A 57671-nucleotide genomic window follows, 5' to 3' on the forward strand; every position below is an offset into this window, starting at 1 on the left:
GTGAGCCTTGGCGCCGACGGACTCGGCGAGGGTGGCGTACGGGCTCGCGGCCAGGCGGGCGGCGAGGCCGCGGTGGATCCCACGGCACCAGAACGGGCCCCGGTAGATGAAGGCGCTGTAGCCCTGCACCAGCGTGGCGCCGGCCAGAATCCGCTCCCAGACGTCGTCCGCGGTCTCGATCCCGCCGACCCCGACCAGGGTCAGCCGGTCCCCGACCCGGGCGTACAGGCGGCGCAGCACCTCCAGGGAGCGCGCCTTGAGGGGGGCGCCGGACAGGCCGCCGGTCTCGGCGGTGAGACTCGAGGGGGAGGTGAGGCCGAGACCGTCCCGCGCGATGGTCGTGTTGGTGGCGATGATGCCGTCCAGGCCGAGTTCGACCGCGAGATCGGCGACCGCGTCCACGTCCTCGTCGGCGAGATCCGGCGCGATCTTGACCAGAAGTGGCACCCGGCGTTCGGTGACCGTGCGGTCCGCGGCCTCGCGGACGGCGGTCAGCAGTGGCCGCAGCTGATCCACGGCCTGGAGGTTCCGCAGTCCGGGGGTATTGGGCGAGGAGACGTTGACGACGAGGTAGTCGGCGTGGGCGGCGAGCCGCTCGGTGGAGGTCACGTAGTCGGCGGCGGCCTCCGCCTCCGGGACGACCTTGGTCTTGCCGATGTTGACGCCGACCGTCGTGGCGAAGGCCGGGCGCCGGGCCGCGAGACGGGCCGCGACCGCCGCCGAGCCCTCGTTGTTGAACCCCATCCGGTTGATCAGGGCGCGGTCGGCGACCAGCCGGAACAGCCGCCGCTTGGGGTTGCCGGGCTGTGGCTGGGCGGTGACCGTGCCGATCTCGACATGGTCGAAGCCCAGCATGGCCATGCCGTCGATTCCGGCGGCGTTCTTGTCGAATCCGGCGGCCAGCCCGAAGGGCCCGTGCATCCGCAGGCCCAGCGCCTCGGTGCGCAGCGCCGTGTGGCGGGGGGCGAGGACGGCGGCGATGAACGTCCGCAGCACGGGGACGCGGGCGGCCCGGCGGATCCAGGAGAAGGCCAGGTGATGGGCGTTCTCCGGATCCATCCGCCGGAAGATCAGGTTGAAGAGGAGCGCGTACATGAGGGGCTTTCTGCGCGGGGGCGAGGGGTGGGGCCCAGGAAGCGGGGTGGGCTCATGAAGAGGGGGACACCGGCCGGTGTCCCCCTGGCTCGCCTCACTCCTCGCGGGCGGCGGTCAGATGTTCCGCGTGTTCCTGGAGCGACCGGACGCCGACCGCGCCCCGGCCCAGCGCCTCGATGCCCTGGACGGCGGCCGCGAGCGCCTGGACGGTGGTCAGGCACGGAACGCCGCGGGCGACGGACGCCGTACGGATGTCATAGCCGTCGAGCCGGCCGCCGGTGCCGTACGGGGTGTTGACGATCAGGTCGACCTCGCCCTCGTGGATGAGCTGGACGATGGTCTTCTCGCCGTTCGGGCCCTCGCCCTCGCTGTGCTTGCGCACCACGGTGGCGTTGATCCCGTTGCGCTTGAGCACCTCCGCCGTGCCCGAGGTGGCCAGCAGCTCGAAGCCGAGGCCGACCAGTTCCCGGGCCGGGAAGATCATCGAGCGCTTGTCGCGGTTGGCGACGGAGACGAACGCGCGCCCCTTGGTCGGCAGCGCGCCGTACGCCCCGGCCTGCGACTTGGCGTAGGCCGCGCCGAAGACCGAGTCGATGCCCATGACCTCACCGGTGGAGCGCATCTCCGGGCCGAGGATGGTGTCCACCCCGCGCCCGGAGGCGTCCCGGAACCGCGACCACGGCATCACGGCCTCCTTGACGGAGATCGGGGCGTCCATCGGCAGCGTGCCGCCGTCGCCGCTGGAGGGCAGCAGCCCCTCGGCGCGCAGCCCGGCGATGGTGGCGCCCAGCGAGATCCGGGCGGCGGCCTTGGCCAGCGGGACGGCGGTGGCCTTGGAGGTGAAGGGGACGGTACGGGAGGCGCGCGGGTTCGCCTCCAATACGTACAGAATGTCCCCGGCCATCGCGAACTGGATGTTGATCAGCCCGCGGACGCCCACACCGCGCGCGATGGCCTCGGTCGAGGCGCGCAGCCGCTTGATGTCGAAGCCGCCGAGGGTGATCGGGGGCAGGGCGCAGGCCGAGTCGCCGGAGTGGATCCCGGCCTCCTCGATGTGCTCCATGACGCCGCCGAGGTAGAGCTCCTCGCCGTCGTAGAGCGCGTCCACGTCGATCTCTATCGCGTCGTCGAGGAAGCGGTCGATCAGCACGGGGTGCTCGGAGATCAGCCCGGCGTGCCGCTCCAGGTACGCGGCGAGCGAGGGCTCGTCGTAGACGATCTCCATACCGCGGCCGCCGAGCACATAGGAGGGGCGGACCATGACCGGGTAGCCGATCTCGGTGGCGATGCCCTTGGCCTGCTCGAAGGAGAAGGCGGTGCCGTACTTGGGCGCGGGCAGCCCGGCCTCGGTGAGCACCCGGCCGAAGGCGCCGCGCTCCTCGGCGAGGTTGATCGCCTCGGGCGAGGTGCCGACGATCGGCACGCCGTTGTCCTTGAGCGCCTGGGCCAGGCCCAGCGGGGTCTGACCGCCGAGCTGGACGATCACACCGGCGACCGGGCCCGCCTGCGTTTCCGCGTGGACGATCTCCAGTACGTCCTCCAGGGTGAGCGGCTCGAAGTAGAGCCGGTCGGAGGTGTCGTAGTCGGTGGAGACGGTCTCCGGGTTGCAGTTGACCATGACGGTCTCATAGCCCGCGTCATGCAGCGCGAAGGAGGCGTGGACGCAGGAGTAGTCGAACTCGATGCCCTGGCCGATGCGGTTGGGGCCCGAGCCGAGGATGATCACCGCCGGGGTTTCGCGCGCTGCGACCTCGGACTCCTCGTCGTAGGAGGAGTAGAAGTACGGGGTCCTGGCGGCGAACTCGGCGGCGCAGGTGTCGACCGTCTTGTAGACGGGCCGGATGCCCAGCGCGTGCCGCACCTCGCGGACCACGTCCTCGCGCAGCGAGCGGATCCCGGCGATCTGGGCGTCGGAGAAGCCGTGCCGCTTGGCCTCGGCGAGCAGTTCGGGGCGGAGCTTGTCGGCGGCGGCGAGCTCGTCCGCGATCTCCTTGATCAGGTAGAGCTGGTCCACGAACCACGGGTCGATGCCGGTGGCGTCGAAGACCTCCCGCGGGGTGGCCCCGGCGCGGATCGCCCGCATCACGGTGTTGATCCGCCCGTCGGTGGGGACGGCGGCCTTGACCAGCAGCTCGGCCTTGTCGCCCGGCTCCTCGGTGAAGTCGAACTGGCTGCCCTTCTTCTCCAGCGAGCGCAGCGCCTTCTGGAGCGCCTCGGTGAAGTTGCGGCCGATGGCCATGGCCTCGCCGACCGACTTCATGGTGGTGGTGAGCCGGGCGTCGGCGGCCGGGAACTTCTCGAAGGCGAAGCGCGGCACCTTGACCACGACGTAGTCGAGCGTGGGCTCGAAGGACGCCGGGGTCTCCTGGGTGATGTCGTTGGGGATCTCGTCCAGGGTGTAGCCGACGGCCAGCTTCGCGGCGATCTTGGCGATGGGGAAGCCGGTGGCCTTGGAGGCGAGCGCCGAGGAGCGGGAGACGCGCGGGTTCATCTCGATGACGATGACCCGGCCGTCCTCGGGGTTGACCGCGAACTGGATGTTGCAGCCGCCGGTGTCCACCCCGACCTCGCGGATGACGGCGATGCCGATGTCCCGCAGGATCTGGTACTCGCGGTCGGTGAGCGTCATCGCCGGGGCGACGGTGATCGAGTCACCGGTGTGCACGCCCATGGGGTCGAAGTTCTCGATGGAGCAGACGACCACGACGTTGTCGTTCCGGTCGCGCATCAGCTCCAGCTCGTACTCCTTCCAGCCGAGGATGGACTCCTCCAGGAGCACCTCGGTGGTCGGCGAGAGGGTCAGGCCCTGGCCGGCGATACGGCGCAGCTCGTCCTCGTCGTGGGCGAAGCCGGAGCCCGCGCCGCCCATGGTGAAGGAGGGGCGGACCACGACGGGGTAGCCGCCGAGCTCCTCGACGCCCGCGAGCACGTCGTCCATGGAGTGGCAGATGACCGAGCGGGCGGACTCACCGTGGCCGATCTTGGCGTGGACGGCCTCGACGACCTCCTTGAACTGGTCGCGGTCCTCGCCCTTGTGGATCGCCTGGACGTTGGCGCCGATCAGCTCGACGCCGTACTCCTCGAGGGTGCCCGCCTCGTGCAGCGAGATGGCGGTGTTGAGCGCGGTCTGGCCGCCGAGGGTGGGCAGCAGCGCGTCGGGGCGCTCCTTGGCGATGATCTTCTCGACGTACTCCGGGGTGATCGGCTCGACATAGGTGGCGTCGGCGATCTCCGGGTCGGTCATGATCGTGGCCGGGTTGGAGTTGACCAGGACGACCCGCAGGCCCTCGGCCTTCAGCACCCGGCACGCCTGGGTACCGGAGTAGTCGAACTCGGCGGCCTGGCCGATGACGATCGGGCCGGAGCCGATGACCAGAACGGACTGGATGTCGGTGCGCTTAGGCACGCTGGCCCTCCATCAGGGACACGAAGCGGTCGAAAAGGTACGCGGCGTCATGCGGACCGGCGGCGGCTTCGGGGTGGTACTGGACGCTGAACGCGGGGCGGTCGAGCAGCCGCAGCCCCTCGACCACGTTGTCGTTGAGGCAGACATGGGAGACCTCGGCGCGGCCGTAGGGGGTGTCGGACGGCGCGTCGAGCGGGGCGTCCACGGCGAAGCCGTGGTTATGGGCGGTGACCTCGACCTTCCCGGTGGTACGGTCCTGCACCGGCTGGTTGATCCCGCGGTGGCCGTACTTCAGCTTGAAGGTGCCGAAGCCGAGCGCGCGGCCGAGGATCTGGTTGCCGAAGCAGATGCCGAACAGCGGCGTGGAGCGCTCCAGCACGGCCCGCATCAGGGCGACGGGGTGGCCGGCGGTGGCCGGGTCGCCCGGTCCGTTGGAGAAGAAGACCCCGTCCGGGTCAACCGCGTAGATGTCCTCGACGGTGGCGGTCGCGGGCAGCACATGCACCTCTATGCCGCGCTCGGCCATCCGGTGCGGGGTCATGCCCTTGATGCCCAGGTCGATCGCGGCGACGGTGAACTTCTTGGTGCCGATCGCCGGGACGACATAGGCCTCCTCGGTGGCCACCTCCCCGCTGAGGTCGGCGCCCTTCATCCGCGGGGCGGCCCGCACCTTCGACAGCAGCGCGGCCTCCTCGGCGATCGCCGCACCGGAGAAGATGCCCACCCGCATGGCGCCGCGCTCGCGCAGATGGCGGGTGAGGGCGCGGGTGTCGATCCCGCTGATGCCGACGACGCCCTGGGCGGCGAGCTCCTCGTCGAGCGAGCGGCGGGAGCGCCAGTTGGAGGGCGTACGGGCCGGGTCGCGCACCACATAGCCGGAGACCCAGATCCGCTTGGACTCCGGGTCCTCGTCGTTGACGCCGGTGTTCCCGATGTGCGGGGCGGTCATCACGACGACCTGGCGGTGGTAGGAGGGGTCGGTCAGGGTCTCCTGGTAGCCGGTCATCCCGGTGGAGAACACGGCCTCGCCGAAGGTCTCCCCCACGGCCCCGTAGGCCCGGCCGCGGAAGGTGCGGCCGTCCTCCAGGACGAGTACGGCGGGGGCGCTGGCGCCCCGGGTGGAGGTCGTCATCGTTCGGCGCCTTCCGTCTGGTTGCTCGGGTGGTTCTGGTCGTTGTCGGCGGAGCTGAGGGCGTCGACCCAGGCCGGGTGCTCGGCGGCGTGGTCGGAGCGGAAGCCCGAGTCGATCAGCTTCTCGCCCAGCTGCCAGGTGATCACCAGCAGCCCGCCCTCGGCGAGGACCTTGCCCGCGATGCCCTTGTCGAGCCGGGCGCCGCGCAGCTGGGCGGCGGGGATGAAGAAGTCCCGGGCGCCCGGCCGTACGATGTGCACGCCCCGGTCGGTGAGGGTGAGCTCGGCCCGGCTGCGGGTGCCGAGGCCATGGGCGACGATCCGGTCCAGCCACTGCCCGGCGGTGGTGGAGCCGTGGTAGCGGCCGCTCATCGACAGCTCGGGATCGCCCGGCTCGGCCGGGGCCCGGGGCGGCTCCGGGAGATCGCCCTGGAGGGTGCCGCGCCACTTCCAGCCCTCGCGCATCAGCCAGTAGACCAGCGCGATGACCAGCAGCAGCCCGACGACCCAGCCGATCCTGGCGGCCCAGTCCGTCACGTCCTGCGATTTCTGCTCGGCCACGAGGAGGGAGAGATTCACAGCGACCTTCCCATGCCAATTCGATGATTTCGCCCCGCAGAGCCGAACCCGCTTCGTAGGATACGAAAACCGGTCACTTGAGCCTTAAGGCACGAAACGGCATGCCCGTGGAGACGGTTGGGGTGGTGACGGCGGCCGGCGTCGTCGCACCCACCCGTGCGGCGTGGGTACTTGCCGACGTGCCCGTACTGCAAGGGTCCTCCCTTCGGTAGATGCGGGCGGCAGCGCCACAGCCAGTGGCGTCCGCACTGCGACACGGTGTGGACAGACAGCCTGTTCACGGCTGCGGAGTCGGCGTCAGCTTCCCGTCCACGACCGTCGGACGGCCGCGGAGGAAGGTGTGGGTGACGCTTCCCGGCAGCTCAAGACCCTCGTAGGGGGTGTTCCGGCTGCGGGAGGCGAAGCCCGCGGGGTTCACCACACCACGGTAAGCGGAGTCGAGCAGGGTGAGGTTGGCGGGCTCCCCGGCGGCGACGGGACGGCCGTGGCCGGTCAGCCGGCCGATGGCCGAGGGCCGCACCGACATCCGGTCGGCGACGCCCGTCCAGTCCAGCAGCCCGGTGTCCACCATGGTGTGCTGGACCACGGAGAGCGCCGTCTCCAGGCCCACCATGCCCATGGCCGCCGCGCCCCACTCGCAGTCCTTGTCCTCGTGCGGATGCGGGGCGTGGTCGGTGGCCACGCAGTCGATGGTGCCGTCGGCGAGCGCCTCACGCAGCGCCATCACATCGGCCTCGGTGCGCAGCGGCGGGTTCACCTTGTAGACGGGGTCGTAGGAGCGTACGAGCTCGTCGGTCAGCAGCAGATGGTGCGGGGTGACCTCGGCGGTGACGTTCCAGCCCTTGGACTTGGCCCAGCGGACGATCTCGACCGAGCCCGCGGTGGACAGATGGCAGATGTGCACCCTGGAGTCGACGTGGGCGGCGAGCAGCACATCGCGGGCGATGATCGACTCCTCGGCGACGGCCGGCCAGCCGCCCAGGCCCAGCTCGGCGGAGACGACGCCCTCGTTCATCTGGGCGCCCTCGGTCAGGCGGGGCTCCTGGGCGTGCTGGGCGATGACACCGTCGAACGCCTTCACGTACTCCAGCGCACGGCGCATGATCACCGCGTCGTCCACACACTTGCCGTCGTCGGAGAAGACCCGCACCCCGGCGGCCGAGTCGTGCATCGCGCCCAGCTCGGCGAGCTTCTTGCCCTCCAGGCCCACGGTGACCGCCCCGACGGGCTGGACATCGCAGTAGCCGGACTCCCTGCCCAGCCGCCAGACCTGCTCGACGACGCCCGCGGTGTCGGCGACCGGGAAGGTGTTGGCCATGGCGTGGACCGCGGTGAAACCGCCGACCGCGGCGGCCCGGGTGCCGGTGAGGACCGTCTCGGAGTCCTCCCGGCCGGGCTCGCGCAGATGGGTGTGCAGGTCGACCAGGCCCGGCAGCAGGATCTGCCCGGCGGCGTCGATCACGGTGGCGCCGTCCGCGTCCAGACCGGTGCCGACCGCGGCGATCCGCGCCCCCTCGATCAGCACGTCCCGCGGCTCACCGCCGAGCACCTTCGCCCCGCGCAGCAGCGTCTTGTGGGTGTCGCTCATGGTCACTTGCTCTCCTCGGTGCGGGCGGCGGCGACGGCGGACTCGTTCCCGCCGAGCAGCAGATACAGGACGGCCATGCGGATCGAGACACCGTTGGCCACCTGCTCGACGGCGGTGCAGCGGTCGGAGTCCGCGACCTCCGCGGTAATCTCCATACCGCGGTTCATGGGGCCGGGGTGCATCACGATGGCGTGCTCCGGCATCCGGGACATGCGGTCGCCGTCCAGGCCGTAGCGGCGGGCGTACTCCCGCTCGGTGGGGAAGAAGGCCGCGTTCATGCGCTCGCGCTGGACGCGCAGCATCATCACGGCGTCGGTCTTGCCGACCACCGTGTCCAGGTCGTAGGAGACCTCGCAGGGCCAGCTCTCCACCCCGAAGGGGACCAGCGTCGGCGGGGCGACCAGCGTGACCTCGGCACCCAGGGTGGACAGCAGATGGACGTTGGAGCGGGCCACCCGGCTGTGCAGGATATCGCCGACGATCGTGATCCGGCGCCCGGCCAGGTCCTGCCCGACTCCGGAGGCTTCCGGGCGCAGATGGCGGCGGACGGTGAAGGCGTCGAGCAGCGCCTGGGTGGGGTGCTCATGGGTGCCGTCGCCCGCGTTCACCACGGCGCCTTTGATCCAGCCGGAGGTGGCGAGCCGGTGCGGGGCACCGGAGGCGTGGTGGCGGATCACCACGGCGTCGGCGCCCATCGCCTCCAGGGTGAGCGCGGTGTCCTTCAGGGATTCGCCCTTGGAGACCGAGGAGCCCTTGGCGGAGAAGTTGATGACGTCGGCGGACAGCCGCTTGGCGGCCGCCTCGAAGGAGATACGGGTGCGGGTGGAGTCCTCGAAGAAGAGGTTGACGACGGTACGGCCGCGCAGGGTCGGCAGTTTCTTGATCGGCCGGTCGGCGAGCCTGGCCAGTTCCTCGGCGGTGTCGAGGATCAGGACGGCGTCGTCGCGCGAGAGGTCGGCGGCCGAGATGAGGTGGCGCTTCATCCGGTTGCTCCGTGGGTGAAGGAGGTGTGCGGGCATGCGGGCGGGCAGGCGCGGGGACCGGTGCCCGGGCGGCACCGGTGGTCCGTCGGGCGGGTCCCCCGGGGTCGCCGGGGCGGCACTCGCCGTCGGTGAGGGGCGCTACTTCCCGTCCGCGGGGGTGGTCTCGCGCAGCCCGAGGAGCACGCTGTCGCGGCCGTCCTCCTCGGTGAGCTGGACCTTGACCGTCTCCCGCAGCGACGTGGGGAGGTTCTTGCCGACGTAGTCGGCGCGGATCGGCAGTTCACGGTGACCACGGTCGACGAGGACCGCGAGCTGGACCGCGCGCGGCCGCCCGATGTCACCGAGGGCGTCGAGCGCGGCGCGGATGGTGCGGCCGGAGAAGAGCACATCGTCGACGAGGACCACGACACGGCCGTCGATGCCGTCGTCGGGGATCTCGGTACGGGCGAGTGCGCGGGCCGGGCGCAGCCTCAGGTCGTCGCGGTACATCGTGATGTCGAGCGAGCCGACCGGGATCCGGCCGGGCCTGCCGGTGATCTCTTCGAGCCGGGCGGCCAGCCGCCGGGCAAGAAAGACACCACGGGTGGGAATGCCGAGCAGCACCACGTCATCGGCGCCTTTGGCGCGCTCGACGATCTCGTGGGCGATGCGGGTGAGAACGCGCGCGATATCCGGTGCTTCCAGCACGGGACGCGCGGCGTCCGAGGTACGGGCGTCCATACGAAACGGACCTCCTTCTCCGCCTCACGGGACGGACCTTAAAGGACGGTCGGATTTGCGCCATTCACACTAGCAGGGGTACGTGGCTCCTCCGTCAACACCCCTGGCCGGAGCCCCTCCGCTCCGTTCGGCTTGACGAATGGAAATTACGCTGCGTAACCTCACAGTGAGTGACCAGCCGCGCGGCAGAGCCGCACGTCGATACAGCGTCCGGGGAGCTTTATGTCCAGCGAATACGCCAAACAGCTCGGGGCCAAGCTCCGCGCCATCCGCACCCAGCAGGGCCTCTCCCTCCACGGTGTCGAGGAGAAGTCCCAGGGCCGCTGGAAGGCCGTGGTGGTGGGATCGTACGAGCGCGGCGACCGCGCCGTGACCGTGCAGCGTCTCGCCGAGCTGGCCGACTTCTACGGCGTCCCGGTGCAGGAGCTGCTTCCGGGCACGAGCCCGGCCGGAGCCGCCGAACCGCCGCCGAAGCTGGTACTGGACCTTGAGCGACTGGCCCATGTGCCGGTCGAGAAGGCGGGCCCGCTTCAGCGGTACGCCGCGACGATCCAGAGCCAGCGTGGTGACTACAACGGCAAGGTGCTCTCGATCCGCCAGGACGATCTGCGCACCCTCGCCGTTATCTACGACCAGTCGCCGTCCGTGCTGACCGAGCAGCTGATCAGCTGGGGCGTGTTGGGCGCCGATGCCCGCCGCGCCGTCCAGCACGAAGACGCCTGAGTCCCCATTTATCCGCTCTTCACCAGCAGAAACGTGCCGCCGGGGGCGGTGGAGCCCTTCTGGGTCCTCCACCGCCCCCGGCGGCTCTGTCATATGACGCCCCTGTGCGGCGTGCGTTCCGCGCCTGTGCGGCGGCGTTATGTCTGGGGCTCCTGATCGCGGCGCAGACTCGGCTTCAGCTCCTTGATACGGCCCAGCAGGCCGTTCACGAAGGCCGGTGAGTCATCGGTGGAGAACTCTTTGGCGAGCTGCACCGCCTCGTCGATCACCACCGCGTCCGGGGTCGCGTCCTCCCACACCAGCTCATACGCGCCCAGTCGCAGAATGTTCCGGTCCACGACCGGCATCCGGTCCAGCGTCCAGCCCACCGCGTAGGTGGCGATGAGCTCGTCGATCCGCTCGATGTGCTGGGCGTATCCCTCGACGAGCTGCATCGTGTATTCGCTGACCGGCGGCTGCCGGTCGTCGGTCCGGGCGAGCCGGATCCAGTCCGCGAGCACGGTCTGCACGGCGCTGCCGCGCTGATCGGCCTCGAAGAGGATCTGGAAGGCGCGCTTACGGGCCTTGTTGCGGGCAGCCACGGTTAGTTGTTCACCCGACCGAGGTACTCACCGGAGCGGGTGTCGACCTTGATCTTCTCACCGGTGGTGATGAACAGCGGCACGCCGATCTCGTAGCCGGTCTCCAGCTTGGCGGGCTTGGTGCCACCGGTGGAGCGGTCGCCCTGGACGCCCGGCTCGGTGTACTCGATCACCAGCTCGACGGCGGCGGGCAGCTCGACGTAGAGCGGGTTGCCCTCGTACATCGCCACGACGGCCTCGAAACCTTCGAGCAGGTAGCGGGCGTTGTCGCCGACGACCTCGGGGGTGATGTAGATCTGGTCGAAGGTGTCCATGTCCATGAACACAAAGCTCTCGCCGTCCTTGTACGAGAACTGCATGCCGCGCTTGTCGACACTGGCCGTCTCGACCTTCACGCCGGCGTTGAAGGTCTTGTCGACCACCTTGCCGGACAGCACATTCTTGAGCTTGGTGCGCACGAAAGCCGGGCCCTTGCCGGGCTTGACGTGCTGGAACTCGACAACGGACCACAGCTGGCCGCCGTCGAGCTTGAGCACCATGCCGTTCTTGAGGTCGTTCGTGGATGCCACGGTTGCGGGATCTCCTGGACTGCTGCTGGCGGAGACCAGAAAGCCGCCGGCGCGCCCAGTTCGGCTAGAGCGCGAGCAGCTCTTTGGTCGTGATGGTGAGTAGCTCGGGTCCGCCGTCCGCCTCGGGGCGGACGACGAGCGTGTCGTCGATCCGGACACCGCCCCGGCCCGGGAGGTGAACCCCCGGCTCGACGGTGACCGGCACACAAGCGTCCAGTTTACCCATGGCGGACGGTGTGAGCCGAGGGTCCTCGTCGATTTCCAGGCCCACACCGTGTCCGGTGCACGGTTCCAGCGCGTCTCCGTAGCCCGCGGCGTTCAGCACCTGACGGGTCACCCGGTCCACATCCCGGTACGCCCGGCCCGGCGACAGCGCCTCCCGCCCGGCCCGCTGAGCGGCGAAGACGGCGTCGTACAACTCGACCTGCCAGTCCGCGGGCGAGGGGCCGATGACGAAGGTACGGCCCACCTGACAGCGGTAGCCGCGGTAGTCGGCGCCCAGGCAGATGCTGAGGAAATCTCCCTCCTCGACCCGCCGGTCGGTGGGCAGATGACCGGGGCGCCCCGCGTTGGGCCCCGCCGCGACCACGGTGGGGAAGGCCGGGCCGTCCGCGCCGTGGTCCACCAGCCGGCGATCCAGCTCCAGCGCCAGATGACGCTCGGTGCGGCCCACCAGGATCGACTCCAGCAGCTCGCCGAGCGCCTGGTCGGCGAGCTCCCCGGCGATCCGCATACAGGAGATCTCCTCGTCGTCCTTGACCAGCCGCAACTGCTCCACGCAGCGGCCCAGATCGGCCAGGCGGAGCCGGGGGGCGGCGGCGCCGAGCGCCCGATGGCGGGCAACGGTCAGATCGTGCTCCTCGACGGCCAGCGACTCGGCGCCGTCCGTCGCGGCCAGATCGGCGGCGGCCACCACCGGATCGCCGTCCGCGCCGGGCAGGACCAGCAGCCGTGGCTCCTCCGCACGCGGCGAGCCCGAAGGAGGCGGTGCGGGTGGTGAGAGCGGTGGGGTGGCCGGGACCTCGGCGGCCACCATCAGGTCCTGGACGGGCCCGAGCAGCAGCACGGCCCCGGGCGGCACGGCGCCGCACAGATAGCGCACATTGGCGGGCCGGGAGACCAGCGCCGCCGCGCTCCCGGCCGCGGCGCACTGATCGCGCAGACGGGCACGTCGCGCCGCGTACACCTCGGACATGTCCCCGAGGTTACGCACGCTCGGGACGCACGGCTCCTCCAGTGGCTCCGGCGAGTGAGCCGAGGGGTGTCACCAGCTGGGTGGGCTCGCGATGGAGCGGGTGACCACCTCGTCGAGCATGCGGGCCGTGGTCTCCACATCGTGGGTGGAGTTGTCGATGATCGGCAGGCCGGAGCCGTACCACCCGGCCATCCGGCCGTGGATCCGCGCCACCTCCTCGTCGCTGAGGCGGCGGTTGCCACTGCGGGCCGCGTTCCGCTCCAGGACGATCTCCAGGCCCGGAAGGACCACCACCGGCAGCAGCCCGGGGCCCACATGGCGCTTCCAGCCGCCGAGGCCGACAACCGGGCGGTCGGGGAAGACGGCGTCGTCGAGGATGCAGGAGATCCCGTTGGCCAGGAAGTTACGGGCGGCGAAGCCGCAGGTGCGGCGGGCGAGACGGTACTGCGCCTCGGAGTTCTCGTTCCACCCCGACTGGGGGTTGGCGAAACCGGAGCGGACCCACTCCCGCACATCGTCCAGGCTGATGTGCGCGGTCGGCACCCGGCGGCGGTCGGCCCAGTAGCGCGCGACCGTCGTCTTGCCCGCCCCGGCCGGTCCGATCAGCAGCACCGCCACCGCCGCCTGCGATAGATCGGCGACCGACGGGTCCGCCGGGGGGTGGGGCAGCGGCACCGGACCGCCGGGCGGCAGCTGGATATGGCCGGTGGTGTTCACCGTCTCCAGCGGCGCCCCGGGGGGCGCGGGCGGGGCGGGCGGAGGCGACACCGGATGTTGTGCGGGAGGAGGTGCGGGGTGCCCGGGCACGGGAGGCGCGGGCGGATTGGGGTGAGTTCCCGGGTGATGGCTCGCATTCGCGCCCTGGGCCCAGCCCGCACCCTGTGGCCCGGGAACCGGCCCCGGCTGGTGGGGCGGTGGCAGCGGAGCTCCCACTGCATGCTGCATCCGGTGGCACTCCGTCTCGTACAGGCAGTTCTCGTCCGACAACTGTCACATGCTGATACGGCGGCGAGGCCGCTCCTACCGAACGGTACCTGCCCAAAGCTCGGCTGTGTGAACGCCACGCAAAGCGATAGTCCGCCCGCGACCCCTCGCCAGCCAGGCAATTCGTCCCTCAAGGGCCGCAACTGCGAGGGGATGCGAGGTTGTTCGAAAGCCCGCGGCGATGCCGCGGGCTTCGAAGGCGATGACAGAGTTGTGACGCGCCGTCGACAGAGACGACGACGGGGACGGAGACGACGACGGGGACTACGGCCCGCGGACCGGATCAGCCGGAGACCTCGGCGTACGCGGCGAGCAGCACCGCCGGGTCCGGGCCCTCCAGCACGGTGGGCTTGGCGATACCGTCCAGGACGATGAAGCGCAGCAGGTCACCGCGGGACTTCTTGTCCACCTTCATGGTCTCCAGCAGCTTGGGCCACTGGTCGCCACGGTAAGTGAGCGGCAGTCCCACGGCCTCCAGGACGGCGCGGTGCCGGTCGGCCGTGGCATCGTCCAAACGGCCCGCCAGACGGCCCAGTTCGGCGGCGAAGACCATGCCCACGGAGACCGCCGCGCCATGGCGCCAGTTGTAGCGCTCGTTCTTCTCGATGGCGTGGGCGAGCGTGTGCCCGTAGTTGAGGATCTCCCGCAGACCGGACTCCCTGAGGTCGCTGGAGACGACCTCGGCCTTGACCCGGATGGAGCGCTCGATGAGCTCGGCGGTGTACGGGCCGGTGGGCGTGCGGGCGGCGGCCGGGTCCCGCTCGATCAGCTCCAGGATCTCCGGATCGGCGATGAAGCCCGCCTTGATGACCTCGGCGAGCCCGCTGACGTAGTCGTTGACCGGCAGCGATTCCAGCGCGGCCAGATCGCACAGCACCCCGGCCGGGGGGTGGAAGGCGCCGACGAGGTTCTTGCCCTCGGCGGTGTTGATCCCGGTCTTGCCGCCCACGGCGGCGTCCACCATGCCGAGCACGGTCGTGGGGACGGCGATCCAGCGCACTCCGCGCAGCCAGGTCGCGGCAACGAATCCGGCGAGGTCGGTGGTGGCGCCGCCGCCGACGCCGACGATCACATCGGTGCGGGTGAAGCCGGTCTGGCCGAGCGCCTTCCAGCAGTACGCGGCGACCTCGGCGGTCTTGGCCTCCTCCGCGTTGGGCAGCTGGATCGCGATGGCGTCGTACCCCTGCCCGGCGAGGTCCTGGCGGATGGCCTCACCGGTCTCGGCCAACGCCTCGGGGTGCAGGACGGCGACGCGCTTGGCGGTGCCGATCAGCCCGGGAAGCTCGCCGAGCAGCTGCCGGCCGATCAGCACCTCGTACGGCGCGGTGCCCGCGGTGCCTCCGACCTGGATGCGCGTAGGGGTCTCGGCCACAGGGGGTGTCATGCGTTCTTCAGCTCCAGTACGTCCAGGACGGCATCGGCCACGTCCTCGGGGGTGCGGTCCTCGGTCGACACCACGGCGCGGGCGACCTCGGTGTACAGCGGGCGGCGCTGCTCCATCAGCTCACGCCAGCGCTGACGCGGATTGACCGCGAGCAGCGGGCGCGGGGCGTCAAGCCCGGTGCGCTTGACGGCCGCGGCGACGTCCATCTCCAGGAAGACGACGGGAAGGCCGGTGAGCAGCGTACGGGTGCCCTCGTCCAGGACGGCGCCGCCGCCCAGCGCGAGCACGCCCCGGTGCTCGGCCATGGCGGTCCGTACGGCCTGCCGCTCCAGCTCGCGGAAGTGCGGCTCGCCCTCGTCGATGAAGATCTCCGAGATCTCCTTGCCCGCGGCCGTGACGATGTCGGTGTCGGTGTCGCGGAAGGTGGTGCCGAGCCGCTCCGCGAGCACCTGCCCGACGGTGGTCTTCCCAACCCCCATGGGCCCGACCAACACGACGGCCGGCCCCTCGCTCCCCTGCCCCCTCACCGGATGGCCAGGTTGTCGAGGTAGCCCCGGACATTGCGGTGGGTCTCTGTGACCGAGTCGCCGCCGAACTTCTCCGCGACCGCGTCCGCCAGGACCAGCGCGACCATCGCCTCGGCGACGATCCCGGCCGCCGGGACGGCGCAGACGTCGGAGCGCTGGTGGTGGGCCTTGGTCGCTTCGCCGGTGTTCACATCGACCGTGGCCAGCGCCCGCGGCACGGTCGCGATCGGCTTCATCGCGGCCCGGACGCGCAACAGCTCGCCGGTGGTCAGCCCGCCCTCCGTGCCGCCGGAGCGGCCCGAGGAGCGCCGGATGCCCTCGTCCGTGGAGACGATCTCGTCATGGGCCTGGGAGCCGGGCACCCGCGCGAGGTCGAAGCCGTCGCCGACCTCGACGCCCTTGATGGCCTGGATGCCCATCAGCGCGGCGGCCAGCCGTGCGTCGAGTCGGCGGTCCCAGTGCACATGGGAGCCGAGGCCGACCGGCACGCCGTACGCGAGCACCTCGACGACACCGCCGAGCGTGTCGCCGTCCTTGTGGGCCTGGTCGATCTCGGCCACCATCGCCTTGCTCGCGTCGGCGTCCAGGCAGCGCACCGGGTCGGCGTCCAGCTTCTCGACGTCGGAGGGCTTGGGGTAGACGCCGTACGGCGCCTTCGCGGCGGCCAGCTCCACCACATGCGAGACGATCTCGATCCCGGCCGTCTCCTTGAGGTAGGAGCGGGCGACGGCGCCGAGCGCCACCCTGGCCGCGGTCTCCCGGGCGCTGGCGCGCTCCAGGACCGGCCGGGCCTCGTCGAAGCCGTACTTCTGCATGCCCGCGAGGTCGGCGTGGCCGGGGCGGGGGCGGGTGAGCGGGGCGTTACGGGCGAGTCCGCCGAGGATCTCGGGGTCCACGGGGTCGGCGGCCATGACCTGCTCCCACTTCGGCCACTCCGTATTGCCGACCATGATCGCGACCGGGGAGCCGAGGGAGAGCCCGTGCCGTACGCCGCCGATGAAGGTGACCTCGTCGCGCTCGAACTTCATCCGGGCACCGCGGCCGTAGCCGAGCCGCCGTCTGGCCAGGGCGTCCGCCACCATGTCGGTGGTGATCGGCACCCCGGCGGGCAGCCCCTCCAGCGTCGCCACGAGTGCGGGGCCGTGCGACTCCCCCGCGGTCAGCCAGCGCAACCTGCTCAACGGTGCTCCCTCATGCGCGTGCCTCGACGTCCTGCGGCGCGGCCCGGTCCGCGCGACTCCGGCCCGCACCTCCGATCCTCCCACGACCGGGGAGTCTCATCGGCTCGTGGTCCATGAGGTGGACGCCCACGGCGGGCCGGGGAGGAGCGGAGAAGGCCGGGGGCGGGCCTGGCGGGGCCGGAGAGGGGCCCGCGACACACCCCCGCGACCCACACACCGTCCGGGCACCGGTCGCACACCGTCCGGGCACCGGTCCAGGGCGCCCGCAGGGCGGCTCAGCGGGCCGCCAGCGCCTCGCGCATCGCGGCCAGGGGCGCGCGGGCGAGGCCCGTCATCTGCTCGACCTGGAGCACCGCCTGGTGCACCAGGAGGTCCAGCCCGCCGACCACCGGGCCGCCACGCGCCGACCAGGCGGCGGCGAGCGGGGTCGGCCAGGGCTCGTAGAGGACGTCGAAGAGCGCGCCGGGGCGGTCAGGTACGGACGCGGCGAGCGCGTCGGCGGTGCCCGCGGGGGTGGTGGCGATCACCAGTGGCGCCCCGAGCGCCTCGGCCGCGTCGTCCCAGTCCGCGGTGCACACCGCGACGCCCAGCCGCTCGCCCCACTGCCGCATCTCGGCGGCGCGGGCCTCGCTGCGAACGTAGGCGGTGACCTCGCCGTCGCAGATCCGGGAGAGCGCGGCCAGCGCCGAGGAGGCCGTGGCGCCGGCGCCCAGCACGGCGGCGCGCTCCACGCGGCCGACGCCGCGCTCGCGCAGCGCCGCCAGCATGCCGGGGATATCGGTGTTGTCGCCGAGCCTGCGGCCGTCGTCGGCGAAGACGACCGTATTGACGGCTTCCACCGACGCCGCGGTGTCGGTGATCTCGTCCAGCAGCGGGATGACGGCGCGCTTGAGCGGCATGGTCAAGGAGAGCCCGGCCCAGGCCGGTCCCCCGTCCTCACCGAGCCGTTTGAAGAAGTCGGGCAGCCCGGTCTCGTCCACTTCGAAGCGGTCGTACGTCCAGCCGCTCAGGCCCAACTCGCGGTACGCGGCGCGGTGCAGCACCGGTGACAGGGAGTGGGCGATCGGCGAACCGAGCACCGCTGCCCTGTGGTTTTCCGACATCTTTCCTCAGCCGTTGTTATTGCGCTGCTTATTGAACTTGGCGACCCACTTCTGGTGATCCGCGTAGGTCTTGGAGAACTCGCTCGTCTTGCCGTTGAGCGAGATGAAGTAATACCAGCCGTCGCCGGTCGGGTTCATCGCCGCCTTCAGCGCGTCGTGGCCCGGATTTCCGATCGGACCGGGCGGCAGCCCCTTATAGAAGTACGTATTGTACGGGTTGTTGTACTGCTTGATCTCGCTGATCGGGATATCGATCTTGCTCTGGTTCTTGATGTAGTTGTACGTGGAGTCGAATTCCACCTTGCCGTAGGTCTCGGGGTTCGCGGGCTTGAGCCGGTTGTAGACGACCTCGGCCATCTTCCGGAAGTCGTCGTGGGTGATGCCCTCCGCCTGGACCAGGCTGGCCACGCTGATCAGCTGGAGCGGGGATTCGAGGCCCAGTTCCTTGGCCTTGCCCTCCAGATCCTGCTGCCCGTAATTCCGGCTGGCCTCGGCGACCATCTTCCGCAGCACATCCGCGGGCTTGGCGCCCTTGCCCACGCTGTAGCGGGACGGGTACAGGAACCCTTCCAGCGGATCCTTGATCTTGCTGTTGTCATTGGCCCAGGAGGGCAGGCCGAGGTTCTTGGCCTCCTTCTTGGCCACGTCCGCGGTGGTCCCCGCCTTGAGGCCGATCTTCTTGTCGATCGCCGCGTAGATCGTGGCATCGCGCATGCCCTCGGTGACGATCAGGGCGTTGCTGCTGCTGGGGTCGAGCATCAGCTTGACCGCCGCCGCGCCGGACATCTCCTTGCGCAGGGTGTAGGTGCCCGGCTGGACGAACTTGCCGCTGTCCTCCACCGCCTCGACGAAGGCGCCGCTGCTCTTGATCACGCCCTTGTCGGCGAGGATCGAGCCGATCTCGGCATTGCCGGAGCCGGAGGGCACCTCCACCTCGATCCGGCCGGTGCCCTCGCCCGAGTAGTCGGGTGCGGGGCCGAAGCGGGTCTGCCAGAAGTCGTAGGCGAAGTAGCCGCCTCCGCCGACGGCGCCCACCAGGACAACGGTCACGAAGAGGCAGGCCACGCCGCTGCGGCGCTTCTTGGGCCTGCCCTTCTTGCCGGTGCGCTCGCCGTCCTCGTCGTCGTCCGCCTCGTCGTCCACGTCCCGGCCGTCGCCGCCGCCCGTGAAGAATGGATGGTCTTCCTCGTCCTCGGCCTGGATGAACTGCTCTTCGGGCGCCTCACGCTGGCGCGGCACCTGGTGCTCCGCGGGCACCGTGGGCATCTGCTGTGTCTGCTGGGGCACATGAGCGCCATGGGGCCCCATGGGGGCCTGGGGTGCCTGCTGTTGTCCCTGGTAGATGTCCTGGCCCGGATAGGGAGCGCCCTGGCCGCCGTAGGGGTCGTGGGGGTCCATGCCCCCGTACGAGCCGTCGTGGCCCGGGTAGGGGCCGCCCTGGCCCGGGTACTCCTGCGGGTGCCGCTGATGCGGGTAGCCGCCGTCCTGGCCGTCCCACTGGGGCTGCTGATGCTGCTGGGGGTCCTGCGGATATCCATGCGGATACTGCTGGTGCCCGTAGGGATCCTGACCGTACGGATCCGGTCCTTGGGGGCCCTGACCGTAGGAGCCCTGGCCGTACGGATCCTGCCCGTGGGGGCCCTGGCCGTACGGATCCTGGGCGTAGGCGTCCTGCGCATAGGGATCCTGGCCTGCCACCGCGTGGCCGCTCCACTCTCGGTCCCCGTACAGCGGATCCTCGGGGTGCCACGGTTGGGAGCCGGGTCCCCGGCCGTACTCAGTCATCGATCCCCTAGCGACGGAGGTGGTCACCGCTGGGCGTGTGCGTGGCACGGGCGGCGGCGGCCATGTCGCGCGGAACGTTACCGTATCGCGATCAGATGACCACTTCGACGGCTTCTCCCGGGGCCCGGCCCGAGACCCGCTCGGTCTCCAGCGCGCTCTGGAGGATCACCACGGCCGCCGCCTGGTCAACGACCGAGCGGCCCTTCTTCGATGTCACCCCGGAGGCGCGCAGCCCCTGGGACGCTGTGACAGTGGTCATACGCTCGTCGACGAGCCGGACCGGCACGGGCGCGACGCGGCGCGCCAACTCGCGCGCGAAGGTGCGCACCTTGGTCGCGGCCGGCCCCTCGCGCCCGCTGAGCGAGCGCGGCAGGCCGACTACGACCTCGATCGGTTCGTACTCCTCGACGAGGGCCACGAGCCGCTTGTGGGCGGCCGGGATATCGCGTCCCGGCACGGTCTCCACGGGTGTGGCGAGGATCCCGTCGGGGTCGCACGAGGCGACCCCGATCCGGGCGTCCCCGACGTCGACGGCGATCCGCCTGCCGCGTCGCACGGCGATCAGGCCGATTCCGCGACAAGCCGCTCGACGGCCTCGATGGCCTCGCCGACGGCGCCCGCGTTCTGACCGCCGCCCTGGGCCACGTCCGGCTTGCCGCCGCCTCCGCCGCCGAGCGTCTTGGCGGCGGTGCGGACCAGGTCACCGGCCTTGAGACCGCGCTCACGCGCGGCCTCGTTGGTGGCGATGACGGTCAGCGGACGGCCGCCCGCCACGGTGAAGAGGGCGACGACGGCCGGGCGGTCGCCCTGGATGCGCCCGCGCACGTCCAGGACCAGCTTGCGCAGATCGTCGGCGGAGGTGCCGTCCGGCACCTTGGCGGCGATCAGGGCCACGCCCCGGACGTCCTTGGCGCCCTGGGCGAGACCGGCAGCGGCCTGGAGCACCTTCTCGGCGCGGAACCGCTCGATCTCCTTCTCGGCCTCCTTGAGCTTGCCCAGCATCCCGGAGATCTTCTCCGGGAGCTCCTCCGGGCGGCCCTTGACCAGGTCGGTGAGCTGGGAGACGACCGTGTGCTCACGGGCGAGGAAGTTGTAGGCGTCCACGCCCACCAGGGCCTCGACCCGGCGCACACCGGAGCCGATGGAGGATTCGCCGAGCAGCTTCACCAGACCCAGCTGGGCGGTGTTGTGCACATGCGTACCACCGCACAGCTCCTTGGAGAAGTCGCCGATGGTCACCACGCGCACCCGGTCGCCGTACTTCTCGCCGAACTCGGCGATGGCGCCCTGCTTCTTGGCCTCGTCCATGCTCATCACCTCGGCGGTGACGTCGAGTTCACGCGAGAGCACCTCGTTGATCTTCTGCTCGACGTCCATGAGCACCGTGCCGGGCACGGCGGCCGGTGAGCCGAAGTCGAAGCGGAAGCGGCCGGGCGAGTTCTCCGAACCGGCCTGGGCGGCGGTCGGGCCCAGGGCGTCACGCAGCGCCTGGTGGGTGAGGTGGGTGGCGCTGTGGGCGCGGGCGATGGCACGGCGGCGGGTGATGTCGATCCGGGCGTGGGCACCCGCGCCGACCGTCACCTCGCCGACCTGGACGACGCCCTTGTGCACGCTGACACCGGGCACCGGCTGCTGGACGTCCCGGACCTCGACGACGGCGCCGGTGTCCAGCTTGATCCGGCCGGTGTCGGCGAGCTGGCCGCCGCCCTCGGCGTAGAACGGGGTGCGGTCCAGGACGACCTCGACCTCGTCGCCCTCGGTGGCGGCGGGCGAGGAGACCCCGTCGACCAGCAGGCCGACGACGGTGGACTCGCCCTCGGTGTAGGTGTAGCCGGTGAATTCGGTCAGGCCGGAGGTGTCGGCCACCTCGCGGTAGGCGGACAGGTCGGCATGGCCGGTCTTCTTGGCCTTGGCGTCGGCCTTGGCGCGCTCCCGCTGCTCCTTCATCAGCCGGCGGAAGCCGTCCTCGTCCACCGAGAGGCCCTGTTCGGCGGCCATCTCGAGGGTGAGGTCGATCGGGAAGCCCCAGGTGTCGTGGAGCAGGAACGCCTTGTCGCCGGCGAGCACGCTGCCGCCGGCGGCCTTGGTGTCGCTGACGGCGGTGTCGAGGATGTTGGTGCCGGCCTTGAGCGTCTTGAGGAAGGCCGACTCCTCGGCGAGGGCGACCGTCTCGATGCGCTTGCGGTCGGTCAGCAGCTCCGGGTACTGCTGGCCCATCGTCTTGAGGACGACATCGACCAGCTCGCCGACGACCGGCTCGGTGGCGCCGAGAATGCGCATGTTGCGGATGGCCCGGCGCATGATGCGGCGCAGCACATAGCCGCGGCCCTCGTTGCCGGGGGTGACGCCGTCGCCGATGAGCATGACGGAGGTGCGCATATGGTCGGCGACCACGCGCAGCGAGACGTCGGAGTCATGGGTGGCGCCGTAGGCGACGCCGGTCAGCTCGGTGGCCTTGTCCATGATGACGCGCAGGGTGTCGGTCTCGTACATGTTCTGTACGCCCTGGAGGATCATCGCGAGGCGCTCGAGGCCGAGTCCGGTGTCGATGTTCTTGCTGGGCAGCTCGCCGAGGATCGGGAAGTTCTCCTTGCCCTCGCCCGGCCCGCGCTCGTACTGCATGAAGACCAGGTTCCAGATCTCCACATAGCGCTCGTCGTTGACGGCCGGGCCGCCCTCCTCGCCGAACTCGGGACCGCGGTCGTAGTTGATCTCGGAGCAGGGGCCGCAGGGGCCGGGGACGCCCATGGACCAGTAGTTGGGGCCCATGCCCAGGCGCTGGATGCGCTCGGCGGGGATGCCGATCACCTCGCGCCAGATCCGCTCGGCCTCGTCGTCCTGCTCGTAGACGGTGATCCACAGCCGCTCGGGGTCGAGGCCGTAACCGCCCTCTTCCTGGGAGCTGGTGAGCAGCTCCCAGGCGTACCTGATGGCGCCTTCCTTGAAGTAGTCGCCGAACGAGAAGTTCCCGCACATCTGGAAGAAGGTGCCGTGGCGGGTGGTCTTGCCGACCTCTTCGATGTCCGGGGTGCGGACGCACTTCTGCACGCTGACGGCGCGGTCGAAGGGCGGCTTGACCTCACCGAGGAAGTACGGCTTGAAGGGCACCATGCCGGCGGGGACCAGCAGCAGCGTCGGGTCGTCCGCGATGAGCGACGCCGAGGGCACGACGGTGTGCCCGCGCTCTTCGAAGAAGCGCAGCCAGCGGCGGCGGATTTCAGCCGACTCCATCAGTGGTCCTCATTTCCGGCTTTGTGGATCTTGTAGGAAGTGGTCTGGGTGAGCTGGGCCCGGCCCCGCTGGGCGGGCAGCTGCTTACGGTCGTCCGGCGGCGGCGCGGAGAGCCCGAGCGCGTCCTTGAGCGCGGCCTCGCGGTCGGCCATACCGTCCCGTACGTCGAGGGCGAAGACCTTGATCCGCCGCCCCGCCAGCACCGCTCGGTCGGCGGCCTGCGCCGCCAGGCTCTCCGGGGTGAGCTGGTTGAGCTTGCGGTTGACCTTGGTGGTGGCCCACACCCCGGCGGCGACGCCGGTGGTGAACCAGAATGCGCGGCGGAACATCCGGTCTGTCAGCCCTTCGATCCACGGTTGCGGCGCCCGCCCCAGCGGGCGGACGGCAGGGTCTTGCCGATGACGACGGTGCGCGCGGGCGCGGGCTCGTCCTCCGGCCGCCCCTTGCGGCCGATCGCCCGCCGGACGCCGTAGCCGAACGCGGCCACCTTGACCAGCGGTCCGCCGAAGGCGGTGGAGACGGTCGAGGAGAGCGCCGAGGCGTTGGAGGTGACCTCCTGGACATCGGCGGCGATCGAGTCCACCCGGGCCAGCTGGGTGTTCGCCTCGCGCACGGTCGCGGACGCCTCGCTCAGCAGCGGGACCGCCTGGTCGGTGACCTCCGCCACCAGCCGGGTGGCCGCCTTGAGCGTCTGGGCCAGCCTCACCAGCGCCAGGGCGAGGAAGGACACCAGGATCGCCCAGAAGACGGCCACGAGGATCCCGGCCACCTCTCCACCGGACACGTCGCACCGCTCCCTGTCGCCGCTCGTCGTCGTTGACCGTGTTGGTCATGCTCGTCGTGCTCGTCGTGATGACTCGTCGTTCGGAGTCGTTCGCCGCCCGCCGCTCTCGGGCGGTATCCGGGTGCGGGCGGCAGGTATCGACCTTATCGCGCCGCGGAGGCGCACCCGAAACGGATAAGGGCCGCCGGCCCGCCCGGCCCGGACCCGCCACCGGACGAGCCCGCGGGTTCCCCGCCGACCGGTGTCGAGGGGAACCCGCGGGCTCGGGTGCGTACCGTCCGCTCCGCCGGATCAGCGGGCGTAGTACTCGACGACGAGCTGCTCGTCGCAGATCACCGGGATCTCCTTGCGGTTGGGGTCCCGGTCGAGGCGGAAGGCGAGCGCCTTCAGGTTGACCTGGAGGTAGCGCGGGGTCTCGCCGTCGGGGGCGTAGCCACCCTCGCGCGCCACCTGGAAGGGGTGCTTCTCGCGGCTGCGCTCGCGGACCATCACCACATCGTCCGGGCGGACCCGGAAGGACGGCTTGTCGACCTTGCGGCCGTTGACCTCGATGTGGCCGTGGGTGACCATCTGGCGGGACTGGTAGATGGTGCGGGCGATGCCCGAGCGCAGAACGAGCGCGTCCAGACGGCGCTCGAGCTCCACGACAAGAGCCTCGCCCGTCTTGCCCTCGGCCTTGCGAGCGCGGTCGTAGGCGCGGGCCATCTGGCGCTCGCTGATGTCGTACTGGGCGCGCAGCCGCTGCTTCTCCAGCAGCCGGACCTTGTAGTCACTGGTCTGCTTGCGGCCACGGCCGTGCTCGCCCGGCGGGTACGGGCGGGCCTCGAAGTACTTGACGGCCTTCGGGGTCAGAGCGATGCCCAGCGCCCGCGACTTCTTGACCTTGGGACGCGACTGGTTCACGGGGAACGAACCTCCATGTAAGTTAGGTGAGCCTTACCTTAGCCGAGGAGAGCGCATGTTTCGACCTGGGATCCCCCTGCCCAGCACTGGAAAGAGCCCCGAGGAGGGTCAGCCGCGTCCCAAGGAAGACGCCCTGCGGCCAACGGCGGCAGAGCGTGTACGTACTCTCGTTGAATCCAAGGCTACGGCTTCGTTGACGATTCCCGGAATCGAGGCCCTGGACGAACTGAGGGCGGACGGCCCGGCCGCCCGTACGGTCGCTCCGGACGGGGATGTGGTGCTGCTGGTCCCCAGCGGCTCCCCCGCCGCACGCGCCGCCGCGCATGCCCAGGACGACGAGCTGACCTGCGTGATGGAGATCACCGACGTCGCTCCCGTCGCGATGCCGCACCGGATCCGCGGCCGCGCCGGGGTGGCCGGCTGGCTCACCCCCGTGCCCTGCGGTGAGCGCACGCGCGCCGCGGCGGCGCTGCTGGCCGAGCGGCATCCGGTGGGCGAGCTGCTCGGCATCGACCAGGCGCCGCGGCCCCGGCGGTCCGGTAGGCCGGCCGCCGGGGTGGGGCCCGCCGGGCGAGCCGCCTGGGCACTGCTGCGGCTGGAGGTCGGCGAGGCGTGTGTGGACGACCTGTGGGGCGCGGACGGCGTGGAGCCGGACGACTTCACGACCGCCGAACCCGATCCGCTGATCCGGCACGAGGCCGATCTGCTCCAGCATCTGCACGCCGCCCACGGCGACCAGGTGCGCGGGCTGTGCGCGCTGCTCGGCGACCGCTCCGACATCGTCTGCACCCGGGGCCCGGCCACCCCGGTGGCCCTGGACCGCTTCGGACTGCGGGTGCGCTTCACGGACGAGGCGGACCGGCCGTTCGATGCGCGCTTCGACTTCCCCGAGCCGGTGCGGAACGTGACCGAGCTGCGGTACGCGATGCACGCCCTGTTCGACGCGGCGGCGGGCTGAGGCCGTCCGCCGCGACGAGGCCGGGGCCGGTACGACGAGAGCCGGGGCCCGTACGGCGGGGCCGGGGCCCGGCCGCTACGACGAGGCCGGGGCCTGGCCGTCGGCGGACGGCGGCGGGTCGCCCCGCAGCCGCGCCCGGACCCGCTCCACCACATCCGCGTACCGCGCCTCGGCCCCGTACCGCGTGGGCTCGTAGTACCGCTTGCCGTGGATCTTGTCCGGTGCGTACTGCTGCGCCGCGATACCGCCCGGCAGATCGTGCGGATAGAGATAGCCCTGTGCGTGGCCGAGCTTCTTGGCGCCCTGGTAGTGGCCGTCGCGCAGATGCGGCGGCACCGGCCCGGCGAGACCCGCCCGCACATCCGCGAGCGCCGCGCCGATCGCCGTGGTCGCGGCGTTGGACTTGGGCGCGAGCGCCAGGGCGATCGTGGCGTGGCTCAGGGTGAGCGCGGCCTCCGGGAAGCCGATCAGGGCGACCGCCTGCGCCGCCGCCACCGCGGTGGGCAGGGCGGTCGGGTCGGCCAGGCCGATGTCCTCGCTCGCCGAGATCATCAGCCGGCGGGCGATGAACCGCGGGTCCTCCCCCGCCTCGATCATCCGGGCCAGATAGTGCAGCGCCGCGTCCACGTCCGAGCCGCGGATGGACTTGATGAGGGCGCTGGCCACGTCGTAGTGCTGGTCGCCGGCCCGGTCGTACTTCACCGCGGCCCGGTCGACCGCCTCCTCCAGGGAGGTGAGCGTGACCTCGGGCTCGCCCTTGTCCAGGGCCGCCCCGGCGCCCGCCTCCAGCGCGGTGAGCGCCCGCCGGGCGTCGCCGCCCGCTATGCGCAGCAGATGCGCCTCGGCGTCCTCGGGGAGGGTGACCGCCCCGCCGAGGCCGCGCTCGTCGGTGAGCGCGCGCCGCAGCAGCCCGCGCAGATCGTCGTCGGTCAGCGGCTCCAGGGTGAGCAGCAGCGAACGGGAGAGCAGCGGGGAGATCACGGAGAAGTACGGATTCTCGGTGGTGGCCGCGATCAGCGTGACCCAGCGGTTCTCCACGGCGGGCAGCAGCGAGTCCTGCTGGGCCTTGCTGAAGCGGTGGATCTCGTCCAGGAAGAGCACGGTGTCCCGCCCGTACGCCCCCGAGGAGCGGCGCGCGCCGTCGATGACGGCCCGGACCTCCTTGACCCCCGCGGTGATGGCCGACAGCTCGACGAAGCGCTTCTGGGTGGCCTGGCTGACCACGTACGCGAGCGTGGTCTTGCCGATGCCCGGCGGGCCCCAGAGGATCACCGACGACGGCCCGGCAGGACCGCCGCCGCCCTCGCCCACGAGCCGCCGGAGCGGGGATCCGGGGCGCAGCAGATGCTGCTGGCCCACGACCTCGTCGAGGGTGCGGGGACGCATCCGCACGGCCAGCGGGCTGCTGGCGGGGTCCTTCTCCTGACGGTCCTCTGCGGCGGCGGTGAACAGGTCTGGCTCCACGTGGGAAGCCTATGCCAACCCTCCGACAACGCCGCCGGACCCAGGGTCCGGAAGGCAATGCCGCCGGACCCAGAGTCCGGAAGGTGCGGGCTCAGCCCTGCGCGCCCGTCCAGAAGTCCCACCAGCGGGTCAGGATGAGCATGCCGATCACGCCGATCCACAGCACCGGGATCACCCAGTGGAACTCCATGAGCCCGCGCCGCAGCCCGTCCGGTGCCGGGAGGTAGCCGTGCTTGAGGTTGTGGCCGGTGACGTAGCAGAACATCACGATGGTGGCGACCCAGGCGAGGCAGCACCACAGGCACAGCGAGCCGATGACGTAGAGCGACTCGTACTGGAGCCAGGTCACGAAGCCGACGCCGAAGAGCGTGCCCGCGTTGAAGGTCAGCCAGTACCAGCGCGGGAAGCGCGCCCCGGTCAGCAGGGACACGCCCACGCAGATCACGATGGCGTAGGCGACGAGGCCGAGCATCGGGTTCGGGAAGCCGAACGCCTGCGCCTGGTCGCTCTCCATGATGTTGCCGCAGGAGACGACGGGGTTGAGGCTGCACCCGGGCGTGAAGACCTTACCGTCGGCCTTGTACTCGAGGATCTTGTTCTTGTCGATCGTGATGACCCAGGCGGCGAGGAGGCCCAGCGCACCGGTGATCACGAGCAGGAGGGCGAAGGCGCGACTGCCTCCCGTCCCGACCCGCGCGCCCTCCCGCGCCTCGCCGGACTCCACATCGTCCATCACTGTCGTCGCCATACTCGCCGTCCGTCGCTCTCCACCGTGTCCAGCCCCGTCGGGCACGGCCATTGTGCCGCACCCCCTGCCGCCGTATGTCGCGTTCAGCCCGGACATGCCATGGTGCCCTGTCCCCCGTTCGGAGGACATAAGACGGGCTTTCCGGTCGTGCCCGGGACCGGCGCGGCACCGTCAGCCTCATGGGTATGGCAGATGAAGCGGTACGGGTGCGCGGGCTGTGCAAGCGCTATGGCGCGGTGACCGCGCTGGACGGCGTTGACCTGGGCATCCGGCGGGGTGAGGTGTTCGGCATCCTGGGGCCCAACGGGGCGGGCAAGAGCACGACGGTGGAGATCCTCCAGGGCCATCGGAGCCGGGACGCGGGCGAGGTCACGGTGCTGGGCCGGGATCCCGCCTCCGGGGGACGGCGGTGGCGTTCCCGGATCGGCATCGTTTGGCAGGATGAATCCGCCCCGGCCGAGTTGACGGTGCGGGAGACCGTGCGGCATTTCGCCCGCTACTACCCGCGGTCGCGCGACCCGGAGGAGGTCGTCGGGCTGGTCGGGCTCGAGGACAAGGCGGGCAGCCGGATCAAGGCGCTGTCGGGCGGGCAGCGGCGCCGGCTGGATGTGGCCCTCGGGGTGATCGGCGATCCGGAGCTGCTGCTGCTGGACGAGCCGACGACGGGCTTCGACCCGGCGGCGCGGCGGCAGTTCTGGGAGCTGATCCGGCGGCTGGCCGACGAGGGCACCACGATCGTGCTCACCACCCACTACCTGGACGAGGCCGAGGCGCTGTCCGACCGGCTCGCGGTCATCGCCACGGGCAAGGTCGTGGCCGAGGGCGCGCCCGCCGAGCTGCGCGAGCGGCACGGCGGCCGGGCGACGGTCCACTGGCGCGAGACGGGCGGCGGGGCGCGCCACCAGGAGACGGAGACCCCGACCCGTACCGTCGCGGAGCTGATGCGCCGCTTCGACGGGGAGATCCCGGGGCTGCGGATCTCCCGGCCGACCCTGGAGGACGTCTATCTGCGGCTCACCGGACAACTCGACGAGCAGCCCGGGGAGGCCGCGCGATGACCACCACGACCACCACCTCCTCCGGCATCCGGCGCGCCGCCGGGCCCGCCCCCGCGCGACTGCCCGGCGCCTGGACCCTCGGGCTGCACCGGGGCGCCCTCGAGCTCAGGCAGTTCTTCCGCCAGCGCGAACAGGTCGTCTTCACCTTCGCCTTCCCCGTCGTCTTCCTGGCCCTGTTCGCCTCGATCTTCCGGGACGATGTGCGGGGCGCGGGCGTGACCGCCTCCCAGCTCTACGCCGCGGCGATGATCGCGTCGGGGGTGATGTCGACCAGCTTCCAGTCGCTGGGCGTCTCCATCGCGCTCGAACGGGACGAGAAGGTGCTGCGGCGGCTGGGCGGTACGCCGATGCCCCCGGCCGCGTACTTCCTCGGCAAGCTGTGGCTGGTCCTGGTCTCCGGGATCGCCGAGACGGTGCTGCTGCTGGCCGTCGGCACGGCCTGCTTCGATCTCGAGCTGCCGACGGGCGCGGCCACCTGGTTCACCTTCACCTGGGTCTTCGCCCTCGGGCTGACCGGCTGTGCGCTGCTGGGCATCGCGATCAGCAGTGTGCCGCGCTCCGGTAAGAGCGCCACCTCGGTGGTGGTCCTGCCGTTCCTGGTGCTCCAGTTCATCTCCGGTGTCTTCATCTCGATCGACACGCTGCCGGACTGGATGCTGAACGTGGGCGCCCTGTTCCCGCTGAAGTGGATGTGCCAGGGGTTCCGCGGGGTGTTCCTGCCGGAGTCGGCGGCCGTGCTTGAGCAGGCGGGCTCGTGGGAATACGGCCGGATCGCCCTGGTGCTGGGCGCGTGGTGCGTCGGAGGATTGGTGCTGTGTCTGCTGACCTTCCGTTGGAAGAGCCACCGGGACGGCTGAGCGAACCGGCCGGCCCTCGCGATCCCGACGTGTACAACCGCACCTACCGGCGCTGGGACGTCTATTTCGCGATCGTGTTCGCGGCCACCTTCCTGTTCGTGCTGAGCGGATCGGACCTCGGGACCGGACCGCGCGTGGTCGCGGCGGCCTTCTTCGCCGCGACCGCGCCGTGGTACGTGCTGGTCGGCCGGCCGGTGCTGCTCACCGAAGGGGAGGACCAGCCCCGGGCGGTGGCCTATCTGGTGGGGCTCTTCCTGCTGTTCGTGGTGCCGTCCGCGCTGGACGGCGAGACCCGGATCGCCATCTTCGCGCTGACGCCGCAGTGCTTCATGCTGCTGCGGATGCGCAGGGCGCTGATCGCCGTCACCGTGATCAACATCGCCCCGGTGGTGGTCTGGGCGCTCGTGGAGCGGCCGGACTCCGGGGATCTGTTCTTCAACTCCCTCTTCGCGGCCGTCTCATGCGCCTTCTCACTGCTCATCGGCAGCTGGATCATCATGGTCCTCCAGCAGAGCGCCGAGCGCGCCCGGCTGATCGCCGAACTGGACGCCACCCGCGAGGAGGTGGCCCGGCTGTCGGCCGCGCACGGCGCCCTCGCATCGGCTGAGCCGGGAGATCCATGACACCCTCGGCCAGGGCTTCACCAGCCTGCTGATGCTCGTTCAGGCCGTGGAGTCCGAGCTGGACCACGATATGCCGCTGGCCCACGGCCACTTGGGCCTCATGGCCCGTACGGCCCGGGAGAACCTCGCCGAGGCCCGCGCCCTGGTCGCCGGGGCGGGCCCGGCCGACCTGGACGGCAGTTCGCTCCCGGACGCGCTGCGGCGGCTGGCCGCGCGGCACGGGGAGCAGACCGGCTCCCCCGCCCGCGTCGAGGTCTCGGGGGCGGTACGGCCGCTGCCCGCCGCCGTGGAGGTGGTGGCGCTGCGCGGCTGCCAGGAGGCACTGGCCAACGCCCGCCGGCACGCCGGGCCGGGCGCGGCGGTGACCATCGCGCTCGGCTACGGCGAGGACGCGCTGCGGCTGCGGGTCGAGGGCACCGGCCGCGGCTTCGACCCGCGCGCCCCGCGCGAGGGCTACGGCCTGGCCGGGCTGCGCGCACGAGCGGCCGAGGTGGGCGGCACGGCGGAGGTGTCCGCGGCCCCGGGCGAGGGCACGGCGGTCGCGCTCGAACTGCCCGTCCGGCCGCCCGCCCCCGTCCCCCATCCCTCCCGGCCGACGGTACGAACGAGGAGCGCACGGTGATCCGGATCCTGATCGCGGACGACCATCCGGTGGTGCGGGAGGGGCTGCGCGGCATGCTCGGCGCCGAACCCGATCTGACGGTCGTCGGCGAGGCGGCGAGCGGGCCGCGGGCGGAGGCGCTGTGTGCCTCGCTGCACCCCGATGTGGTGCTGATGGACCTGCGGATGCCGGACGGCGACGGGGTGGAGTCGATCGCCCGGATGACCGCCGCCGGGCTGCCGTCCCGGGTGATCGTGCTGACCACGTACGAGACGGACGGGGACATCCTGCGCGCGGTGGAGGCGGGTGCGGCGGGCTATCTGCTCAAGGACATGCCCCGCGCCGAACTCGCCGGGGCCGTACGCTCCGCCGCCCGCGGTGAGACGGTGCTGGCCCCGTCGGTCGCCGCCCGGCTCATGGACCAGCTGCGCGACCGGCCCGAGCGCCCCCGCCTCTCCGAACGTGAGACGGCCGTGCTGCGGCTGGTCGCGGAGGGGTGCACCAACGCGGAGATCGGCCGCCGTCTGTTCATCGGCGAATCGACGGTGAAGACCCATCTGCTGCGGGCCTTCGGCAAGCTGGGCGTGGACGACCGCACCGCGGCGGTCACCAGCGCGATGCGGCTGGGGCTGCTCTAGAGCGGCGTAAGGGGCCCGGGAACCTCCCCAGGCCCCTTACGGCGGCGTCGCTCAGCCGAGGCGCGAGCGGACCGCCTCGACCACCTCGGCCAGCGGCACCGGCGCCTGCTCGCCGGACTCCATGTCCTTCAGCTGGACCACGTCCTCGGCGAGGTCGCGCTCACCTGCCACGATCGTGTAGCGCGCACCGCTGCGGTTGGCCGCCTTCATCGCGGCCTTCAGGCCCTTGCCGCCGTAGGCGAAGTCCGTGGCGACACCCGCCGTGCGGAGCTCGCCGACCACGCCGAAGAGGACCTTCCTGGCCTCCTCCCCCAGCGGCACCGCGAAGACGCTGACGGCGTCGGGCAGATCCAGCTCGATGCCCTCGGCCTCCAGCGCGAGCACCGTGCGGTCCACACCGAGCGCCCAGCCCACCGACGGCAGCGCCGGACCGCCGATCATCTCGGACAGCCCGTCGTAGCGGCCGCCCCCGCCGACCGCGGACTGCGAGCCCAGCCCGTCGTGGACGAACTCGAAGGTCGTCCGGGTGTAGTAGTCCAGGCCGCGCACCAGCTTGGCGTCGTCCTCGAAGGTCACACCCCGCGCGGTGATCAGCTCGCGGACCTCCGCGTGGTACGCCTTGCACTCCTCGCACAGGTAGTCGCGCAGCAGCGGGGCGTCGGCCAGCTGCTTGCGCACCGCCTCGCGCTTGTCGTCCAGCACCCGCAGCGGGTTGATCTCGACGCGCCGCCGGGTGTCCTCGTCCAGGTCCAGGGCGCGCAGGAAGTCCTGGAGGGCGGCCCGGTAGACGGGGCGGCAGGTGGCGTCGCCCAGCGAGTTCAGCAGGATGCGGAAGTTCCGCAGCCCAAGCGAGCGGTAGGCGTCGTGGGCCAGGATGATCAGCTCGGCGTCCAGGGCCGGGTCCTCGGCGCCGATCGCCTCCGCGCCGACCTGCGAGAAGTGGCGGTAGCGGCCCTTCTGCGGCCGCTCGTAGCGGTAGTACGAGCCCGAGTACCAGAGCTTGACCGGCAGGGATCCGGCCTTGTGCAGATTGGCCTCCAGGGCGGCGCGCAGCACCGATGCGGTGCCCTCGGGGCGCAGCGCGAGCTCGTCACCGCCCTTGGTGGTGAGGGTGTACATCTCCTTGGTCACGATGTCGGTGGACTCACCGACGCCGCGCGCGAAGAGCTCCACGTTCTCGAAGCCGGGGGTCTCGATATAGCCGTAGCCGGAGCGCTTGAGCGGTGCGGCGATCGCCTCGCGCACCGCGAGGAAGGTCGCGGAGGCCGGCGGGATCAGGTCGTACGTGCCCCGGGGGGCCTTGAAGGTGCTCAACGGAAGTCTCTCGTCACATTCCTCGTCGCGGAGCCGGGCGCCGGGCGCCGTCTCCCAGGCCGGCGGCCACCTCCCGCAGAAACGGGTTGGTGGCGCGCTCACGGCCGATGCTGGTCTGGGGGCCATGGCCGGACAGCACCACGGTCGAGTCGTCGAGCGGCAGGACCACACGGGCCAGCGACTCGAGGATCTCGGCGTGATCGCCGCCGGGCAGATCGGTGCGTCCGATGGAGCCGGCGAAGAGCAGATCGCCCGAGAAGAAGACGGACGGGGTGTCCGCCTGCTCGGGCATCCGGAAGGTCACCGACCCCTTGGTATGGCCCGGGGCGTGCGCGACGGTGAGCTCCAGACCGGCCAGCTTCAGCTCGGCGCCGTCCGTCAGCTCCCTGACGTCGTCCGGCTCGCCCACGGTCAGATCGCCCAGCAGAGGCATGCCGACGGAGCGGGGAAAGGCCCTCTCGGGCTCGCTCAGCAGGATGCGGTCGGACGGGTGGATCCAGGCCGGTACGTCATGGGCGCCGCACACCGGCATGACCGAGGCGATGTGGTCGATGTGCCCGTGGGTGAGGACGACGGCGACGGGCTTGAGCCGATGCTTGGCGACCGCCTCCTCGACTCCCTGGGTCGCCTCGACGCCCGGGTCGATGATCACGCACTCCTCGCCCGCCGCGGGAGCGACCAGGTAGCAGTTGGTCCCAAACGATCCGGCGGGGAACCCGGCAATGAGCACGATCGTCCTTCACTGTCGTCCGGTGGAAGATTGTCGGCGGCTTCAGAGCCTACCGGCGGCGCCCCTGCCACAGCGAACCCGTATACGGTACGGCCGAGCCCTCGTACACAAACAGCAGCACATCGACGGCACACGCCATGAGGAGACGACCCGGTGGTCAGTAACGAGCAGCGGCGGCGGCAACTCGCCCGGGAGAAGTACCTTCGGCAGCAGCAGCGGCGCGAAACGGCCCGGCGCAAGTCACGTCAGCGCAATGTGGTGATCGCCGCCGTGCTGGCCGTGGTCCTGGCCGGGGGCGGGGCCGTGGCGGCCACGGGCGCGCTGGCCGGGAACGACAAGGACAAGAAGGACGACGCCGCCGCGTCCGCGACCCCCTCGGACGCCCCCTCGAGCAAGGCTCCGGACCCCTGCGCCAAGGAGGCGAAGGCGGTCGCCGGCGAGAAGCCCAAGAAGATGTCGTGGAAGAAGGAGCCCGAGGTCACGGTCGACAAGTCGGCTTCCTACACCATGAAGCTGGAGACGACCTGCGGGGACATGTCGGTGACCATGGACGCCGGCAAGGCGCCGCACACGGTCAACTCCTTCGACTTCCTGGCGGGCAAGGGCTACTTCGACCACACCAAGTGCCACCGGCTGGTGAACTCGGGGATCTACGTATTGCAGTGCGGTGATCCGCAGGGCACCGGCGCGGGCGGCCCCGGCTACACGCTCCCGGACGAGAACCTGAAGGACCCCTCGATCAAGGGCGGCAAGTACCCGGCCGGCACCGTCGCCATGGCCAACCAGTACAACCCGCAGACCAAGCAGGGCAAGAACACCGGCGGCAGCCAGTTCTTCCTGGTCTACAAGGAGAGCGAGCTCCCGCCGTACTACACGCCTTTCGGCACGGTGGACGAGGCCGGTATGAAGGTCCTGAAGAAGATCGCCAATGCCGGGGCCGGGGCCCCGGACCAGACGATGAACACCGCCCCGAACGCCAGCGTGGTGATCAACAAGGCGACGGTCGGCAAGTCCTGAGGTCGCCGACGCGCGTACTGCGAAATTTCGGTCGCGCAGGATACGGACAGCCGGGGCACCGGTCGCCTATGTTGGCGTTGTGCAGGGTGCCTGCCCCGGTGGCCGCCACCCTGAAGTGAGACCGGCCAGGGCGTTATCCCGACCGGAAGAAACTGTGGACGATGCCGGCGGGCCGCGCGCCCGCCCCGGCATCATGTGGAGGAGGCGCTGTGAGCAGCGAGCCTTGGGGCCGCGTCGACGAGGCGGGGACCGTATACGTGCGTACAACCGACGGTGAGCAGGTCGTCGGATCGTGGCAGGCGGGATCACCGGAAGAGGCCCTCGCCTACTTCGAGCGCAAGTACGACGGTCTGGTCGTCGAGATCGGCCTCCTCGAGCGCCGGGTCAAAACCACCGATCTGTCCGCCAAGGACGCGACGGCCGCCATCGAGCACATCCGGCAGCAGGTCGACGAGCACCATGTGGTCGGCGATCTGGACGCGCTGCGGAAGCGGCTCGACAAGCTGACCGGAGACGTCGAGTCCCGCCGCGAGCAGCGCAAGGCGGCCAAGGCGGTCCAGGCCGACGAGGCCCGCAGGGCCAAGGAGGAGCTGGTCGCCGAGGCCGAGCAGCTGGCCGCCAGCGAGCAGTGGCGGGCGGCCGGGGAGCGGCTGCGTGCCCTGGTGGACCCCTGGAAGGGCCTGCCCCGCCTGGACCGCAAGACGGACGACGAGCTGTGGCACCGCTTCTCGCACGCCCGCTCGGCGTTCTCCAAGCGGCGCAAGGCGCATTTCGCGGCCCTGGACGCACAGCGTGAGGACGCCCGTCAGACCAAGGAGAAGCTGGTCGCCGAGGCCGAGGCGCTCTCCGGCTCCACCGACTGGGGTCCCACCGCGGCCCGGTACCGGGAGCTGATGTCGGACTGGAAGGCGGCGGGCCGTGCGCAGCGCGAGGCCGAGGAGGACCTGTGGAACCGCTTCCGCGGTGCGCAGGACGTCTTCTTCCAGGCGCGCGGCGAGGTCTTCGCGGAGCGCGACGCCGAGCAGCGGGAGAATCTCACCCGTAAGGAGGAGCTCGTCGTCGAGGCCGAGAAGCTGCTGCCGGTCTCGGACCTGAAGGCGGCCCGCGCGGCCTTCCGGTCGGTCAACGAGCGGTGGGAGGCCATCGGCCATGTGCCGAGGGACGCCCGCGCCCGGATCGAGGGCCGGATGCACGCGGTGGAGCGCGCCATCCAGGACGCCGAGGACACGGAGTGGCGGCGGACCAACCCCGAGGCGCGGGCGCGCGCCCAGGGGCTCACCGGCCAGCTTCAGGACGCCGTCGACAAGCTGCGTACCCAGATCGACGCGGCCCGTGCGGCGGGGAACAACGCGAAGGCCGACAAGCTCTCCAAGGAGCTCGAGGGCCGGCAGGCGCTGCTGGACCAGGCGCTGAAGGGCCTCCAGGAGTTCGGCGGCTGATTCGCTGATCCGGCCGATACGGCGGCGGCCCCCGGCGCGAAGGCGCCGGGGGCCGCTTCGTCGTATGCGCTCGCCGCCGCCGTATGCGCCCGGTGGGGACGCGTTCTCAGCGGGCGCGGGCCGAGGTGACCCGGTAGACGTCGTAGACGCCCTCGACGCCGCGTACGGCCTTCAGCACATGACCCAGGTGCTTGGGGTCACCCATCTCAAAGGTGAAGCGCGAGGTGGCCACCCGGTCGCGGGAGGTCTGCACGGCCGCGGAGAGGATGTTGACGTGCTGGTCGGACAGTACGCGGGTGACATCCGACAGCAGCCGGGACCGGTCCAGCGCCTCGACCTGGATGGCGACCAGGAAGACCGACGACTGGGTGGGCGCCCATTCGACATCGAGGATGCGCTCGGGCTGCTGGGAGAGCGAGTCCACGTTGACGCAGTCCGCGCGGTGCACCGAGACGCCGCTGCCGCGGGTGACGAAGCCGATGATGGGGTCGCCGGGGACCGGCGTACAGCAGCGGGCCAGCTTGACCCACACGTCCTCGACGCCCTTGACCACCACGCCCGGATCGGCGCTGGAGCGGCGCTTGGTGCGGCGGATGGGCGGAGCGGTCTCGGCGATGTCCTCGTTGGCGGCGTCCTCGCCGCCGAGCGCCTGGACGAGCTTCTGCACCACGTTCTGCGCGGAGACATGGCCCTCGCCGATGGCCGCGTAGAGCGCGGAGATGTCGGGGTAGCGCATCTCATGCGCGAGGGTGACCAGCGAGTCCCCGGTCAGGATCCGCTGGATGGGCAGGTTCTGCTTGCGCATCGCCCGGACGATCGCGTCCTTGCCCTGTTCGATGGCCTCGTCGCGGCGCTCCTTGGAGAACCAGGCACGGATCTTGTTACGGGCGCGCGGCGACTTGACGAAGCCCAGCCAGTCGCGGGACGGCCCCGCGCCCGCCGCCTTGGAGGTGAAGACCTCCACCAGGTCGCCGTTGTCGAGGGTGGACTCCAGGGGGACCAGCCGCCCGTTGACCCGGGCTCCTATGGTGCGGTGGCCGACCTCGGTGTGCACGGCGTAGGCGAAGTCGACCGGGGTGGCCCCGGCCGGAAGCGCTATGACATCGCCCTTGGGCGTGAAGACGAAGACCTCGTTGCGGGACAGGTCGAAGCGCAGGGACTCCAGGAACTCGCCCGGGTCCTCGGTCTCCTTCTGCCAGTCCAGCAGCTGCCGCAGCCACGCCATGTCGTTGACGGCGTCGTCCTTGCCCGCCTTACGGGGCACATCGGTGCGCACCTTGGAGGCGCCGGCCACCGCCTCCTGCTTGTACTTCCAGTGCGCGGCGATGCCGTACTCGGCGCGGCGGTGCATGTCGAAGGTGCGGATCTGGAGCTCGACCGGTTTGCCGCTGGGCCCGATGACCGTCGTGTGCAGCGACTGGTACATGTTGAACTTGGGCATCGCGATGTAGTCCTTGAACCGCCCCGGCACCGGGTTCCACCGCGCGTGGATGGTCCCGAGCGCCGCATAGCAGTCGCGGACGGTGTCGACGAGCACCCGGATGCCCACCAGGTCGTAGATCTCGGCGAAGTCGCGGCCGCGCACGATCATCTTCTGGTAGACGGAGTAGTAGTGCTTCGGTCGGCCGGTGACGGTCGCCTTGATCCGCGCCGCCCGCAGATCGCCCTGGACCTGGTCGGTGACGACGGCCAGGTACTCGTCGCGCTTGGGGGCCCGCTCGGCGACCAGCCGCACGATCTCGTCGTACATCTTGGGGTAGAGGATCGCGAAGGCGAGGTCCTCCAGCTCCCATTTGATGGTGTTCATGCCCAGGCGATGGGCGAGCGGGGCGTAGATCTCAAGGGTCTCGCGGGCCTTCTTCTCCTGCTTCTCCCGCTTGAGGTAGCGCATGGTGCGCATGTTGTGCAGCCGGTCGGCCAGCTTGATCACCAGCACCCGGGGGTCCCGGGCCATGGCGACGACCATCTTGCGCACGGTCTCGGCCTGGGCCGCCTCGCCGAACTTGACCTTGTCCAGCTTGGTGACGCCGTCCACGAGCAGGGCGACCTGGTCGCCGAAGTCCCGGCGCAGGGTGTCCAGGCCGTACTCGGTGTCCTCGACGGTGTCATGCAGCAGCCCGGCCATCAAAGTGGCCGGATCCATACCCAGCTCGGCCAGGATCGTGGTGACCGCGAGGGGGTGGGTGATGTACGGATCGCCGCTTTTGCGCTTCTGGCCGCGGTGCCAGCGCTCGGCCACCTGGTACGCGCGCTCGATCTGGCGCAGCGTCGAGGCTTCCGCCTTGGGGTCGTTGCCGCGCACGATGCGCAGCAGTGGCTCGAGCACCGGGTTGTACGGGCTGGAGCGCTGGACGCCGAGGCGCGCCAGACGGGCCCGGACGCGGTTGGACGAGCCGGAGCGGGGTGCGGGGCTCTGGACGGCCCGCGCGGGGGGCGTGGTGGCCGGCAGGCTGCTGCCGCGGCCCGTGGCCGGCTTCGGGCTCGTCTGCTCGGGGCCGCGCCGGGCCGGGCCGTCACCGCTGTTCCTGGGCACGCCGGAGGCCGCCGTCGGCTCGGCGGCGGTGGGCGCGTCCGGCTGCGCGGAGGCGGTTCCGCCCGGACGGACTTTGGGCGAGAGCGGCTGGGCCTCGTCTGGCAAGAGCACTCCTAGAGCGGTCCGGACCTCTAAAGGTCGGGCTGCCATGGTATCGATCCCGCCACTCCGCTTGCCTCTCGACCGCGAAGCCGGGCCTGACCTGGGCAGGAGGGCGGCATGACGGAGGGCGGGGAACCGGCGGTGCGCCGTCCCCGCCCTCCGGCGGTCGTCTCGGCCCGGTACGCGGGCCCGTAACCCGGCTCAGACCGTGATCAGGGCCTCCAGCGGGGCGCTGTCGAGCGCGCCCAGCAGACGGCCGCGGCCGTCGAGGAAGCCGAGCTCCAGCAGCACGGCGACCCCGGCGATCCGGGCCCCGGCCCGCCGGATGAGTTGGAGGGACGCCTCGGCGGTGCCGCCGGTGGCCAGCACGTCGTCGATCACCAGGACCCGGTCGCCGGGCGCCAGCGCGTCGGCGTGTATCTCGATCTCCGCGGTGCCGTACTCCAGCTCGTACGCCTGGCCGAGCGTCGCCCCGGGGAGCTTGCCGGCCTTACGGACCGGTACGAAGCCGATTCCGGCGCGGACGGCGGCCGGGGCGGCGAGGATGAAGCCGCGCGCCTCCAGGCCCACCACCTTGTCCGCCCGGTGCCGGACGCACAGCTCGGCGAGCGCCTCGGTCAGCGCGCCGAAGGCCGCGGCGTCGGCGAGCAGCGGGGTGATGTCCTTGAACATCACGCCCGGCTTGGGGTAGTCCGGCACGTCCTGGATCCGGCTGAGCAGCAGCGTGCGCAGCTCCTCGGCGGCGGGGCCGCCGAATCCGTCCGGGGCGCCGTCGGCCGGGGTCCGCGTGGTCTCCGTCATGGTTCAGGCTCCCCCGCTCAGCGCCGCTTGCCCGAGGGCCTGCCGCGCCCCCGGTTGCGGGAGGCGGGCTGGCGGCGCTGGCCGACGACCCCGGCGGGGGCCGCGGCGGCGTCCTCCAGGGCGGGCGCGTCGTCCTCCTCGGCCGCCGGGTCCGCGGCCTCGGCCTTGGCCGTCGCCGCACGCTTGGCCTTCACCCGCTTGGCCAGGGCCTTCATCCTCGAATCGCGCTCCTTCAGATCGGCGACCAGCGGGGTCGCGATGAAGATCGAGGAGTACGCGCCGGCGGCGAGGCCGACGAAGAGCGCCAGCGAGATGTCGTTGAGCATGCCCGCGCCCAGCAGACCGCCGCCGATGAACAGCAGCGCGCCGACCGGCAGCAGCGCCACGACCGTGGTGTTGATGGATCGCACCAGGGTCGAGTTGAGGCTGCGGTTGGCGATTTCGCTGTAGGTGAAGCGGGTCTGCTTGGTGATGTCCTTCGACGCTTCCTTGAGACCGTCGAAGACCACGACGGTGTCGTAGAGCGAATAACCGAGGATCGTCAGCAGACCGATCACGGTGCCCGGGGTGACCTCGAAGCCGACCAGCGCGTAGACGCCGACGGTGATGGTGAGGTCGTGGACCAGCGCGATCAGGGCGGCCAGCGCCATCCGCCACTCGAAGGCGATGGCGAGATAGATCACCACCAGCACCATGAAGATCGCCAGACCCTGCCATGCCTTGCTGGCGATCTGCTCGCCCCAGCTCGGGCCGACCAGCTGGGTGTCGATCTTGCTGGTCGAGACGCCCAGCTCCTTGGCGAGCCCCTCCTGGACCGGCACGGCCTCCTTGGTGTCCAGCTCGCTGATCTGGACCCGCAGACCGCCGCGGCCGAGCTCCTGGACGACGACGGTGTGGCCGCCGGCCGCGTCCTCGGCCGCCTGGCGCACTTCGGTGCTCGAGATCTTGGTGTTGGGGGTGGTGAAGACCGCGCCGCCGGAGAACTCGATGCCCATGTTGAGGCCGCGCACCGCCAGGCCCACGATGGCCGTGATGGTGATCAGTATCGAGATGCCGTACCAGATCTTCCGCTTACCGACGAAGTCGTAGCCGACCTCGCCTCGGTAGAGCCTGGCGCCGAGAGTGCCGAGTCGCGACATCTCACGCCTCCTTCGTGTCGGCGGGGCCGGGGGCGGCGGGACGGCGACGGCGCAGCGGCGGCGCGACCCCGAGGCGCTTGGGGTCCAGCCCGGACCACGCGTGGCCGTTCCCGAAGAACGGGCGGCGGGCGAGGATCGTCATCAGCGGCTTGGTGAAGAGGAACACCACGGCGACGTCGAGCAGCGTGGTCAGCCCCAGGGTGAAGGCGAAGCCCTGCACCTTGCCGACGGTGACGATGTAGAGCACCGCGGCGGCCAGGAACGACACGAAGTCGGACACCAGGATGGTGCGCCGGGCCCGCGGCCAGCCGCGCTCGACGGCGGGGCGCAGCGAGCGGCCCTCCCGGATCTCGTCGCGGATCCGTTCGAAGTAGACGATGAACGAGTCGGCGGTGATACCGATGGCCACGATCGCGCCGCAGACCGCCGGGAGGTTCAGCGCGAAGCCGATACCCGGACCGAGCAGCACCATGATCGTGTACGTCAGGATCGCGGAGACCCCGAGGCTGGCCATGGCCACGAGGGCCAGACCGCGGTAGTAGACCACCAGGTAGATCACGACAAGCGCGAGGCCGATGGCACCGGCGATCAGACCGGCGTCCAGCTGCTCGCCGCCGAGCGCGGCGGAGACGGTGGTCTCGTCCGCGATGTCGAAGGACAGCGGCAGCGCACCGTAGGACAGCACGTTGGCCAGGTTCTCGGCGCTCTGCTGGGTGAAGCCGCCGGAGATGGTGGCCCGGCCGCCGGTGATGGCGCCCTGGGTGACCTCGGGGTCGGAGACGACCGCGCCGTCCAGGACGATCGCGAAGCGGTTCTGCGGGGACTGCTTGGTGGTGAGCTCACCGGTGGTCTTGGCGAACTTCTTGGAGCCCCTACCGTTGAAGTCGAGCTGGACGATCCAGCCCGCCCCGTTCTGGCTCTCGAAGACCGCCGAGGCGTCGTCCACATCGGTGCCCTCGACCTCGGAGGGGCCGAGGACGAACTTGGCGTCGCCCTTCTCGCTGCACGCCAGCACGGACTCGCTCGGCTTGGCGTTGGCCGCCTTCTCGGCCGCCGCGGCGCGTCCCGCCGTGGTGGTGCAGTCCAGGTTCGCGAACTGCTTGGCCAGCTCCTCCTGGCTGTCGGAGCCGGAGGGCTTCTTGGACGGGTCGGCCTTGGGGGTCTTCGACGGCGAGGGGCTCTGGGACCCGCTGGGCGTCTCGTCGGCCTTCAGGCCCTCGGAGAGGGCCCGCCCCTGGGTGCTGGGGCTGGCGGAGGAGGACGGAGCCGACGGCGTGCCGGACGGCTTGCCGCCCTTGTCGTCGCCCTTGTCATTGCCCTTGCCGCTGGCGGACGGGTTGGGGGTGGAGCTGGGGTCGGGGGTCTTCTGACCGCTGGTGGTCGTGGCCACCGGCCGGAAGTAGAGCTGGGCGGTGGTGCCGACCTGCTGCCGGGCCTGTTTCGCGTTCGTCCCCTTGGGGATGTTGACGATGATGTGCTTCTCGCCCTGCGTCTGGACCTCGGCCTCGGACACACCCAGACCGTTGACCCGCCGCTCGATGATGCTCACGGCGGTGTTCATATTGTCCGTGTTGATCGCGTTGGGCTTGCCCGGTTGGTTCTTGGCCTCCAGCGTGAAGCTGGTGCCGCCCGCGAGATCGATACCCAGTCGCGGCGTGGTGTGACCGGAGGCGAACATGCCTCCGGTCAGTCCCACGATGGCGATCAGGATGACGGCCAAGGCGCGCCCGGGCCTGCCCTGTGACCCGGAGGACCTGCGGCCCTTCTTCGGTGCTGCCACCTTCTCGTATCTCCCTGTCCAACCGCCCCGCATCGGGTGTGCGCGGGGCGGCCACGAAGTCTTGTGGGGACGAGCCCCCGCCGGAGCCTAGACCGTCCAGGGAACCGCGGCGCACCGATCGAGGGCGCGCCGCGGTTCCCGGATGACGGACTTACTTCGCGTCGGTGCCGCCGTCCCGCTTGTCGTCCTCGGAGGTGGCCGCCGCGGCGGTGTCGTCCTTGCCGAGGTCGATCTTCTTGACGTCCGTCTTCTCGTCCGCCTCGTCGGCCTTCTCGACCGCATCGGTCTTCTCGGCCGCCTCGGCCTTTTCGACCGTGTCAGCCTTCTCGAGCGCGTCGGTCTTCTCGAGCGCGTCGGCCTTGTCGGCGGAGTCACCGTCGGCATCGACGGACTCGGTCAGCGAGGAGGCGTCGTCGGGAACGACAGGGGTGTCGGTGGCGTCCTCGTCGTCGGGGTCGATGCCGTGCACGATGTGGTTGTACTCGGTGTCCGACAGGACGGCCCCCACGGAGTTCTTCGCGTAGATCGCGTGTACGCCGGGGGCCACCTCGAGGAGGACCGTGTCGTCGTGGACCTCCTTGACCGTCGCATACATGCCGCCGATGGTCCGCACGCCGGAGCCCGGCTGCATGTCATTGCGCATCTGCTGGGCCTGGCGCTGCTTGTTCTTGGCCGAACGCGTCATCAGGAACATGGCCCCGATAAGCACGATGAACGGCAGGAGAGTCACGATATTCACGGGACGGAAATTCCTTCACACGACCGCGGGGAGCGGCCTGGTCTACGGGGGTGGGTATACCGCACAGTGAGCGGACGGCATACGGACGGCATCGGCGGAGTCTAAGCGAGCCCACGCCAATGGAACAACGCCCGGCGCGGTACCGGGGTTCCTGACCCCGCCATTATTGGTCCTCTACGCCATGATGCAGGGTAAGCGAGCGCTTATGGCCCGCGATGGCCCCGCATGCCCCTCATGGTGCGTCTTGCCCCGTCATCCTCTGGGCATGCGGCCCACATCCCCCGGCATGCCGTCTCATGTGTCGAAGAGCCCCGCCTGGGCGCCGCCCGCGGTCTGCGGCGGCGGGGTGAGCCCCATATGGGCCCAGGCCGCCGGGGTGCCGATCCGGCCCCGGGGCGTACGGGCCAGCAGCCCCTCCCGGACCAGGAAGGGCTCGGCGACCTCCTCGACCGTCTCGCGCTCCTCCCCCACCGCGACCGCCAGGGTCGACAGGCCCACCGGGCCGCCGCCGAACAGCTTGAGCAGGGCGCTGAGCACCGCCCGGTCCAGCCGGTCCAGGCCGCGCTCGTCCACGTCGTACACGGCGAGGGCGCTGGCGGCGATCTCCCGGGTGATCACGCCGTCCGCCTTGACCTGGGCGTAGTCACGCACCCGGCGCAGCAGACGGTTGGCGATCCGGGGGGTGCCGCGGGAGCGGCCCGCGATCTCGGACGCGCCCTCGGTCCCGATGGTCACATCGAGCAGCCCGGCCGAGCGGTGGACGACCCGCTCCAGCTCCGCCGGGGCGTAGAACTCCATATGGCCGGTGAAGCCGAAGCGGTCGCGCAGCGGGGGCGGCAGCAGCCCGGCCCGGGTGGTGGCGCCGACCAGCGTGAACGGCGGCAGCTCCAGCGGAATGGCGGTGGCACCTGGCCCCTTGCCGACGATGACGTCGACGCGGAAGTCCTCCATCGCCATGTAGAGCATCTCCTCGGCGGGCCGGGACATCCGGTGGATCTCGTCGAGGAAGAGCACCTCGCCCTCGGTGAGCGAGGAGAGGATCGCGGCCAGATCGCCGGCGTGCTGGATGGCGGGGCCGGAGGTGATCCGGATCGGGGCGCCCATCTCGGCGGCGATGATCATGGAGAGAGAGGTCTTGCCCAGTCCGGGCGCGCCGGAGAGCAGCACATGGTCGGCGGTGCCGCCACGCTGCCGGGCCGCCTTGAGCACCAGGTCCAGCTGCTCGCGCACCCGCTCCTGCCCCACGAACTCGCCGAGGTCCTTCGGGCGCAGCGCGGCCTCCACCGCCTGGTCGTCGCCGTCGGCGTCGGCGCCCACCAGCCTGCCGCCCGTGCCGGGCGGGGCGTCGTCGGCGGTGGCCGGTGGGGTCTCGTCCCAGTTCACTGCGTTCAGCCTCGCGATGTCGTCCGAAGGGGTGCCGCCGGTCGCGGCCTGCCGCGGCCGCGGTGGTTCACCGGGTGCGGTTCAGGGTTTGCAGGGCGGCCCGCAGCAGCTGAGCCACGTGGGGCGTGCCGCCCGCGGCCACCGTCTCCTCGGCCCTCGGGGTGACGGCGGCCACCGCCTCGTCGGCCTCCCGGGTGGCGTAGCCGAGGCCGACCAGCGCGGTGTGCAGCTGGTCGCTCCAGCCAGGGGCGGCCGCGGAGCGGGCGCCGGGCACGGTGGAGCCGAGCGGCTCGCCGAGCCGGTCCTTGAACTCCAACAGCAGCCGCTGCGCCCCCTTCTTGCCGATACCGGGGACGGCGGTGAGCGCCTTCTCGTCCCCGGTGGACACCGCGAGCCGCAGCGCGTCCGGGGAGTGCACGGCCAGCATGGCCTGGGCCAGCCGGGGGCCGACCCCGCTGGCGGTCTGGAGCAGCTCGAAGACCTGGCGCTCGTCGTCGTCGGCGAAGCCGTAGAGGGTCAGCGAGTCCTCACGGACGACGAGGGAGGTGGCCAGCCGGGCCGGCTGCCCGACGCGCAGCCCGGACAGGGTGGCCGGGGTGCACTGGACCGCCATCCCGACCCCGCCGACCTCGATCACGGCGGTGTCCGGGGCGACGGCCGCCACCGGACCGGAGACGAACGCGATCATGAGCTACGGCCTTTCGTGGTGCGCGCGGTGCCCGCGGGGCGAGAGGTATCCGGGGTGCGGGCGGTACTGGTGGCGCGGGCGGTACCCGTGGTGCGGGCGGCATTCGTGGTGCGGGCGGCATTCGTGGTGCGGTGGGCGGCGACGGCCTGCTGGAGGCGGTTGGTCGCGGGAGCCCGCCAGATATGGCAGATGGCGAGCGCCAGGGCGTCGGCGGCGTCGGCCGGTTTGGGCGGTGCGTCCAGCCGCAGCAGCCGGGTCACCATCGAGCCGACCTGCGCCTTGTCGGCGCGCCCCGATCCGGTGACGGCCGCCTTGACCTCGCTGGGGGTGTGCAGCGCGACCGGGAGCCCACGGCGGGCCGCGCACAGCATCGCGACGGCGCTGGCCTGGGCGGTGCCCATGACGGTGCGTACGTTGTGCTGGCTGAACACCCGCTCCACGGCCACGAATTCGGGCCGGTGGGCGTCCAGCCACTCCTCGATGCCGCGCTCGATGAGGACGAGCCGCTCGGCGACCGCGGCATCCGCCCCGCTCCGTATGACCCCGACGCCGAGCATCCGCAGCGGGCGGCCCGCGACCCCCTCCACCACGCCGACGCCGCACCGGGTCAGCCCCGGGTCCACGCCCAGCACACGCACCGCGCCCCTCCCCTCACCGCTGCTTCGGTCACCTGTTCTTGCAGGCTAGCGGCTGCCGCCGACAACACCGGCGGACAACGCCGACGGGCCGGTGGGGTGCTGCCCCGCCGGCCCGTCCCGTTCGTCGACCGCCGTGCCGATCCGCCGTCAGGCGTCCACCTTGGCCATGACCTCGTCGGAGACGTCGAAGTTGGCGAAGACGTTCTGCACGTCGTCGCTGTCCTCGAGGGCGTCGATCAGCTTGAAGATCTTGCGCGCGGCGTCCTCCTCGAGCTGGACCTGCATCGTGGGCACGAAGTTGGCCTCGGCCGAGTCGTAGTCGATGTCGGCCTCCTGGAGGGAGGTGCGGACCGCGACCAGGTCGGTGGCCTCGCTGATGACCTCGAAGGACTCACCGAGGTCGTTGACCTCCTCGGCGCCCGCGTCCAGGACCGCGCCCAGCACATCGTCCTCGGTGAGTTCGCCCTTGGGGACGATGACGACGCCCTTACGGTTGAAGAGGTACGACACGGAGCCCGGGTCGGCCATCGAACCGCCGTTGCGCGTCATCGCGACGCGGACGTCGGAGGCCGCGCGGTTGCGGTTGTCGGTCAGACACTCGATGAGCACGGCCACGCCGTTGGGGCCATAGCCCTCGTACATGATCGTCTCGTACTCGGCGCCACCGGCCTCGAGACCGGCACCGCGCTTGACCGCGCTGTCGATGTTCTTGTTCGGAACCGACTGCTTCTTCGCCTTCTGGATGGCGTCGAAGAGCGTCGGGTTGCCCTCCGGGTCGGCGCCGCCCATACGGGCCGCAACCTCGACGTTCTTGATCAGCTTCGCGAAGAGCTTGCCGCGCTTGGCATCGATCACGGCCTTCTTGTGCTTCGTCGTAGCCCATTTAGAGTGGCCGGACATCCGCCTGTCTCCTTCGCGTAACCCATTGCTGTACGAACGCCTGCGATCCTACCGGGATAGGCTCGGCCCGCGGCGCGGACCAGCCCCACCACCCGCGACCGAGCGCTACGCGCGCAGCACCGCCCTCCCGTCGCCCCCCACCACCCTCAACCGAGCGCTACGCGCGCAGCACCGCCCTCCCGTCGCCCACCACCACCCTCAACCGAGCGCTACGCGCGCAGCACCATCTCTACGAAGAGCTGGTGCACCCGATGGTCGCCGGTCAGCTCGGGGTGGAACGAGGTCGCCAGGACGTTGCCCTGCCGGACGGCGACGGTGTGCCCGTCGAACGTCGCGAGCACCTCGGCCCCGCCGCCCACGGACTCGACCCACGGCGCGCGGATGAAGACCCCCTCGACCGGGCCGCCGTCGATGCCGTCGATGTCGACCTCGGCCTCGAACGACTCGTTCTGACGGCCGAAGGCGTTACGGCGCACGATCATGTCGATGCCGCCGATGGTCTCCTGGTCGTCCCGGCCGTCGAGGATCTTGTCCGCGAGCATGATCATGCCCGCGCAGGTACCGTACACCGGCATCCCGGCCCGGACCCGCTCGCGCAGCGGCTCCAGCAGCCCGAAGACGATCGCCAGCTTGGACATGGTGGTCGACTCGCCCCCGGGGATCACCAGGCCGGCGACCTCGGCGAGTTCCTCGGGGCGGCGGACCTGCCGGGCCGTGGCCCCGGCCGCGGTGAGCGCGGCGAGATGCTCGCGGACATCGCCCTGGAGGGCGAGCACACCGACCACGGGGGTGTCGGCGGAGGACGCGGCCGGTATGGACGACGTAGTCACGGAAGCGAAGACCTCTCGAACGTCAGGGGCACCACACGCCGGGCCGGTACGCCGGGCGCGTGGTGCCGTGTGCGCCGTACGGGCGCCGGTTACCAGCCGCGGCTGGCGTAGCGCTCGGACTCGGGGAGGGTGTCGCAGTTGATGCCGACCATGGCCTCGCCGAGGTTCCGGGACGCGTCCGCGATGACCTTGGGGTCGTCGTAGAAGGTGGTGGCCTTCACGATCGCGGCGGCGCGCTTGGCCGGGTCGCCCGACTTGAAGATGCCGGAGCCGACGAACACGCCCTCGGCGCCGAGCTGGCGCATGAGCGCGGCGTCGGCCGGGGTGGCGACACCGCCGGCGGAGAACAGCACGACCGGCAGCTTGCCGGTCTGCGCGATCTCGGCGACCAGCTCGTACGGGGCGCGGATCTCCTTGGCGGCCGCGTAGAGCTCATGGTTGTCCAGACCGCGCAGCCGGGCGATCTCGCCCTTGATCTGACGCAGGTGCCGCACCGCCTCGACGACGTTGCCGGTGCCGGCCTCGCCCTTGGAACGGATCATCGCCGCACCCTCGGCGATACGGCGCAGCGCCTCGCCCAGGTTGGTGGCCCCACAGACGAACGGGGTGGTGAAGGACCACTTGTCGCTGTGATTGACCTCGTCGGCCGGGGTGAGCACCTCGGACTCGTCGATGTAGTCGACACCGAGCGCCTGGAGGACCTGCGCCTCGACGAAGTGGCCGATCCGCGACTTGGCCATGACCGGGATGGAGACGGCGCTGATGATGCCCTCGATCATGTCCGGGTCGGACATCCGGGCCACACCGCCGTCCTTACGGATGTCGGCCGGCACCCGCTCGAGGGCCATGACCGCGACGGCACCGGCGTCCTCGGCGACCTTGGCCTGCTCGGGGGTGACGACGTCCATGATCACGCCACCCTTGAGCTGCTCGGCCATACCGCGCTTGACGCGGGCGGTGCCGGTCGCGGGGGCGTCGGAGTTGGACGTGCTGGCGGGCGTGATGGACACGGTTTGACCTCACTCAATAATGAAAAGTGCGATGAGCCCATCGTAGGGCCGTTCGATACCGATACATGACCCGGCCATCTGGTCCAGGTCATGAGCATGTGTGCTACACGGATGACAAAAGCCGGTCGGGGCCGGGCTCGACAAGGGCCAATCGAAGGCCGGTGGCTCGAAGCGGCCGGTGAATCCTCAGTGTGCGAACGGCGCCGTGTGCCCCGCCGTCAGCCACGAGCTCATTCAGCGCCCGGCCTCTTCCGGACCACGCGCCATGTCAGCCCAACGCGCCTCTTCGCTCGCCTCTTCAGCGCTCGGCCTCCTCGGTCCCCCGCACCCGCCCCAGGGCCGCCGGGGGCTCGTCGTCCATCTCGAAGGCGAGCGGGAACGGCGCATGGCCCGCCAGCCGGAACCAGCGCACCATGCGATGGCGGCGCAGCGCCCGCGCCGCGCGTACCGCGTCGTTGTGGAACCGCCGGGCCATCGGCACCCGCCGCACCGCCTCCGTGAGCTCCCCCAGCGCGTCCTCGCCGCCCGGCGCCTCCCGTACCGCCTCGGCCTGCGCGCTGTCCTGGAAGACGGCCCGCAGCGCCTGGCTCAGCTCGCTCTCGGCGACCTCGCGGTGCTCCTCCTCGGACTGCCGGGCGGCGTGCGCGGCCTGGTACAGCACGATCGACGCGGCGGGGTCGAGCACCCCCGCGGTGGCCAGCTCCTGGGCCACGGAGGCACGCCGCAGCAGCTGCGCGTCGAGTGCGGCGCGCGCCGCGTCCAGACGGCTGTGCAGCCGGTCGAGTCGTCCCGCGGTCCAGCTCAGGTAGACGGCGATGACGACCAGCGCGACCGCGATCCAGATCAAGGAGGTGCTCACGGCCCGCCACGCTACCGTCTGCCGCCCGCGGAAGTCCGGGGTGGAGCTCTCCGCCGGGGCCGCTCGATGCGGCGGTGTGGGGCCCCGTACAGCCGTTCAGAGCCCCCTGAAGGGGCGCGGGGCCGTGTCGATGTGCGGGGCTCCGCCGCGTGGGCGCGCTCGGCCACGACGGCGCCGCGTACGAGCGCCGGCCTCCCGGCGCTGCCGGCGGAGCGCTCAGTCCCTGGCGAGCCCCAGACGCGCCCACAGCCCCGTACGGTCGTCGGCGGCCACGGACGCCGCCCCGTCCGTCACCGTCTCGTAGACCGCGAGGATGTCCGCCCCCACCATCGACCAGTCGAACCGCCGTACGTGCCGGCTGCCCCGCTCCCGCAGCTCGGCCAGCCGCTTCTCGTCCCCCAGCAGCCGTACCGCGGCCGCCGCCAGCGCGTCGGCGTCCTCGTTGGCGAACAGCTCACCCGCCGCTCCCCCGTCCAGCACCTGGGCGAACGCGTCCAGATCGCTGGCGAGGACCGCGGCGCCCGCCGACATGGCCTCGACGAGGATGATCCCGAAGCTCTCGCCGCCCGTATTGGGCGCGACATAGACGTCGACGCTGCGCAGCAGCCGCGCCTTGTCCTCGTCGCTGACCATCCCCAGGAACTCGACGCGCTCCCGCAGCGGCGCCGGCAGATCGGCCACGGCCTCCTTCTCGTCGCCGCGCCCGGCGACCAGCAGCCGCGCCCCCGGCCGGGCCTCGAAGATCTTCGGCAGGGCGCGCATCAGCACCGGCAGCCCCTTACGGGGCTCATCGATCCGACCCATGAAGCCGAGCGTCTCGCCCTGCCACTCCTCCTTCGGCTCGGCGTCGGCGAAGAAGCCCACATCGACGCCGTTGGGGATGACCACCGCGTCGCCGCCGAGGTGCTCCACCAGCGTCCGGCGCGCGTATTCGCTGACCGCGATGCGCGCGCTGATCTTCTCCAGGGCGGGCTGGAGGATCGGATACGCCGCGATCATGGCCCGGGAGCGCGGATTAGAGGTGTGGAACGTCGCGACGATCGGCCCCTGGGCCGCCCAGCAGGACAGCAGCCCCAGCGAGGGCGAGGTGGGCTCGTGGATGTGGATGACGTCGAAGGCGCCGTCGTGCAGCCAGCGGCGCACCCGCGCGGCCGACAGGAAGCCGAAGTTCAGCCGGGCCACCGAGCCGTTGTACGGCACCGGGACGGCGCGCCCCGCGGAGACCACGTACGGCGGCAGCGGCGTCTCGTCGTCCGCCGGGGCCAGCACGGAGACCTGGTGGCCGCGCCGGATCAGATGGTCGGCCAGATCTCGGATATGGAACTGGACGCCACCTGGGACGTCCCAGGAGTACGGGCAGACGATCCCGATCCTCAAGGCTTCTCCATTCCAGGACGTCCCGGGCTTCCGGGACCGCCAGGATCTCCGGGACCGCCGGGCTTTCCGGAAGCTCCGGGACCGCCGTCCAGGTCCGCCGGCCACAGCCGCTGAAGCATGTGCCAGTCCTCCGGGTGCTCGGCGATCCCGGCGGCGAAGGCGTCGGCCGTCTCCTGGGCCATGACGGCGATCCGCTCCGCGCGGTTCCCGTCCGCGGGCACCTCGACCGGCGGGTGCACCCGCCCCCGCATCACCGGGGACTCGTCGTACCAGAGGGTCACCGGCAGCAGCGGCGCGCCGGTCTGGAGGGCGAGCGCGGCGGGCCCGGCGGGCATCTTCGCCCGCTCGCCGAAGAACGACACCTCCACACCGGAGGCCGACAGATCGCGGTCGGCGACCAGGCACACCAGACCGCCCGAGCGCAGCCGCCGCGCGAGCGTCCCGAAGGCGCTCCCGCCCTGGTGCGGCAGCACCTCCATGCCCAGCCCCTCGCGGTAGGCCACGAACCGGTCGTACAGCGACTCCGGCTTCAGCCGCTCCGCGACCGTGGTGAAGGGCACCCCCAGATGGGTGGTCACCCAGGCACCGGCGAGGTCGTAGTTGCCCATGTGCGGCAGCGCCAGGACCACGCCCCGGCCTTCGGCGAGGCCGTCCACCAGATAGTGCAGGTCCTTGACGTCGAAGCCGTCCTGTATGCGCCGCGGGCTCCACGTCGGAAGCCGGAAGGACTCCATCCAGTAGCGCAGGTACGAGCGCATGCCCGCCCGCGACAGCTCGGCCAGCCGACTCGGCGGGGCATCCGGCACCACTCGCGCCAGATTGGCCTCCAGGCGCAGCACGCCCTTGCCGCGCCGCTTCCACGTCTCATCGGCGATGCGCTGCCCGAGGCGCACGGCGACCGGCTCCGGGAGCTTCTTGACCGTGCTCCAGCCGAGTCCGTACAGCGCGTCGGTCAGCCTGTCCTTCACCGCGTATCGCCCCCCTGGGGCACCGCCCGCTCCCCGGCGTCCGCCTCGGCGGCCTCCCGGCGCACGGTCACCACCCGCTGGACGAGGGTCACCGCACTGCCGGCGGCCACGATCCACAGCGCGATCGGGAGCAGGATCTCGATATGCGGTACGCCGAACTTGTGCAGACCGGAGAAGCCGCAGGCCACCAGCGAGATCACCAGCCGCTCGGCACGCTCCACCAGCCCGTTGACGTTCACCGGCAGCCCGATGCTCTCGCCGCGCGCCTTGGTGTACGAGACCACCTGGCCGCTGGCGAGGCAGAAGATCGTCACCGCACACAGCACATTGTCGTCCCCTTGGCCCGCGTACCACAACGTCAGGCCGCCGAAGATCGCGCCGTCCGCCACCCGGTCCAGTGTGGAGTCCAGGAACGCGCCCCAGCGGCTCGAGCGCCCCAGCTGTCGCGCCATATTGCCGTCGACCAGATCGGAGAAGACGAACAGCGTGATGACGACGGTGCCCCAGAAGAACTCCCCCCGTGGATAGAAGACCAGTGCGCCCGCGCAGACTCCGGCGGTGCCGGTGAGGGTCACCGCGTCGGGGCTGACCCCGAGACGGATCAGCAGGGCGGCGAACGGTGTGAGAACACGCGTGAAGAACGCACGCGCGTACTTGTTCAGCATGGCCTTCCCGAAGGGTCGATACGGGCCGGATGGTCAAGAGACCACCGGCGCGCCCATCGTAGCCACGCCCCGGAGGGGCGCCGTGCACCTGTCGGACAGCTGCGCGACCCCGTGCGCGCTACGGCCCCATGTGTGACGTATGGACGCACCGTTACAGCGGTGGAAAGCTCGAAGTATCGCAAGGTGTCGACCGGGAGGCGAGACACATGGGCGACAAGACGAGTACGCACCCAGGGGCCGCCGGAAGGGCAGTGGCGGCCGACCGGCCCAGCTCCCTGCGGAATGTGGTTCTGGTCGGCCACAGTGGGACCGGAAAGACGACGCTGGTGGAGGCCCTCGCGCTGGCGACGGGCGCGGTCAACCGGGCGGGCAGGGTCGAGGACGGCGGCTGTCTCTCCGACTACGACGAGATCGAACACCGACAGCAGCGTTCGGTCCAGCTGTCGCTGGTCCCCGTCGAATGGGGCGGGATGAAGATCAATCTCCTGGATACCCCGGGATACGCCGATTTCGTCGGGGAACTCAGGGCCGGTCTGCGAGCGGCGGACGCGGCCCTTTTCGTTGTCTCGGCCGCCCAGGACGCCCTGGGCATCACCGGGGCCACCCGCATGATCTGGGACGAGTGCGCGGCGGTCGGGATGCCGCGCGCCATCGTGATCACACACCTGGAAGCGGCCCGCGCCAGCTTCGAGGAGATGACCGAGCTGTGCCGGGAGAGCTTCGGCGGCGACGACCCCGACGCCGTACTGCCGCTGTACCTGCCCCTGCGGGGCGAGCCGGGGCCGGACGGGCACGCCCCCGTGACCGGGCTCATCGGGCTCCTGACCCAGCGCGTCTTCGACTACTCCTCGGGGGTGCGCGCCGAATCGCCGCCCCGGGAGGACCAGCTGCCGCTGGTCGAGGAGGCCCGCGCCCGGCTCATCGAGGGGATCATCTCCGAGAGCGAGGACGAGACCCTCATGGACCGCTATCTCGGCGGTGCGGAGATCGACGTCAAGACGCTGATCGAGGACCTGGAGAAGGCCGTCGCCCGCGGCGCCTTCCACCCCGTGCTGGCGGCCGCGCCCGCCGCGGAGGGATCCAAGCAGGGCCTGGGCACCATCGAACTGCTGGACCTGGTGACCGGCGGCTTCCCGTCCCCGCTGGAGCGCGAGACGCCCCACGTCACCACCCCGCAGGGCGCCTCACGCCCCTCGCTGAGCTGCGATCCGAACGGCCCGCTGGCCGCCGAGGTGGTCAAGACCTCCTCCGATCCCTATGTCGGCCGGATCTCCCTGGTGCGGGTCTTCTCCGGCACGCTCCGCCCCGACGAGACCGTCCATGTGTCCGGGCACGGTCTGGAGGACCGCGGCCATGAGGACCATGACGTGGACGAGCGGGTCGGCGCCCTGTCCGCGCCCTTCGGCAAGCAGCAGCGCACCCTCGCCCAGGCCATCGCGGGCGATCTGGCGTGCGTGGCCAAGCTGACCCGCGCCGAGACCGGGGACACCCTCTCGGCCAAGGACCGGCCGCTCCTCATGGAGCCCTGGCAGATGCCCGATCCGCTGCTGCCCGTGGCCATCCAGGCGCACAGCAAACCGGACGAGGACAAGCTGTCGCTGGGCCTGTCCCGGCTGGTCGCCGAGGACCCGACGATGCGCCTGGAGCAGAACCCGGACACCCACCAGGTGGTGCTGTGGTGCCTGGGTGAGGCGCATATGGATGTCGCGCTGGAGCGGCTGCGCAGCCGGTACGGCGTCCAGGTGGACGCGGTGCCGTACAAGGTCTCGCTGCGCGAGACCTTCGCGGGGAAGTCGGCCGGGCGCGGCCGCCACGTCAAGCAGTCCGGAGGCCACGGCCAGTACGCGATCTGCGAGATCGAGGTGGAGCCGCTGCCGGAGGGCTCGGGCATCGAGTTCGTGGACAAGGTCGTCGGCGGCGCGGTGCCCCGGCAGTTCATCCCGTCCGTCGAGAAGGGCGTGCGCTACCAGGCGGCGCGCGGCGTCGCCGCCGGATACCCGCTGGTCGACGTGCGGGTCACGCTGCTGGACGGCAAGGCGCATTCGGTGGACTCCTCCGACGCCGCCTTCCAGACGGCGGGCGCGCTGGCGCTGCGCGAGGCGGCCGCCGACGCCCGGATCGACCTGCTGGAACCGGTGGTGGAGCTGGGCGTGCTGGTCTCGGACGACTATGTCGGTGCCGTGATGAGCGATCTGTCCGGACGGCGCGGCCGGGTCGTCGGCACCGAACAGTCGGGCGGCGGACAGACCTTGATCAAGGCAGATGTGCCGGAGATCGAGATCGGTCGGTACGCGATCGATCTGCGATCGCTTTCGCATGGCACGGGACGGTTCAGCCGCTCCTACGCCCGGCATGAGCCGATGCCCCAGCAGCAGGCCGAGCGCATGCGCGAACAGGTCGCCGCCGAGGCGTAGTTCACGACCCGCCCGTGGGGTGTTCCACCCGTCCGGGGCGTATTTCGCGGCCCGTCCGGGGCGTACTCCATCGCCTGCCCGTGGCGTAATTCACGGCCCGCCCGCCCCAACCGCGCCGGGGCGGGCGGGCCTTCGCCGTCCGCTGGTCACCGGTGGGTCTGGAGAGGGGTCCGGAGCCGGTCAGGAGGCGGGTCCGGAGGCGGTCAGGAGCCGGTTCCGGGGGCGGTCTTCCGCACGAGGGTTTTCCACAGGCCGCACACGCCCTGGCGACAGGTGGTGCACACCCCGGATACGCTGAGGTCGCAGCGCAAGAGCGTGCCGTATTGGGGGCGTTGGTGACGGACGGATTCGACTTCAGTCCCGGGGCGCAGGTTCCCCTGTCGGGAGCGGCGGGACAGACGGCGGCGACCCAGGCACTCGCCTCGGCCGCCTACCGCGACGACCCCGTGGCAAAGTTGCTGGACGCCAATTCGGAGTGGACGGTCTCGGCCGTCAAGGCGCCGAAGATCTCGCTCTTCGAGCCGAATCTGGGCGAGGCGTTCGCGCGCGCCGTCCAGACGAGAATGCTCGGCGGCGGCCGGGGCCAGGTGATCCAGTCCTTCGGTATGGAGCCGCAGACGGTGGTCGAGCACTGTCTGGCCGCCAACCGCATCCGCAAGACCCGGGACGCCCGGCTCACCGTCGTCATGGTGGTCTTCGGGCTGCTGTTCCTGCCCGGGGTGCTGCTCTGGCTCGGCGCCTTCCAGCTGCGCCGCTCGATCGCCGGGGCCCAGGACAAGCGGATGGGGGCGCTCGGCACGGCACTGCTGGTGGCGCTCGGCGTGATGGTCCTCATCTTCCTGATCAAGCTCCCCTTCACCGGCTTCTGGGGGATCTATCTGCGGGGCGTCGTGGTCGCCCCGGTGATCGGCTGGTACATCGCCAAGCAGATCTGCGAGCGCACCGCCAAGGACCTCCGGGACTCCTGGGGCGGGCTGCTCTCCGGCGGCGGCGTCGGCGCCAAGGTCCCCGAGACGGTGCCCAACCACCCGGGCCAGACCTCCGCCGAGGAGCTGCGCAAGGCGCTCCACAAGCTCACCGCCGAGCAGTACAGCAATGTGGTCTTCTACGCCGGCCCCAAGGGCATATTGGGCATGGGCACCCGCTGGGGCAGCTGGCAGCTGGCCGAGGACCTGGTCTCGGCCGACCCCGACAAGGAGATCGACCCCTTCCGCAGCTGGGATGTCATACGGGCGATCCATGACCAGCTGCGCATGCTGGAGCGCACCCCGCTGCACACCGGCGGCTTCCCCCCTCCCTCTGTGCGCCACTGGGTGGTCTCGCCGATCGGCGAGAAGGCAGGGGCGGTGTCGCGCGGCGGCACCTCCGAGGAGGAGGGCTTCCAGATAAAGGGCGTCGAACTCCAGCGGATCTGCGACCAGCAGCAGTTCGGCGCCGGTGACCGGCACTACCTGGGTGTGCAGTTCGTGCTCTGGGACGGCCAGCTGGTGATCACCTTGATGATCACGGTGACCCTGCTGCACAAGACGATGCGGATCGAGGTCACCGGGCATGCGCTGGGGCCGGTGCACCCGCTGTTCACCAGCAAGCCCTCGGCGCCCAGCAAGACGGTCGCCAAGACCTTCCGGTTCTGGGAGACCAAGTCCATCCCGCTGCCGCTGGTGAACGCGAAGGAGGTCGTGCGGCTGGCCGTGCGCGCCCCCTTCACCTGGTATCCGCCGATCCTCGACCACCTCGGCGGCAAGCTGGTCCTGCCCGAGCCGTTCGGTCTGCGGCACGCCTGGGCGGACAAGCCCTGGCGGCACCGCTTCATGGCGGACGACGCGCTGCGCGCCGCCACTCCGGTGCTGCGGGTGGTCCATGAGGCGGCCATCGGGGTGCTCAAGCACCACGGCGTGGACACCGAGCGCTTCGGCAACCGCTCGCTGGCGCTCAGCGGCCAGGTCCAGGACGCGGCCCCGAGGAAGGCCGATCTGTACGACGCGTAAGCCGCGGTATGGGAGAGGGGCCGGGCCGCGCGGCCCGGCCCCTCTCCCATGGGTCCGTCCTCCCCGTGGGGCGGTCGGTCAGGCCCCCGGCTGGGGCCAGGCGTCGGCGAGCAACCGGCGGGTGTCGGCGAGGAGTTGCGGCAGCACCTTGGTGCTGCCGATGACGGGCATGAAGTTGGTGTCCCCGCCCCAGCGCGGCACCACATGCTGATGCAGATGCGCCGCGATCCCGGCACCGGCCACGGTCCCTTGGTTCATGCCGATGTTGAAACCGTGCGCGCCCGAGGCGGTACGGAGCGCGGTCATGGCCGCCTTGGTGTACTCCGCCAGCTCGATCGTCTCCTCGGCGGTGAGATCGGTGTAGTCGGCGATATGCCGGAACGGGACGACCATGAGGTGGCCACCGGTGTACGGGTACAGATTGAGCACGGCATACACGGAGTCGCCACGGGCGATGATCAAGCCGTCCTCGTCGGACTTCTCCGGAATGGAGCAGAACGGACAGCCGTCGCCCGCGCCCGGGCCGGTCGGCTTGTTCTCCCCCTGGATGTAGGCCATCCGATGGGGTGTCCACAGGCGCTGGAACGCGTCAGGCGTCCCCACTCCGATCTGCTGTTCCGGCTCACTCGTCATGCGGGCCAGCATATTCGCCCGCAAGAGGTGAGGAAGAGCCGAGGGGTGGCCCTGGTCAGGGCCACCCCTCGGAAATCCCGCGGCCTCGGTGGAGACCGCTGTGGATCAGACCTGGATCCGGCGCTCCACGGCGTCGGCGATCTCGGCCAGCGCCTCGTCGATCGGGATGCCGTTCTTCTGCGAGCCGTCGCGATAGCGGAAGCTCACCGCACCGTTCGCGACGTCCTCATCACCGGCGATCACCATGAACGGGATCTTGCTCTTCTGGGCGTTGCGGATCTTCTTCTGCATCCGGTCCGAGGACGAGTCCACCTCCATCCGCAGG

The 57671-nt window shown here is 71.0% G+C and carries 53 protein-coding genes (1 of these 53 running past the window's edge); 11 read left to right on the forward strand and 42 right to left on the reverse strand.

The features are described from left to right. From NQU54_RS18360 to pyrR, 7 genes are all read right to left on the reverse strand, one after another. On the reverse strand, window positions 1–1095 hold a 1095-nt coding region (locus NQU54_RS18360), incomplete at its 3' end, for a quinone-dependent dihydroorotate dehydrogenase (protein WP_257631998.1). 94 nt (window positions 1096–1189) lie between these two features. Next, the gene (gene carB / locus NQU54_RS18365) at window positions 1190–4501 is read right to left on the reverse strand and encodes a carbamoyl-phosphate synthase large subunit (RefSeq protein WP_257631999.1); all 3312 of its coding nucleotides are present in this window, start codon (window positions 4499–4501) and stop codon (window positions 1190–1192) included. After that, complete coding sequence (gene carA, locus NQU54_RS18370) at window positions 4494–5633, reverse strand: glutamine-hydrolyzing carbamoyl-phosphate synthase small subunit (RefSeq protein ID WP_257632000.1); 1140 nt, start codon at window positions 5631–5633, stop codon at window positions 4494–4496. The genes carB and carA overlap by 8 nt, the downstream gene beginning before the upstream one ends. After that, window positions 5630–6211, reverse strand: a complete 582-nt coding sequence (locus tag NQU54_RS18375) for a PH-like domain-containing protein (protein WP_257632001.1) — start codon at window positions 6209–6211, stop codon at window positions 5630–5632. Before NQU54_RS18375 ends, carA begins: the two co-directional genes overlap by 4 nt. 277 nt (window positions 6212–6488) lie before the next feature. Continuing rightward, window positions 6489–7799: a dihydroorotase gene (locus tag NQU54_RS18380; protein ID WP_257632002.1), complete on the reverse strand. Its 1311-nt coding sequence runs from the start codon at window positions 7797–7799 to the stop codon at window positions 6489–6491. 2 nt (window positions 7800–7801) lie between these two features. Beyond that, a complete protein-coding gene (locus tag NQU54_RS18385; RefSeq protein WP_257632003.1) occupies window positions 7802–8782 on the reverse strand; it encodes an aspartate carbamoyltransferase catalytic subunit in 981 nt (326 codons plus the stop codon). Window positions 8783–8920: 138 nt separating this feature from the next. After that, the gene (gene pyrR, locus NQU54_RS18390; RefSeq protein WP_257632004.1) at window positions 8921–9502 is read right to left on the reverse strand and encodes a bifunctional pyr operon transcriptional regulator/uracil phosphoribosyltransferase PyrR; all 582 of its coding nucleotides are present in this window, start codon (window positions 9500–9502) and stop codon (window positions 8921–8923) included. Between the two features lie 222 nt (window positions 9503–9724). On the opposite strand from pyrR, the gene bldD reads away from it, so the two are divergent. After that, window positions 9725–10225 (forward strand): transcriptional regulator BldD, encoded by a 501-nt coding sequence (gene bldD / locus NQU54_RS18395; protein ID WP_014174965.1) that lies wholly within the window; start codon window positions 9725–9727, stop codon window positions 10223–10225. 137 nt (window positions 10226–10362) lie between these two features. Here bldD and nusB read toward each other — a convergent pair whose 3' ends face one another. The 14 genes from nusB to rpsD all read right to left on the reverse strand — a co-directional run bounded on the left by nusB (window position 10363) and on the right by rpsD (window position 24452). Further along, window positions 10363–10806, reverse strand: coding sequence for a transcription antitermination factor NusB (gene nusB / locus NQU54_RS18400; protein ID WP_069869787.1), 444 nt, complete (start codon window positions 10804–10806; stop codon window positions 10363–10365). A gap of 2 nt (window positions 10807–10808) precedes the next feature. After that, complete coding sequence (gene efp, locus NQU54_RS18405) at window positions 10809–11375, reverse strand: elongation factor P (protein WP_069869786.1); 567 nt, start codon at window positions 11373–11375, stop codon at window positions 10809–10811. A gap of 64 nt (window positions 11376–11439) precedes the next feature. Next, window positions 11440–12570 (reverse strand): M24 family metallopeptidase, encoded by a 1131-nt coding sequence (locus NQU54_RS18410; protein ID WP_257632005.1) that lies wholly within the window; start codon window positions 12568–12570, stop codon window positions 11440–11442. 69 nt (window positions 12571–12639) lie between these two features. Continuing rightward, complete coding sequence (locus NQU54_RS18415) at window positions 12640–13515, reverse strand: Pro-rich N-terminal domain-containing protein (protein ID WP_257632006.1); 876 nt, start codon at window positions 13513–13515, stop codon at window positions 12640–12642. Window positions 13516–13837: 322 nt separating this feature from the next. Next, window positions 13838–14938 (reverse strand): 3-dehydroquinate synthase, encoded by a 1101-nt coding sequence (gene aroB, locus NQU54_RS18420; protein ID WP_257632007.1) that lies wholly within the window; start codon window positions 14936–14938, stop codon window positions 13838–13840. Continuing rightward, complete coding sequence (locus NQU54_RS18425; protein ID WP_257632008.1) at window positions 14935–15417, reverse strand: shikimate kinase; 483 nt, start codon at window positions 15415–15417, stop codon at window positions 14935–14937. The genes aroB and NQU54_RS18425 overlap by 4 nt, the downstream gene beginning before the upstream one ends. Before the next feature lie 44 nt (window positions 15418–15461). Continuing rightward, entirely contained in the window at window positions 15462–16646 is a 1185-nt protein-coding gene (gene aroC / locus NQU54_RS18430) for a chorismate synthase (RefSeq protein ID WP_257632009.1), read from the reverse strand. 275 nt (window positions 16647–16921) lie between these two features. Next, window positions 16922–17749: a shikimate dehydrogenase gene (locus NQU54_RS18435; protein ID WP_257632010.1), complete on the reverse strand. Its 828-nt coding sequence runs from the start codon at window positions 17747–17749 to the stop codon at window positions 16922–16924. 6 nt (window positions 17750–17755) lie between these two features. After that, window positions 17756–19534, reverse strand: coding sequence for an endolytic transglycosylase MltG (gene mltG, locus NQU54_RS18440; RefSeq protein ID WP_257632011.1), 1779 nt, complete (start codon window positions 19532–19534; stop codon window positions 17756–17758). Between the two features lie 91 nt (window positions 19535–19625). Further along, entirely contained in the window at window positions 19626–20096 is a 471-nt protein-coding gene (ruvX, locus tag NQU54_RS18445; protein ID WP_069869780.1) for a Holliday junction resolvase RuvX, read from the reverse strand. Next, window positions 20096–22765 carry an alanine--tRNA ligase gene (gene alaS, locus NQU54_RS18450; protein ID WP_257632012.1) on the reverse strand — a complete coding sequence of 890 codons (2670 nt, stop codon included), beginning with the start codon at window positions 22763–22765 and terminating at the stop codon, window positions 20096–20098. The genes ruvX and alaS overlap by 1 nt, the downstream gene beginning before the upstream one ends. Then, the gene (locus NQU54_RS18455; protein WP_069869778.1) at window positions 22765–23094 is read right to left on the reverse strand and encodes a DUF6167 family protein; all 330 of its coding nucleotides are present in this window, start codon (window positions 23092–23094) and stop codon (window positions 22765–22767) included. Before NQU54_RS18455 ends, alaS begins: the two co-directional genes overlap by 1 nt. Before the next feature lie 8 nt (window positions 23095–23102). Then, on the reverse strand, window positions 23103–23549 hold the full coding sequence (locus tag NQU54_RS18460; protein ID WP_079153530.1) for a DUF948 domain-containing protein: 447 nt from the start codon (window positions 23547–23549) through the stop codon (window positions 23103–23105). A 291-nt stretch (window positions 23550–23840) separates the two neighbouring features. Continuing rightward, window positions 23841–24452: a 30S ribosomal protein S4 gene (rpsD, locus tag NQU54_RS18465; RefSeq protein WP_069869776.1), complete on the reverse strand. Its 612-nt coding sequence runs from the start codon at window positions 24450–24452 to the stop codon at window positions 23841–23843. Window positions 24453–24645: 193 nt separating this feature from the next. Between rpsD and NQU54_RS18470 the strand changes: the two genes are divergently transcribed. Further along, on the forward strand, window positions 24646–25410 hold the full coding sequence (locus tag NQU54_RS18470) for a DUF2470 domain-containing protein (RefSeq protein ID WP_372505931.1): 765 nt from the start codon (window positions 24646–24648) through the stop codon (window positions 25408–25410). 75 nt (window positions 25411–25485) lie between these two features. Here NQU54_RS18470 and NQU54_RS18475 read toward each other — a convergent pair whose 3' ends face one another. Continuing rightward, window positions 25486–26874 carry a replication-associated recombination protein A gene (locus NQU54_RS18475; RefSeq protein ID WP_093705601.1) on the reverse strand — a complete coding sequence of 463 codons (1389 nt, stop codon included), beginning with the start codon at window positions 26872–26874 and terminating at the stop codon, window positions 25486–25488. A gap of 91 nt (window positions 26875–26965) precedes the next feature. Continuing rightward, window positions 26966–27622, reverse strand: a complete 657-nt coding sequence (locus NQU54_RS18480; RefSeq protein ID WP_087684327.1) for a vitamin K epoxide reductase family protein — start codon at window positions 27620–27622, stop codon at window positions 26966–26968. 185 nt (window positions 27623–27807) lie between these two features. Here NQU54_RS18480 and NQU54_RS18485 point away from each other — a divergent pair, with 185 nt between their 5' ends. Genes NQU54_RS18485 through NQU54_RS18500 form a run of 5 tightly spaced genes read left to right on the forward strand, consistent with a single transcriptional unit; the run spans window position 27808 to window position 31399 of the window. Continuing rightward, entirely contained in the window at window positions 27808–28680 is an 873-nt protein-coding gene (locus tag NQU54_RS18485) for an ABC transporter ATP-binding protein (RefSeq protein ID WP_257632014.1), read from the forward strand. Continuing rightward, window positions 28677–29537, forward strand: coding sequence for an ABC transporter permease (locus tag NQU54_RS18490; RefSeq protein ID WP_257632015.1), 861 nt, complete (start codon window positions 28677–28679; stop codon window positions 29535–29537). The genes NQU54_RS18485 and NQU54_RS18490 overlap by 4 nt, the downstream gene beginning before the upstream one ends. 29 nt (window positions 29538–29566) lie before the next feature. Then, a complete protein-coding gene (locus tag NQU54_RS49310) occupies window positions 29567–30160 on the forward strand; it encodes a hypothetical protein (protein ID WP_306278832.1) in 594 nt (197 codons plus the stop codon). A 31-nt stretch (window positions 30161–30191) separates the two neighbouring features. Further along, the gene (locus NQU54_RS49315; protein WP_306278833.1) at window positions 30192–30782 is read left to right on the forward strand and encodes a sensor histidine kinase; all 591 of its coding nucleotides are present in this window, start codon (window positions 30192–30194) and stop codon (window positions 30780–30782) included. After that, window positions 30779–31399 carry a response regulator gene (locus tag NQU54_RS18500; protein WP_257632016.1) on the forward strand — a complete coding sequence of 207 codons (621 nt, stop codon included), beginning with the start codon at window positions 30779–30781 and terminating at the stop codon, window positions 31397–31399. Before NQU54_RS49315 ends, NQU54_RS18500 begins: the two co-directional genes overlap by 4 nt. Before the next feature lie 51 nt (window positions 31400–31450). Here NQU54_RS18500 and hisS read toward each other — a convergent pair whose 3' ends face one another. Together hisS and NQU54_RS18510 are read right to left on the reverse strand one after the other, a co-directional pair. Then, on the reverse strand, window positions 31451–32713 hold the full coding sequence (hisS, locus tag NQU54_RS18505; RefSeq protein WP_069869770.1) for a histidine--tRNA ligase: 1263 nt from the start codon (window positions 32711–32713) through the stop codon (window positions 31451–31453). A gap of 13 nt (window positions 32714–32726) precedes the next feature. Then, the gene (locus NQU54_RS18510) at window positions 32727–33443 is read right to left on the reverse strand and encodes an MBL fold metallo-hydrolase (RefSeq protein WP_069869769.1); all 717 of its coding nucleotides are present in this window, start codon (window positions 33441–33443) and stop codon (window positions 32727–32729) included. Window positions 33444–33596: 153 nt separating this feature from the next. Between NQU54_RS18510 and NQU54_RS18515 the strand changes: the two genes are divergently transcribed. Then, entirely contained in the window at window positions 33597–34460 is an 864-nt protein-coding gene (locus NQU54_RS18515; RefSeq protein WP_257632017.1) for a peptidylprolyl isomerase, read from the forward strand. A 209-nt stretch (window positions 34461–34669) separates the two neighbouring features. Then, window positions 34670–35899 (forward strand): DUF349 domain-containing protein, encoded by a 1230-nt coding sequence (locus NQU54_RS18520; RefSeq protein ID WP_257632018.1) that lies wholly within the window; start codon window positions 34670–34672, stop codon window positions 35897–35899. A gap of 106 nt (window positions 35900–36005) precedes the next feature. Here the strand turns inward: NQU54_RS18520 and NQU54_RS18525 are convergent, their stop codons facing one another. From NQU54_RS18525 to pgsA, 15 genes are all read right to left on the reverse strand, one after another. Further along, entirely contained in the window at window positions 36006–38537 is a 2532-nt protein-coding gene (locus NQU54_RS18525) for a RelA/SpoT family protein (protein WP_069869766.1), read from the reverse strand. A gap of 198 nt (window positions 38538–38735) precedes the next feature. After that, entirely contained in the window at window positions 38736–39335 is a 600-nt protein-coding gene (locus NQU54_RS18530) for an adenine phosphoribosyltransferase (protein WP_257632019.1), read from the reverse strand. Between the two features lie 17 nt (window positions 39336–39352). Further along, window positions 39353–40474 carry a protein translocase subunit SecF gene (gene secF / locus NQU54_RS18535; RefSeq protein ID WP_257632020.1) on the reverse strand — a complete coding sequence of 374 codons (1122 nt, stop codon included), beginning with the start codon at window positions 40472–40474 and terminating at the stop codon, window positions 39353–39355. 1 nt (window position 40475) lies between these two features. Then, window positions 40476–42254 carry a protein translocase subunit SecD gene (gene secD, locus NQU54_RS18540; protein WP_257632021.1) on the reverse strand — a complete coding sequence of 593 codons (1779 nt, stop codon included), beginning with the start codon at window positions 42252–42254 and terminating at the stop codon, window positions 40476–40478. Window positions 42255–42405: 151 nt separating this feature from the next. Next, window positions 42406–42993, reverse strand: coding sequence for a preprotein translocase subunit YajC (gene yajC / locus NQU54_RS18545; protein WP_257632022.1), 588 nt, complete (start codon window positions 42991–42993; stop codon window positions 42406–42408). Between the two features lie 294 nt (window positions 42994–43287). Then, entirely contained in the window at window positions 43288–44376 is a 1089-nt protein-coding gene (gene ruvB / locus NQU54_RS18550) for a Holliday junction branch migration DNA helicase RuvB (RefSeq protein WP_257632023.1), read from the reverse strand. 67 nt (window positions 44377–44443) lie between these two features. Beyond that, a complete protein-coding gene (ruvA, locus tag NQU54_RS18555; protein WP_257632024.1) occupies window positions 44444–45064 on the reverse strand; it encodes a Holliday junction branch migration protein RuvA in 621 nt (206 codons plus the stop codon). Then, window positions 45061–45702: a crossover junction endodeoxyribonuclease RuvC gene (gene ruvC / locus NQU54_RS18560; protein ID WP_257632025.1), complete on the reverse strand. Its 642-nt coding sequence runs from the start codon at window positions 45700–45702 to the stop codon at window positions 45061–45063. The genes ruvA and ruvC overlap by 4 nt, the downstream gene beginning before the upstream one ends. Before the next feature lie 147 nt (window positions 45703–45849). Beyond that, window positions 45850–46602, reverse strand: a complete 753-nt coding sequence (locus NQU54_RS18565; RefSeq protein ID WP_069869759.1) for a YebC/PmpR family DNA-binding transcriptional regulator — start codon at window positions 46600–46602, stop codon at window positions 45850–45852. A 209-nt stretch (window positions 46603–46811) separates the two neighbouring features. Beyond that, the gene (gene pdxT, locus NQU54_RS18570) at window positions 46812–47432 is read right to left on the reverse strand and encodes a pyridoxal 5'-phosphate synthase glutaminase subunit PdxT (protein WP_257632026.1); all 621 of its coding nucleotides are present in this window, start codon (window positions 47430–47432) and stop codon (window positions 46812–46814) included. Between the two features lie 89 nt (window positions 47433–47521). After that, window positions 47522–48442 (reverse strand): pyridoxal 5'-phosphate synthase lyase subunit PdxS, encoded by a 921-nt coding sequence (gene pdxS / locus NQU54_RS18575; RefSeq protein WP_079153527.1) that lies wholly within the window; start codon window positions 48440–48442, stop codon window positions 47522–47524. Window positions 48443–48740: 298 nt separating this feature from the next. Then, window positions 48741–49301: a hypothetical protein gene (locus tag NQU54_RS18580; protein WP_257632027.1), complete on the reverse strand. Its 561-nt coding sequence runs from the start codon at window positions 49299–49301 to the stop codon at window positions 48741–48743. Between the two features lie 216 nt (window positions 49302–49517). Beyond that, window positions 49518–50678, reverse strand: coding sequence for a glycosyltransferase family 4 protein (locus tag NQU54_RS18585; RefSeq protein WP_257632028.1), 1161 nt, complete (start codon window positions 50676–50678; stop codon window positions 49518–49520). Next, the gene (locus tag NQU54_RS18590) at window positions 50675–51646 is read right to left on the reverse strand and encodes a phosphatidylinositol mannoside acyltransferase (protein ID WP_257632029.1); all 972 of its coding nucleotides are present in this window, start codon (window positions 51644–51646) and stop codon (window positions 50675–50677) included. The genes NQU54_RS18585 and NQU54_RS18590 overlap by 4 nt, the downstream gene beginning before the upstream one ends. After that, window positions 51643–52311: a phosphatidylinositol phosphate synthase gene (pgsA, locus tag NQU54_RS18595; protein ID WP_257632030.1), complete on the reverse strand. Its 669-nt coding sequence runs from the start codon at window positions 52309–52311 to the stop codon at window positions 51643–51645. The genes NQU54_RS18590 and pgsA overlap by 4 nt, the downstream gene beginning before the upstream one ends. Before the next feature lie 206 nt (window positions 52312–52517). Here pgsA and NQU54_RS18600 point away from each other — a divergent pair, with 206 nt between their 5' ends. Together NQU54_RS18600 and NQU54_RS18605 are read left to right on the forward strand one after the other, a co-directional pair. Further along, a complete protein-coding gene (locus NQU54_RS18600; RefSeq protein WP_069869754.1) occupies window positions 52518–54725 on the forward strand; it encodes an elongation factor G-like protein EF-G2 in 2208 nt (735 codons plus the stop codon). A gap of 335 nt (window positions 54726–55060) precedes the next feature. Continuing rightward, the gene (locus tag NQU54_RS18605) at window positions 55061–56713 is read left to right on the forward strand and encodes an AbeC-like domain-containing protein (RefSeq protein ID WP_176742966.1); all 1653 of its coding nucleotides are present in this window, start codon (window positions 55061–55063) and stop codon (window positions 56711–56713) included. Window positions 56714–56791: 78 nt separating this feature from the next. On the opposite strand, the gene NQU54_RS18610 is transcribed toward NQU54_RS18605, so the two are convergent. Both NQU54_RS18610 and thrS read right to left on the reverse strand, forming a co-directional pair. Further along, a complete protein-coding gene (locus tag NQU54_RS18610; RefSeq protein ID WP_167505589.1) occupies window positions 56792–57358 on the reverse strand; it encodes an HIT family protein in 567 nt (188 codons plus the stop codon). 93 nt (window positions 57359–57451) lie between these two features. After that, on the reverse strand, window positions 57452–57671 hold the end of the coding sequence (gene thrS, locus NQU54_RS18615) for a threonine--tRNA ligase (protein ID WP_174883265.1). Its footprint extends 1760 nt past the window's final position; the window shows 220 of its 1980 coding nt (coding positions 1761–1980); the start codon falls outside the window, past its right edge; the stop codon is at window positions 57452–57454.

It is taken from the genome of Streptomyces malaysiensis subsp. samsunensis, from assembly GCF_024519315.1.
GTDB lineage: Bacteria > Actinomycetota > Actinomycetes > Streptomycetales > Streptomycetaceae > Streptomyces > Streptomyces malaysiensis.

Bases quoted from the DNA above. Each gene is read 5' to 3' on its own strand.
- NQU54_RS18415 (WP_257632006.1), bottom strand. From the start codon at position 13,515: ATGCAGCATGCAGTGGGAGCTCCGCTGCCACCGCCCCACCAGCCGGGG.
- NQU54_RS18600 (WP_069869754.1), top strand. From the start codon at position 52,518: ATGGGCGACAAGACGAGTACGCACCCAGGGGCCGCCGGAAGGGCAGTG.
- NQU54_RS49315 (WP_306278833.1), top strand. From the start codon at position 30,192: ATGCTCGTTCAGGCCGTGGAGTCCGAGCTGGACCACGATATGCCGCTG.
- pyrR (WP_257632004.1), bottom strand. From the start codon at position 9,502: ATGGACGCCCGTACCTCGGACGCCGCGCGTCCCGTGCTGGAAGCACCG.
- NQU54_RS18410 (WP_257632005.1), bottom strand. From the start codon at position 12,570: ATGTCCGAGGTGTACGCGGCGCGACGTGCCCGTCTGCGCGATCAGTGC.
- NQU54_RS18380 (WP_257632002.1), bottom strand. From the start codon at position 7,799: ATGAGCGACACCCACAAGACGCTGCTGCGCGGGGCGAAGGTGCTCGGC.
- alaS (WP_257632012.1), bottom strand. From the start codon at position 22,765: ATGGAGTCGGCTGAAATCCGCCGCCGCTGGCTGCGCTTCTTCGAAGAG.
- NQU54_RS18530 (WP_257632019.1), bottom strand. From the start codon at position 39,335: ATGACGGAGACCACGCGGACCCCGGCCGACGGCGCCCCGGACGGATTC.
- mltG (WP_257632011.1), bottom strand. From the start codon at position 19,534: ATGACTGAGTACGGCCGGGGACCCGGCTCCCAACCGTGGCACCCCGAG.
- NQU54_RS18610 (WP_167505589.1), bottom strand. From the start codon at position 57,358: ATGCTGGCCCGCATGACGAGTGAGCCGGAACAGCAGATCGGAGTGGGG.
- NQU54_RS18435 (WP_257632010.1), bottom strand. From the start codon at position 17,749: ATGTCGGAAAACCACAGGGCAGCGGTGCTCGGTTCGCCGATCGCCCAC.
- NQU54_RS18485 (WP_257632014.1), top strand. From the start codon at position 27,808: ATGGCAGATGAAGCGGTACGGGTGCGCGGGCTGTGCAAGCGCTATGGC.
- NQU54_RS18425 (WP_257632008.1), bottom strand. From the start codon at position 15,417: ATGGGGGTTGGGAAGACCACCGTCGGGCAGGTGCTCGCGGAGCGGCTC.
- carA (WP_257632000.1), bottom strand. From the start codon at position 5,633: ATGACGACCTCCACCCGGGGCGCCAGCGCCCCCGCCGTACTCGTCCTG.
- secF (WP_257632020.1), bottom strand. From the start codon at position 40,474: ATGTCGCGACTCGGCACTCTCGGCGCCAGGCTCTACCGAGGCGAGGTC.
- bldD (WP_014174965.1), top strand. From the start codon at position 9,725: ATGTCCAGCGAATACGCCAAACAGCTCGGGGCCAAGCTCCGCGCCATC.
- NQU54_RS18455 (WP_069869778.1), bottom strand. From the start codon at position 23,094: ATGTTCCGCCGCGCATTCTGGTTCACCACCGGCGTCGCCGCCGGGGTG.
- NQU54_RS18385 (WP_257632003.1), bottom strand. From the start codon at position 8,782: ATGAAGCGCCACCTCATCTCGGCCGCCGACCTCTCGCGCGACGACGCC.
- NQU54_RS18490 (WP_257632015.1), top strand. From the start codon at position 28,677: ATGACCACCACGACCACCACCTCCTCCGGCATCCGGCGCGCCGCCGGG.
- NQU54_RS18480 (WP_087684327.1), bottom strand. From the start codon at position 27,622: ATGGCGACGACAGTGATGGACGATGTGGAGTCCGGCGAGGCGCGGGAG.
- pgsA (WP_257632030.1), bottom strand. From the start codon at position 52,311: ATGCTGAACAAGTACGCGCGTGCGTTCTTCACGCGTGTTCTCACACCG.
- ruvA (WP_257632024.1), bottom strand. From the start codon at position 45,064: ATGATCGCGTTCGTCTCCGGTCCGGTGGCGGCCGTCGCCCCGGACACC.
- aroB (WP_257632007.1), bottom strand. From the start codon at position 14,938: ATGACACCCCCTGTGGCCGAGACCCCTACGCGCATCCAGGTCGGAGGC.
- NQU54_RS18565 (WP_069869759.1), bottom strand. From the start codon at position 46,602: ATGTCCGGCCACTCTAAATGGGCTACGACGAAGCACAAGAAGGCCGTG.